Here is a 56027-nt window from a genome sequence, read left to right on the forward strand (position 1 = left end):
TCACCCTAGAGGGCCCGGTCTTCGTGCATTGGATCAGCCGCATCATCCTCCTGAGCGCCGCCTTGTCGGCCCCGGCCCTGGCGGCCGACGCGCCAGCCGGCGAACTGCGCATGGTGGGCAGCCTGCGCCTGCATCCGGTGCCGCAGGGCGACGAGCTGCCGTCCTTCCTGATCGGGGATGACATCACGCGCCATGCGGATGGGCGGGTGACGCTGCAGGGGCACGCACAGGTGCGCCGCCTGAACGGCGTGGTGAAGGGCGACCGCATCGATTACGACCAGACGACCGGCGAAACCGAGATCCGGGGCGACGGCCTGCTGGCCCGCGATGGCAATATCGTGCGAGGCCCGCACCTGCGCTACAACGCCCGGACCAGTCAGGGCGAGATCCAGGCGCCGCAGTTCTGGCTGGGGGCGTCGGCCGGCAAGGGCCGGGCGGAACACGCAGACATCCTGGGCCGCCAGCACATGCGCCTGACCGGCGTGCGCTATACCGGCTGGTCGGGGCCCGATCCTGCCTGGTATATCGATGCGTCCCGCGTGGATCTGTATCTGGACGAAAACGAGGGCGCGGCCCGCAACGGCGTGCTGCGCTTCAAGGGCGTGCCGATCCTGTATTCCCCCTATCTGACCTTTCCGCTGGGCCGGGACCGCAAGACCGGTTTCCTGACCCCCACCTACGGGACGTCATCCAACGGGGGGATCGAGCTGACCACCCCGTACTACCTGAATCTGGCCCCCAACTACGATGCCACCCTGTACCCGCGCGTTCTCAGCAAGCGCGGCCTGCTGCTGGGGACCGAGTTCCGGCATCTGGGGGAATCCTCGCATTCCGAGCTGTTCGGCACCTACATCATGCGCGACCGCCAGACCGGCGACAAGCGCTGGATGTATTCGGTGCAACATACCCGGGAACTGGGCCACGGCCTGCAGGCCTACCTGGATGCCCGCAAGGTCTCGGACGACGATTATTTCCGGGATTTTTCGTCGTTCGGGCTGACCGATGCCGCGATCACCTACATGCCCAGCCAGGCGCTGCTGACCTGGTCGGGTGGCCCGCACTTCAGCGGGTCGCTGCAGTTCTACCGCTATCAGACCCTGCAGGACAGCACGGGCTCGTTCCTGGCGCCGCCCTACGACAAGCTGCCGGAACTCCACTTCCGGGCCCGGCATTACGATTGGCATGGCTTTGACGTGGTGTCCGACAATTACGCCACGCGTTTCGTGGCGCCCATCTATCACGGCAGCGCCTTTCCCGACGAATCCGGCAAGCGCCTGATGCCCAACGGCACCCGCCTGACGTCCTACACCTCGATTTCCCGGCCTTTCGTGCTGCCCGGCGCGTATCTCACCCCCAAGGTCGGCCTGCACATGAGCCAATACAACACCGATTGGTTCTATGACAGCATCCAGGGCCTGCCGCCTGAACTGCTGGGGCAGCCCCGGGTACAGACGCGAGTGCTGCCCATTGCCTCCGTGGATGCCGGCCTGACCCTGGAACGCGATTCGTCCTGGTTCGGCAATGCAGCCGTCCAGACGCTGGAGCCGCGCCTGTACTACCTGTACGTGCCGTATCGGGATCAGTCAGGCTTGCCCGTGTTCGATACGGGCATGGCGTCGTTCAGCTATCAGCAGGCCTTCGACGAGAACATCTTCAGCGGCGGCTGGGACCGCATCGCCAATGCCAATCAGTTGACGACTGGCCTGACCACTCGGTGGCTGGATGCCGATACGGGCTTCGAGCGCCTGTCCCTGTCGGTCGCGCAGCGCTTCTATTTCGACGACCAGCGGGTCACGCTGCCCAGCCAGACACCGCGCAAGGCCACGGAATCCGACTATCTGCTGGGGGCCAAGGCGGCGCTGACGGATCAGTTCTCCGTGTATTTCGACGGCCAGTTCGACCACGATACCCAGAAGCGCAATCGCCTCAGTTCAGGTGTGCGCTGGACGCCCAAACGCCTGGCGACGGTGTCACTGTCCTACCGCTACGAACGCGACCCCAATCTGTATACCGACCCATACCGGATCCTGCCGGTCGGCGCCGAGCAGCAGTCGCGCGAACAGGTCAGCCTCAGCAGCCAGTGGCCGCTGGCGCGTCGCTGGTTCGGCGTGGGCCGCTATGATTATTCCCTGGCCGAGAAACGCAACACTCAGTCCATCGTGGGCCTGGAATATCGCGGCGATGGCGGCTGGGCCGCTCGCGCGGTGCTGCAGCGTTACGCGGTGTCCGCAGAAAAGACCAATACGGCGCTCTTCCTTCAGCTGGAGCTCACCGGCCTGGGGTCGTTGGGCACCGATCCCATGTCCATGCTGTCCGAACGGATCACGGGCTATCAGTCCACGACCCCCCCCATCCCTGAAAAAACCGCTTTCGAGAGGTACGAATGATGTCAGGCTCGCGTCACCCCGCCAGCATGCTTACGCTGGCCCTGCTGCTGGGCGGCAGCATGCTGGCGCCGCCGGCGATGGCTGCCGGGAAAACCCGTCCGGCCACTGCGCCTGCGCCGCAGGCGGCGCCCTCCGAACAGTTCGTGGATGGCATTGCCGCCATCGTCAACAAGCAGGTCATCACCCTTGGTCAACTGACCGAGAAGCAGGCCGAAGTGCGCCGGCAGATGCAGCAACAGCAGATTCCGGTGCCTGACGGGGCCGTATTCAAGCGCCAGGTGCTCCAGCAGATGATCAATGCCGCCCTGCAGGAGCAGGAAGCCCAGCGCACTGGCATCCGGGTCTCCGATGCGCAGGTCGATCGGGCCATCCAGACCGTGGCGCAGCGCAACCGCCTGACGGTGGATCAGCTGCACAAGGAAATCCTGGGCAGCGGCATGAGCTGGGATCAGTACCGCGCAGAACTGCGTTCACAGATCCGCGACGACATGCTGCGCCAGCGCTTCGTCGAGGATCGCATCAGCATCAGCGACAGCGACGTCGATGCATTCCTGCAGACCCAGGGCGATCGGCCCCTGCCATCGCCGGTGCAGGCCCAGCCCCAGGCCCCTGCGGAACCCGAGCCCGCCGCCGTGCCTTCGGGGCCTGAACTGGTCGAACTGGCGCAGATCCTGATCGAGATTCCGGACTACGCCGCCAATTCCGTCGTGGCCGAAAAGCGCAAGCAGGCAGAAGACGTGCTGCGCAAGCTGAAATCCGGGGCCGATTTCGCCGGCGTGGCGGCGGCGTCCTCCAATGGGCCGCAGGCCCTGCAGGGTGGCGATATGGGCATCCGGCCCCTGAAGGACTGGCCCGATCTGTTCGCGCAGGCCATCGCCGACGTACCGGCGGGCGGCATCACCGGGATTCTCCAGAGCGGGCGGGGCTTTCACATCCTGAAGGTCGTGCGTCGCGGTTATGCCCAGCGCCCGGCGCCGAAAAAGGCGCCCGCAGCGCCGCCTGCAGCGACCCCCGCGCCCGCCCAGCAAGCCCCCGCAGCGTCCGGCCCCATGATGGTGACGCAGACTCATGCGCGGCACATCCTGATCAAGACCAGCAAGGTCGTCAACGACGACAAGGCACGCAGCACCCTGGAAAGCCTGCGGCAGCGCATCGAGCATGGCGAATCCTTCGCCGAACTGGCCAAACGCTATTCCCAGGACGCGTCGGCGCCGCAGGGCGGCGATCTGGGCTGGCTCAATCCGGGCGAGACCGTGCCGGCCTTCGAGCAGGCCATGAATGCCTTGCAGGACGGCCAGGTCAGCGAACCCGTCAAATCGCCGTTCGGCTGGCACCTGATCCAGGTCGAGGGTCGCCGCACCAAGAACATGGAACAGGAGTTCCGCCGCATGCAGGCGCGTCGCGCCCTGATGGAACGGCGTATCGGTCCGGCGTATGAAGACTGGCTGGATCAGTTGCGCAGTCAGGCCTATATCGACAACCGGCTGGACCACACCCGCAGCGGCACCCAGTCATCGCAATGACGCATCAGGCTCGCAAGCGCTTCGGCCAGCATTTCCTGAGCGACGAATCGGTCGTCGATGCCATCGTGCGGGCGATCGATCCGCTGGCCGGCGACCGGATGGTGGAAATCGGCCCGGGCCTGTCCGCCCTGACGGCGCCCCTGCTGGATCGGCTGGGCCACTTGACGGCGGTCGAACTGGACCGTGATCTGGCGCGGCGCCTGCGCGCCCAATGGGGAGACGACCGCCTGACGGTGGTCGAGGCCGATGCCCTGACGGTCGATTTCTCCAGCCTGATCCCTGCCGACGGCACCGGATCTGATGCCCCGGCTGGCCCGCGCCTGCGCATCGTCGGCAATCTGCCCTACAACATTTCCACGCCTTTGCTGTTTCACCTGATGCAGTGGGCTGACCAGGTGCAGGACCAGCATTTCATGCTGCAGCGCGAAGTCATCGACCGCATGGTGGCGCAGCCGGGCGACAGCCAGTACGGGCGCCTGTCGGTCATGCTGCAGGCCCGTTACCGGATGGTGAATCTGTTCGACGTGCCCCCGGATGCTTTCGATCCGCCGCCCAAGGTCATGTCGGCCATCGTGCGCATGCGCCCCCTGGCGCCGGATGCCTGGCGTCAGGCGAAAGACCCGGCCGTCTTCGAGCGGCTGGTTGCTCGGGTGTTCGAGCACCGGCGCAAGATGATCCGGGGCAGCCTGGGCGACTGGACGCACCGGCTGGATTGGGATGCCCTGGGCATCGCCCCGACTGCGCGGCCCCAGGAATTGTCGGTGACGCAATTCCTGGACATGTCCGATGCGCTGACGGCCGCCGGCGTCGCGTGAATCCGGATCAGTCGGCGCGGCTGTCGCGCTGAATCAGTTCGACCTTGTAGCCGTCGGGATCCTGCACGAATGCAATGACGGTCGAGCCGTGCTTCATGGGGCCGGCTTCGCGCACCACCAGGCCGCCACGCGCCTTGATGGTGGCGCAGGTGTCGTAGGCGTCTTCGACTTCGATGGCAATGTGGCCGTATCCGGCGCCGATATCGTAGGATTCCGTGTCCCAGTTATGGGTAAGTTCGATCACGGCGCCCTCGGATTCGTCCTGGTAGCCGACGAAGGCCAGGGTGAAGCGGCCGTCCGGATAGTCTTTGCGGCGCAGCAGGCGCATGCCCAGGATGTCGGTGTAGAACATCAGGGCGCGGTCCAGATTGCCGACGCGCAGCATGGTGTGAAGTAGTCGCATGGTGGATTTCCAGGATCAGGACAAGACGATCCACCTATCATACGCAAAACCTTGGTGGATCGTACGCCTGCGCCTGATGCGCGGGTGTTCAGAACAGCGGCAGGCTGGCCGGATGGTGCCGGGCCAGGGCATCCCGGGCCGACTTGAAGTCCGGATACAGCCGCTCGACTTCGCGCCAGAAGGCGGGGCCGTGGTTCATTTCCTTCAGGTGCGCCACTTCGTGCGCGACCACATAATCGATCAGATGCGGTGGCAGGTGAATCAGGCGCCAGTTCAGGCGGATGCGCCGTTGGCTGGTGCATGAACCCCAGCGGCCCTGGGCGGCAGAAAGCGCCCAGCCGTCGATGTCCTGTCCTGCCAGGGCCAGGCAGCGCTGCAGCCGGACATCAAAGTCCTGCCGGGCCTGCTCCTGCAGCCAGGCCTGCGCCCGTTCCTGGATGCGGTCGCCGTCGGCATGGTCGGGCAGCGGCAGGACCAGCCGGTCGCCGGCACCCGGGTTCAGCGCATCGCCCTCGAAGCCGGCGGGCCGCCCGCCATCGAGTTGCAGTTCGATCATCACGCCCAGGTAGGGGATGCGCCCGCCTGGCCGCCACTGCGTATCCTGCAGGGCCAGCAGGGCCATGCGTTCCTGGTTGATCCGCAGCTTGTCCCGGATCCAGCGGGACTTTTCCTGGATGACTTCCTCGATCTGCCGGCGGGTCGCCCACGTGGGCGCCTGGATCAGCAGGCGTGCGTCGCGGATGGTCAGGCCGATCGTCTTGCGCCGGGACCGGCGCAGGCGGTAGGCCAGCGGCTGGTCCTGCAGGCGGATTTCATGCCGGGTGTAGCCGGGCGGTTCGGGGGATGTCGCGGGAGGGCTCGCGGTGGGGTGCTGCCCTGGGGCCGCACCGGGCATCGGCGTATCGAACAGGCTGAGCTGCAGCGGTTCAGCGGTCGGCATACCGTTCGGGATTCAGGACCCGCATTTCGGTCTCGATCCAGTCGCGTACGGCGTTGTTCAGCGACACCGGGTTGTGTTGGGCCGGGTCGATGGCCGGGCCGAAGGACACGGTCACCAGGCCGGGTGTCTTCAGGAAGGCATTGCGCGGCCAGCGTTCCCCGGCATTGTGGGCCACCGGAATCACCGGCACGCCGGTCTTGCAGGCCAGCAGTGTGCCGCCTTGCTTGTAGCGCCCGACTTCGCCGGGGGCGACGCGGGTGCCTTCTGGAAACAGCACGGGCCAGCGGCCTTCCTGCAGCCGCCTGCTGCCGATGCGCACCACCTGATCGAAGGCCTCGCGGCCTTTGGCCCGGTCGATGGGGATCATGCTGAGCAGGGCCAGGCTCCAGCCGAAAAAGGGCACGTGATGCAGTTCCTTTTTATAGACGAACACCACGTCCTTGGGGAGCTTGACGGCGAAATACAGGGTTTCCCAGGCGGATTGATGCTTGGACAGGATGATGGCCGGCCCGTCGGGCAGGTGTTCCGTGCCGCGCGCCTGATAGCGGATGCCCAGGATCCAGCGCGCGCCCCACAGGGCCAGCCGTGGCCAGCCCAGGGTCAGGCGGTAGCGCCAGACCAGGGGCAGCGGCGCCCACAGGACGCAGCACAGGGCGTAGGGGATGACTGTGACCACCAGGAAGGCCATGTACAGGGCGGAACGCAGAAAGGTCATGGATGCGCCTTGAGCAGGGCGTCGGCCACGGCCGCCAGGTCGTCACGGACCTCGGTGCCGGCGGGCAGCTCGCCGCTGGTGCCGGAGGTTTCCCAGGTGGCGCGGCCCTTGCCCGTCAGCACCAGCCAGGGCGTGCAGCCGACCGCCGCTGCAGCCTGCAGGTCGCGCAGGCTGTCGCCCACCAGGGGCACGCCGTCCAGGTGGAGGTCCAGCCGCTGGGCAATGTCGTGCAGCATGCCGGGTAGCGGTTTGCGGCAGGTGCAGCGGTCTTCGGGACCGTGAGGGCAGAAGAAGATGGCGTCGATGCGCCCGCCCGCATCGGCCACGGCCTGGCGCATCCGGGCATGGATGGCACCCAGGGTTTCCATGGAGAACAGCCCCCGCGCCACGCCGGACTGGTTGCTGGCGACGACGACCCGCCAGCCGGCCTGGCTGAGACGGCCGATGGCTTCCAGGCTGCCGGGGATCGGGATCCATTCCTCGGGCGCTTTGATGAAGGCGTCGCTGTCGTGGTTGATGACGCCGTCGCGGTCCAGGATGATGAGCTTCACGTCGCCAGCCTGGACAGATCGGCCACCTGATTCATCAGGCCATGCAGGGACTGCAGCAGGGCCAGCCGGTTGTTGCGGATGCCCGGGTCATCGGCCATCACCATGACGTCGGTGAAAAAGCCGTCCACAGCCGCGCGCGCCTGGGCCAGAATGGCCAGGCTGGCGGTGAAGTTGCCAGCCTCCAGGGCTGCCTGTGCCTGCGGTGCCAATTGCCCGATGACGTCGGCCAGCCGGCGTTCGGCCGGTTCGGCCAACAGCGCGGGGTCGAATGCGGGCAGATCGCCTTCGGCCTTTTTCAGCAGATTGTTGACCCGCTTGTTGGCGGCTGCCAGGGATTCGGCTTCGGGCAGGGTGGTGAATTCCATGCAGGCCTGAACGCGGGCTGACACCTGGTGCAGGGGCGGGCGCAAGGCCAGGACTGCGTCGATGGCTGCTCGGTCGCAGCTTGCGGCCAGCTGGTTGCGATAGCGTTCGTAGACGAAGTCCAGCACGGCGTCGACCGTGCCTTTGGCCAGCGCGCCCGCGCTGAAGTTGCCGGCTGCCTGCGCCAGCAGTTCAGCCAGTCGGGCAGGGGAGTCCTGGCTGGCCTGCAGGTAGCCGCCGGCCGTGAGCTGTTCGTAGGCGCTGATCAGGCCCAGGGCCGCGCGGCGCAGCCCGTAGGGGTCGCGCTCGCCGGTGGGCGCCAGGCCGATACCCCAGATGCCGATCAGCGTTTCTGCGCGTTCGGCCATGAACAGCACCGTAGCGATCAGGGCGTCCGGGGTGACGGGAGCATCCAGGCGGATGCGGTATTGATCACGCAACGCGCGTGCGACCTCGGGCGGCTCGCCGTCGTGCTGGGCGTAGTAGGCGCCCATGATGCCCTGCAATTCCGGGAATTCCCCGACCATCTGGGTGCCCAGGTCGGCGTGGGCCAGCATGGCGGCCCGGGCGGCGACCAGGGGTGCGCCGCCCAGCAGGGGCGCCAGCCAGCGGGCGATCTTGCGCACTCGTTCCGTGCGCTCCAGCTGGCTGCCCAGCTTGTTGTGATAGACGCTGTGGGCCAGGTCGGCGACACGGTCGGCCAGAGGAGTCTTCAGGTCGGTCTGGTAGAAGAACTGCGCATCGGCCAGGCGGGGGCGCACGACGCGCTGGTTGCCCTGGATGATGTGGGTCGGGTCCTGCGGCTGCATGTTGCTGACGATCAGGAAGCGGTGGGTCAGCGCCCCCGTGGCCGGGTCGAACAGCGGGAAATACTTCTGGTTCAGCCGCATCGTCAGGATCAGGCATTCCGGGGGTACGGCCAGGAAGGCTTCCTCGAAGGCTCCGACGTACACGGTGGGCCATTCGACCAGCGCCGTGACTTCGTCCAGCAGCGCCTCGACTTCGGGGTCCGAGCCAATGGTGGCCCCCAGGGTGGCCGATGCTTCCGCCAGTTGTCCGGCGATGCGGGCGCGCCGTTCGGCGAAGGCCGGGATGACGTAGCCCGAGCCCGTCAGCTGGGCGGCCCAGTCGTCGGTCGAGGCGATGGCCAGCGGTTCCTGGCACAGGAAACGATGCCCGCGCGTGATGCGGTCGGCCTGCAGGCCCAGGGTCTGGACCGGGATGACGTCCTCGCCCCAAAGCGCCAGCAGATGGTGCGCAGGCCGCACGAACTTCACGCTGGTGTGCCCGTCGGCCAACTGGTACTGCATGACCTTGGGAATGGGCAGGTGGGTGACCGCGTAGTCCAGCGCCTGCTGCAGGCCGTCGGCCAGCGCCGCGCCCGGGGCGGTGCCCTCGGCGTAGAGCACGTCCTGTTTGCCGTCGTGGCGGCGGGCCAGGGCGGCCGGGTCCAGGTGGGCCAGATTTTTCGCCTGCAGTTTCTTCAGCAAGGCAGGGGTGGCGGCCCCCTGGGCATCCAGGCCGATGGCCGCCGGCATCAGCTTTTCGCTGTAGGGCTGGTCGGGAGCCTGTCCCAGCACGGCACTGAGATGCACGGCCAGCCGGCGTGGCGTGGCGTAGGGGGTGCAGATGCAGGAATCTGCCAGCAGATGCTGGGCCTGCAGGGTTTTCCGGATGCCGTCGGCAAAGGCATTGCCCAGGGCGTTCAGGGCCTTGGGCGGCAGTTCTTCGGTCAGCAGTTCGACGATCAGGGGACGGGTGCTCATGCCTGGGCCTCCAGCATGGGGAAGCCCAGCCGTTCACGGGATTCGTAATAGGCCTGCGCCACGGCCCGCGACAGGTTGCGGATGCGGCCGATGTAGGTGGCGCGTTCGGTGACGCTGATGGCGCCCCGGGCATCGAGCAGATTGAATGTGTGGGCGGCCTTCAGGGTGGCTTCGTAGGCGGGCAGGGCCAGCGGGACTTCGATCAGGCGCCTGGCCTCGGTTTCGTAGTCGTTGAAATGAGCGAACAGCATGGGCGTGGCGGCGTACTCGAAATTGTAGGTGGACTGTTCGACCTCGTTCTGGTGGAACACGTCGCGGTAGTGCACGCGGCGGCCATCGGGGGCTTCGGTCCAGACCAGGTCGTAGACGGATTCCACGCCTTGCAGGTACATGGCCAGGCGTTCCAGGCCGTAGGTGATCTCGCCCATGGTCGGGTTGCAGTCCAGGCCGCCGACCTGCTGGAAGTAGGTGAACTGCGTGACTTCCATGCCGTTGAGCCAGACTTCCCAGCCCAGGCCCCAGGCGCCCAGCGTGGGGTTTTCCCAGTCGTCCTCGACGAAGCGGATGTCGTGCTGCTGCGGGTCGATGCCGACGGCCTTCAGGGACCCGAGATACAGGTCCAGGATGTTCAGCGGGGCCGGTTTCAGGACCACCTGGAACTGATAGTAGTGCTGCAGCCGATTCGGGTTGTCGCCGTAGCGCCCGTCCTTGGGGCGCCGAGACGGCTGGACATAGGCCGCTCGCCAGGGTTCCGGGCCGATGGCGCGCAGGAATGTGGCGGTATGGGATGTCCCGGCCCCGACTTCCATGTCGTAGGGCTGCAGCAGGGTGCAGCCCTGTCGGTCCCAATATTGCTGGAGCGATAAAATCAGTTGTTGGAATGTGAGCATGACGTGGCGGGTGACCCGCAAGGTTCGTATCCGAAACTCGGGTACAGTGCGGACTGCGCCCGAAACGGCCATTTTATCCACTTTGTCGGAGAACACATGAGCGAGTGCCTGGAAGTCCAGCGGCAGGACGATATCCTGATCCTGCGCCTGAATCGGCCGCAGGCGCGCAATGCCGTCAATCTGGAAGCCGCGCAGGCCCTGGCCGCCGGCCTCGACAGGCTGGATGCCGACCCGGACCTGCGCCTGGGCATCCTGACCGGCGCGGGCGGGCATTTTTGCGCCGGCATGGACCTGAAGGCCTTTGCCGCCACCGGCCAGCGCCCCTACGTCGGGGATCGCGGCTTCGGGGGGCTGTGCGAACGCCCGCCGCAAAAACCCCTGATCGCGGCCGTCGAGGGCTACGCCCTGGCGGGTGGTTGCGAACTGGCCCTGGCCTGCGACCTGATCGTGGCCGCCCGCGACGCGAAGTTCGGTGTGCCCGAGGTCAAGCGCGGGCTGGTGCCGGGGTCCGGTGGCATGCTGCGGCTGCCTTCGCGCATTCCGTATCACGTCGCCATGGAAGCCGTGCTGACCGGCGACCTGTTCCCGGCGGAACGCTTCCACCAGCTGGGGCTGGTCAATCGCCTGGCCGATCCGGGCGGGGCGCTGGATGCCGCCCTGGCGCTGGCGCGCACCATCGCAGCCAACGGCCCACTGGCCGTGCGCACGGCGAAATCCATCATTTCACAATCGCGCAACTGGCGCCCGGACGATATGTTCGATCTGCAGCGCCCGCGCATTGCCCACATTTTCACATCCGAGGACGCGCGCGAAGGCGCCACCGCGTTCGCCGAAAAACGACCACCGGTCTGGAAGGGAAAATAATGACCACCATCACCGAACACGATCTGATCCAATCGATTGAAGATGCCGTCCAGTTCATCAGCATCTATCATCCGCTGGACTACATCCACCATCTGGCTCGCGCCTACGAGGTCGAGGAAAGCCCCGCTGCCCGCGACGCGATTGCGCAGATCCTCACCAATTCACGCCTGTGCGCCGAAGGCCACCGGCCGATCTGCCAGGACACCGGCATCGTCAACGTCTTCATGAAGATCGGCATGGACGTGCGTTTCGACACCCGCCGCAGCCTGCAGGAACTCTGCGACGAGGGCGTGCGCCGGGGCTACACGAATCCCGACAACCCCCTGCGGGCCTCGGTGCTCGATGACCCGCTGTTCGCCCGGCGCAACACGCGCGACAACACGCCCTGCGTGCTGCAGGTCGAACTGGTGCCAGGCGACACCGTGGACGTCCAGGTGGCGGCCAAAGGCGGTGGCTCGGAAAACAAGACCAAGTTCGCCATGCTCAACCCCAGCGATTCGCTGATCGACTGGGTGCTGAAGACCGTGCCGCACATGGGGGCCGGCTGGTGCCCCCCCGGCATGCTGGGCATCGGGGTCGGCGGCACGGCCGAAAAGGCCATGCTGATGGCCAAGCAGTCGCTGATGCAGGACATCGACATGTACGAGCTGCTGCAGCGCGGCCCGCAGAACAAACTGGAAGAACTGCGCATCGATCTCTATCAGAAGGTCAATGCGCTGGGGATCGGCGCCCAGGGTCTGGGCGGCCTGACGACCGTGCTGGACGTCAAGATCATGACCTGTGCGACGCACGCGGCGTCCAAGCCAGTCGCCATGATTCCCAACTGCGCCGCGACCCGCCACGTGCATTTCGTGCTGAATGGGAACGGGCCGGCCGCCCTGCAGCCGCCGGCCCTGTCCGAATGGCCGGAAGTCCACTGGAAACCCGACTACAAGGCCTCTCGCCAGGTCAACCTCGATACCCTGACGCGCGAAGAAGTCGCATCCTGGAAACCCGGCGAGCGCCTGCTGCTCTCCGGCAGCATCCTCACCGGCCGCGACGCGGCCCACAAGCGCATCCAGGACATGCTGGCGCGCGGCGAATCCCTGCCTGTGGACTTTGCGGGCCGGGTCATCTATTACGTCGGGCCCGTCGGTCCGGTGCGCGACGAGGTCGTTGGCCCGGCAGGCCCGACCACGTCTACGCGGATGGATAAGTTTACCGATATGATGCTGGGGCAGACCGGCCTGCTGGCGATGATCGGCAAGGCCGAACGCGGCCCCGAGGCCATCGAATCCATCCGCCGGCACGGTTCGGCCTACCTGATGGCCGTGGGCGGTTCGGCCTACCTGGTGTCCAAGGCCATCCGTGCCGCGCGCGTGGTGGGTTTCGAGGATCTCGGCATGGAAGCCATCTACGAATTCCAGGTGCAGGACATGCCGGTGACGGTAGCTGTGGATTCTCAGGGGGTGTCCGTGCATACGACAGGGCCGCGGGAATGGCAGCAGCGCATCGCCGCCCGCATGGTAGCCGCCGGGGCCTGATCCACGCTTTTCACGATAGGGGGATACGATGCATGAAACCTTGATGCGCAGCGCGCTGTTCGTACCGGCCACCCGGCCGGACCGCTTTTCCAAGGCCATTGCCAGCGGCGCCGACGCCGTCATCGTCGATCTGGAAGACTCGGTGGCGCCCGATGCCAAATCCGCCGCCCGGGATGCGCTGGCCCGCCATGCGGCCGAGCATCCTCAGGATCGTCTGTGGGTGCGCATCAACGATGGCTCCACGTCGTGGTTCGAAGATGATCTGGCCCTGTGCCGCGAACTGCCTGCGGTGGCCGGGATCCTTCTGCCCAAGGCCCAGGCGGCCGACCACGTCTACAAGGTCTCCGGCGCCGGCAAGCCCCTGATTCCCATCATCGAATCGGCGCAAGGGCTGCGGGTGCTGGACAAGATCGCCGAGGCCAACGGCGTGGTCCGCCTGACTTTCGGCATCCTCGACTTGATGGTGGAATTCGGCACCCGGCCGCAGACCGAAGGCGCCCAGCGCATCCTGGATCAGGTGCGCTTCCAGATCTTGCAGGCCAGCCGCATGCACGGCCTGGCCGACCCCGTCGATACGATCTATGCGGATTTTTCCGACGAAGCCGGCCTGGAAGGCGCGGCCGTGCTGGCTCGCGACATGGGCTTTAGCGGCAAGCTCTGCATCCATCCCAAACAGGTGCCGGTGGTGCATCGCGTATATCGGCCCTTGCCCGAGGAACTCGACTGGGCGCGCCGCGTCGTCGAACACGCTGAACGCACGGGTGAATACGCCTTTCGTCTGGATGGCCGCATGGTCGATCGGCCCGTCATCGAAAGCGCCCGCCGGGTGCTGGAACGCGGTGGCCAGTATGGGGCGCAATCGGAATGAAGGCGTACCTGGACCTGGTGCAGTCCATTTTCGACCAAGGGTCGTGGCAGGACAATCGCACCGGTGTGCGCACGCTCAGCCTGCCCGGCGCTTGCCTGCGCTTCGACCTGCGTGAAGGTTTCCCCGCCGTCACCACCAAGCGCCTGGCCTTCAAGTCCGCGATCGGCGAACTGGTGGGCTTTCTGCGCGCGGCTGACAGCGCAGCGGATTTTCGTGCCCTGGGCTGCCGCGTGTGGGACCAGAACGCCAATGAAAACCAGGCCTGGCTGGACAGCCCCTGGCGGGGCGGCCCCGACGATCTGGGGCCGGTCTATGGCGTGCAGTGGCGCCAGTGGCCCGCGTACAAGCTGATCGATCTGGACCAGCCGCGCGGCGCTGATCAGATCGCCGACGCCCTGGCGCGCGGCTATCGGCAGGTCAGTGTGATCGAAGACGCGACGGGAAAGGGCGGGTCCCGCCAGGCGCTGCTCTACAAGGCCGTCGATCAGTTGCGCCAATGCCTGGATACGCTGATGCGCGATCCGGGCAGCCGCCGCATCCTGTTCCACGGCTGGAACTGGGCGCAGATCGAGGAAATGGCCCTGCCGCCCTGCCACCTGCTGTATCAGTTTCTGGCCAACCCCACCACGCGCGAACTGTCCCTGTGCCTGTACATCCGCAGCAATGACGTGGGGCTGGGCACGCCCTTCAACCTGGCCGAAGGCGCCGCCCTGACGCATCTGGTGGCGCGCCTGACAGGCTATACGCCTCGGTGGTTCACGTATTTCATCGGCGATGCGCACATCTACGAGACCCACGTGGACATGCTGCGCGAACAGCTGCGCCGCGATCCCTATCCGGCGCCGCAGCTGCGCCTGTCCGACCGGATCCCCGCCTATGCCGATACCGGCGTCTACGCGCCGGAATGGCTGGAACGGGTCGAACCCGGAGACTTCACCCTGGAAGGATACCGCCACCACGCACCGTTGACGGCGCCGATGGCAGTGTAGGGTCTCGTACGGCGCCGCGCCGGGGCTCAGCCTTCGATGATCTCGATGGAATGGGTGATTTCCGCCGTCTTTTCCAGCATGGCGACGGCGGAACAATACTTCGTGTGCGATAGTTCGACCGCGCGTTCGACGGCGGCGGCAGACAGGTTCTTTCCCGTGACCCGGAAGGCGAAGTGGATCTTGGTGAAAACCTTGGGTTCTGTATCGGCGCGTTCGGCGCTCAGCTTGACCTGACAGCCCGTGATGGCGTGGCGGCCGCGCTTCAGGATCAGCACGACATCGTAGGCGGCGCAGCCACCGGCGCCGGTCAGCACGGTTTCCATGGGGCGGGCGGCCAGGTTCTGTCCGCCGCCCTCCGGGGCGCCATCCATGGCCAGGACGTGGCCGCTGCCGGTGCGCGAAATGAACAGCATGCCCTCCGGGCCTTGCCAGTCTAGGGTGCATTCCATCGTGAGAGATCCTCGGGTCAGGTAGATGAAGGGGAAGGTGGGACCGTGCAGCTGGAAGCCCTCATGAAAGATGGGGGTTTTTCCTATCTTGGATCCTGCACGGATTTATCATAGATCAAAACTAACGCTACAATCCTGGGTTGCCGAAGCCGGTCTATCGCCGGCTCGGGCGTCAATTGTCCTTCACTGGAAGCGCTGTGGATACCGTCACCGTACTACTCCTGACCTTTATCATGTCCGTGACCGGACTGGGTATTTTTATCTGGTCCCTGCGACGGAACATGTTCGACGACAACCCCGCTGCGGCCGGGGTGATCTTTTCGACCGGCGAAATCGGCCACGTCGAAGATCCCTCCGCCACGCCTGAACAGCGAGCCGGCCTGCAGCAGGTCGTGACCGAGGGCGGCAAGGCCGTCATCGATCCGTCTCTGGCCGACAAGCTCAAGGCCGAGCTGACCGAACGCATGGAGGCCGACCAATCCACGGCCTACGTGACTTTCGTCTTCCTGGCCTGTGCCATCGTCTGGCTGGTGGCGGCCTCCACGTTCGGCCTGATCAGTTCGATCAAGCTGCACAATCCCGAATTCCTGACTGAATACGCCTGGCTGACCTTCGGTCGCACGCGTACGCTGCACCTGAACATGGTGGCCTACGGCTGGTGTCCGATGGCGGCCTTCGGGATCGCCATCTGGGTTCTGCCGCGCCTGCTGAAAACCCGCCTGTACGGCGGCCGCTTCGCGCTGCTGGGCTGCATGCTCTGGAACGCCGGCCTGATTGCCGGCCTGGGCGCGATCGCTGCGGGCATCAACGACGGCCTGGAATGGCTGGAAATCCCCTGGCAGGTCAGCATCCTGATCGTGATCGGCGGTTCGCTGATCGCCCTGCCGCTGGTGTTCACGCTGCGCAACCGCAAGGTCGATCACCTGTACGTGTCGATCTGGTACATGGGCGCGGCGCTGTTCTGGTTCCCGGTGCTGTACCTGGTGGGCAAGGTGCCCGGCGTGCACTTCGGCGTGGAGCAGGCCACCATGAACTGGTGGTTCGGCCACAACGTGCTGGGCCTGTACTACACCCCGATCGCCCTGGCCTCGGTGTACTACTTCCTGCCCAAGATCATCGGCCGTCCGATCCAGTCCTACAACCTGTCGCTGATCGGCTTCTGGGCGCTGGCCTTTTTCTACGGCCAGGTCGGCGGCCACCACCTGGTCGGCGGCCCGGTGCCGCACTGGCTGATCACGCTGTCGATCGTCCAGTCCATGATGATGATCATCCCGGTGCTGGCCTTCTCGGTGAACCAGCACCTGACGATGCGCGGCCACTTCAAGACCATGTACTACTCGCCCACGCTGCGCTTCATCGTGCTGGGCGCCATGATGTACACGGTCAGTTCCTTCGAGGGTTCCTTCGAAGCCCTGCGCAGCGTCAGCCGCGTGGCGCACTTCACGCACTTCACCGTGGCGCACGCTCACCTGGGGCTGTATGCCTTCTTCTCCATCGTCATGTTCGGCGCCATCTATTTCGTGATGCCGCGCGTCATGTCCTGGGAATGGCCGCATCCGAAACTCATCATCGTGCACTTCTGGCTGGTGTTCGTCGGCATGATGGTCTACATCATCGGCCTGTCCATCGGCGGCTGGCTGCAAGGCCTGGCCATGCTGGATGCCGCACGACCGTTCATGGATTCGGTGCTGGTCACGATGCCGTACCTGGAAGCCCGCACGCTGGGCGGCACTCTGATGACGCTGGGCCACCTGGTCTTCGCCGTGCACTTCGTGCAGATGGCGCTGCGCTATGGCCGCAACCGCGTCGGTCCCGCCTTGTTGCATAAACGTAAGTCTCAGCCTGAAGTTCAGGCGATTGCAGGTGCCTGATCATGGAAAGCGAATACAAACTCCTTAGCGGGGCGATGGTGACCCTCGCCCTGGCCACCGCCACGCTGGTCGTGCTGCCCTACATGCAGCTGTCGGACGTGCAGCCTTCGCCGGGTCTGAAACCCTATACCGAACAGCAGTTGCGCGGCCGCCAGGTCTACATCGAGATGGGTTGCGTCTACTGCCACTCGCAGCAGCCGCGCAGCCAATCCATGGCGCCCGACTTCCAGCGCGGCTGGGGTCGTGCGCCGGTGGCGGGCGACTATTACTACGACCATCCCCACCTGCTGGGCACCATGCGCACCGGGCCGGATCTGTTCAACATCGGCGCTCGCCAGCCCAGTGTGGACTGGAACCTGGGCCACCTGTACGAACCCCGCGCCTACACGCCACACAGCAACATGCCGGCCTTCCCCTTCATGTTCAAGCTCAAGGACAAGGCCGAGGCCGGCGACAAGGTCGTCAATCTGCCGCCCAGCTACGCGCCGGCCAACGGCCAGGTCGTCGTGGCCACGCAGGAAGCGCTGGATCTGGTCGATTACCTGATCGGTCTGAATCATACGTATCCGATCAATCCTGACGCCCTGTTGCCGACGTTGCCCGAGCAGCCTGCCGCAGCTGAAGGAGCCAAGAAATGAGCAACAAATTCACGCAACAGCGCCGCGAGCAGCCGGAACCCGTCGAAGGCAGCCGGCCGATCCCCAAGGTCGTGCTGGGCATCATCGGGATCTTGCTGATCTGGGCCGTCTGGCATCTGTACGTCTCGTACACGCCCATGCCGCCGTCGGTGGGCGATGACCGCGTGGCGGCCGACTTCGCCGTGCCGACCAAGGCCGATGGCGGGCAGCTGTACACCGCCAATTGCGTAGCCTGCCACCAGGCCACCGGCGCGGGCGTGCCGGGTGTGTTCCCGCCCCTGTCCAAGTCCGAATGGGTGGATGCGGAAGATGCAGGCGTCATGGTGCGCATCGTGCTGCATGGCATCCATGGTCCGTTGACTGTCGAAGGCGCCAAGTACAACGGCGAAATGCCGCACTTCCAGGACAAGTTCTCCGACGAGGAAGTCGCGGCCATCGTCAGTCATGTGCGCACCAGCTTCGGCAACTCGGCATCCACGATCGACGCGCAGTTCGTCGCCAAGGTCCGTGCCGACACCAAGGATCAGACCACGCCCTGGAAGGGCGACGAAGACCTGCGCCCGCTGCTGGAAAAGAAATAAGCGGGCAGGGTCGTCATGCGGTGGGTGTTGTCACTGGTGCTGGCCCTGGCGGCGGGTCTCGGGGTTCTGTACAGCCTGACGGACGGTTTCACTGTCCTGACGGCCGAGGCCGCCCGCCGGCAGACGATTGCCGAACATCCCCGCGACATTCCGGCAGCCGTGCAGGTGCTGGATGGGGCGGGGCGCCAGGAATCCCTGAATCGCAATCTGCGTGACGATGGCCGGGTGGCCATCGTCAATTTTTTCTATACGCGCTGTATTGCCCTGTGCCTGGCGCAGGGCTCCCTGACCGAACAGTTGCAGCGGGCCATCGAAGCCGAAGGCCTGCAGCACCAGTTGCGCCTGATCAGCCTGAGCTTCGACCCCCGCGACCGCGCCGATGATCTGTCGCGCTATGCCGTGCGCATGGGGGCCGACTCCGGCGTCTGGCAGTTCCTGACCCTGACCGATGCGGCGCAACGCAGCGCCTTGCTGGACATGTTCGGCATCCTGGTCGTGCCCGCCCCGCTGGGCGAATTCGAGCACAACGCCGCTTTCCATGTCGTGACGCCCGATGGGCGCCTGGTGCGCATCGTCGACCTGGACGATCCGGGCTGGGCCCTGAAGGCCGCGAAATCCTTCCTGCCAGCTCAGACGGCGGGCCGTGCGCCGCAGGGTGATCAGCCATGATCCGCCTGCTGTCCGGCTGGCCCGCATCCCTGTTGGCAGCGGCCCTGTGTCTTGGGGGGGCCATCGTCTGGCACGACGCGCTGACGGCTCTCATGAGTCTGCACATGCTGGTGCAGATCCCCTTGCTGGTCGCGGGCGGTGTGTTCGCCGAACAGGCCTGGCGGGGGGGACGGCCTGCGCGCGCGCAGGCACCGCCGGCGCAGGCGGATGCTTCAGGCCAATCATCCCGGTTGTGGCAGGCGACCTCTGGCCGTGGCATCCGCTGGTCCTATAACGCCTACGGCATGCCGGGCCTGCTGCTGGTCAGCCTGGTGGGCGCCGGGTGGATGATTCCCAAGGCACTCGACGATGCGCTGGTGGACTGGCGGGTGGCCACCTTCAAATACCTGGGACTGCCCCTGTGCGGCTGGTTGCTGCAGGCCTCCGTGCGGCAGGCGAACGTGGTCATCAAACTGTTCTTCCTGGGCAATTTCTGCTGGATGAGCGCCATCGTCGGCATGGTCTATCTGGACCAGCCGATCCGGCTGTGCAATGCCTACCTGCAGGACGATCAGGACTGGGCCGGCCGGGGCCTGATCGCGCTGGCCATCGTGTTACCCTCGTGCTGGTTGCTGGCCGCTGTGAAGCCGGTCTGGCGCTTCCTGAATCGATAAAGGATCCCCATGACCTCGACGAATTCCCTGAAGCCCGGGGTTGCCTCGACTCCGTCCGCCGTTCCCGGGCCGTCGCACCTGCGCGCGGCAGGCCCTTGGCGCCGTCGCTCCGGTTCGCTGGACGGTCTGCTGACAGAAATCGGTCAGGCCCTGCAGGTGCTGGATGGCACGGTGGCTCATGATCGTGCCTGCCCGGCCGGGCCGGCGAAGCCGGACGATCCCGCCCTGTCCGCTGAAGAGGCCCGCCATGCGGCGGGGTTGATGCGCGTGAATCACGTGGGCGAGATCTGTGCCCAGGCCCTCTACCGGGGCCAGGCGCTGATGTGCCGCGATGCCTCGGTGCGCGCCGTGCTGCTGCAGGCCGCCGCCGAGGAAACCGACCACCTGGCCTGGTGCCGCCAGCGCCTGGACGAACTGCAAAGCCGCCCCAGCCTGCTCAATCCCCTGTGGTATGCCGGGGCCTTCGGCCTGGGCGTGGTCGCCAGCCGGGCAGGGGTGCCCTACAACCTGGGCTTCATGGCCGAAACCGAGCGTCAGGTCGAGGAACATCTGGACGGGCATCTGAACACATTGCCCGCGCAGGACCACCGATCGCGCCAGGTCGTCACGCAGATGCGCGACGACGAGATCGGCCATCGCACGACAGCGGAAAACCACGGGGCAGCGCCGCTGCCGGCCCCGGTTCGCGGAGCGATGCGGCTGATGTCGCGCCTCATGACGACCACGGCGTATCGGATCTGATGCGGGGGCGCCCTGTTTCTGGGCGTGGGCAGGGGGTAGAGGCATCAGGTTTACCCTTGGGTGTGTGCGAAAAACCACAAACCTATGGCCGTTGTCTATTGACATCAAATAGATCTTGCATTGCAGCAAAGTCTGCTTATATACTTTGCTTATCGGATGTCGAAACGCGATTGCAGCGGGAAAACCCCTAATCACGGATGGCTCAGATCCCAGATCTTGGTAGCCCGACATGCCACGGTTGTCTCCTCCACCCTCCTCCTTTGGTGGATTTAGCCCAGGATCTTCGGATCTTGGGCTTTTTTTTGCCTGCGCGGCGTGGGGGCTCCTGTTGCCACCGGCCTGCCGATCAGTCCGACGAACACCAGGCCGCTCCGGATTGTAATCGTGGTCTATGGACGGGGGGATGCCGTGATCGCTGGCCGAGGCCTATTGGTCGTGCCACGCCCCCAATCGTTGCGACAGGCGGTCCGCCAGCTTGCGGATGGCCACGCCTGCGCGGGATTCCAGGTCGGGGCTGATTTCCAGGGAGCGGATGCTGACCGCCACACCGGCGACGGCTTCGGGGTGGTGTGAATCGAAGACCGGCGCTCCGAAGCAATACATGCCCTCGCGCACCCCCTCGCGGTCGATGGAGTGATGTCGCCGCCGGATTCGCTGCAGCTCGGCCAGGACCGAGGCAGTGTCGCGCAGGCCGCGCTCGGTCAGCGGGGCAGGCCAGCCCTCGGGATGGGCGTCCAGCAGCTTGCGCACGCTGGCGTCCGGCAGGGTGCTGAGCATGGCCAGGCCGGTGGCGGTGTAGACCGCCGGCAGGCGCATGCCGGCATGGAAGTGCAATCCCAGCGGGTGTTTGCCGTTGCGGCAGGCGATGTACACGACCTCGGCGCCGTCGCGCACCGACAGGGTGATGGTTTCTTCCGGCAGGACACGCATGTCGTCCCAGGATGCAAAGAATTCCTGAGTGATGTCCAGCCGCGCCATGAAGGCATTGGCCCACATCATGACGTGCGGCCCCAGCGCCATCTGGCCGCCGTCCAGTCGTGTGATCAGGTTCAGGTGTTCCAGCGTGGCGCACAGGCCGTGCAGGCTGCTTTTGGGCAGTTGCAGGGTCTTGGCCAGCTCGGCCAGGGAAACCGGCCGGCCGGCGCGAGCCAGCAGATCCAGCACGGCGGAGGCGCGGGCGACAGCGGGCGCCAGGATTTTTTCAGGACTCATGAAATGGCACGATCGTGAAAGAGGGTGTGACCGGGATTTGTCCGCTCTGCCGCATCGGGCGCGGACCCTGTGGACGGATTGACGCCCCGTGATCGCGGCCGTTATGATTATTTCGTTCATTCAAACAAACATCGTTCATTATATTGAACGAAAACTGGGAGCACAAGCATGCTGGCACTGAAAAACCCGGACCTGCTGCGTCAGCAGGCGTATCTCAATGGGCGGTGGTGCGACGCTGATTCAGGCGAGACGATCTCCGTCAGCAACCCGGCAACTGGCGAAATCCTGGGGACCGTGCCCTGCATGGGCGCAGCCGAAACCCGCCGGGCCATCGAAGGCGCCCAGGCCGCCTGGGGCGCTTGGCGCGCGCGCACCGCCAAGGAACGCGCGGCCATCCTGCGACGCTGGTTCGAATTGATGACCGAACACACCCAGGACCTGGCCCTGATCATGACGGCCGAACAGGGCAAGCCCATGGCCGAATCCCGGGGGGAAATCGCCTATGGCGCCGCCTTCCTGGAATGGTTCGCCGAGGAAGGCAAGCGCGCCTATGGCGACGTGATTCCGTCTTTCGCCAAGGACCGCCGCGTCGTCGTCACCAAAGAACCCATTGGCGTGTGCGCCGCCATCACACCCTGGAACTTCCCCTCGTCCATGATCACCCGCAAGGCTGGCGCCGCGTTGGCCGCCGGCTGCCCGCTGGTCGTCAAGCCCGCCGAGCAGACCCCGTTTTCTGCGCTGGCCCTGGCCGTGCTGGCGGAAGAGGCCGGAGTGCCCCCGGGCGTGTTCTCCGTCCTGACCGGCGACGCGCCGGCCATCGGCGGCGAGATGACGTCCAGCCCGATCGTGCGCAAGATGTCCTTCACCGGGTCGACCGAGGTCGGGCGCCTGCTGATGCGCCAGTGCGCGCCTTCGATCAAGAAGCTGTCCCTGGAACTGGGCGGCAATGCGCCGTTCATCGTGTTCGACGATGCCGATCTGGATGCTGCGGTGGAAGGCGCCATCGCCAGCAAGTACCGCAACTCGGGGCAGACCTGCGTGTGTACCAACCGGTTCTACGTGCAGGATTCTGTCTATGACGAGTTCAGTCGCAAACTGGTACAGGCGGTCGGCAAATTACGGGTCGGCAATGGGGTAGAGGATGGTATCACCCAGGGCCCCCTGATCGATGCCGATGCCGTGGCCAAGGTCCAGGAACACATCGCAGATGCCGTCGCCCAAGGCGGACGCATCCTGGCCGGGGGCCAGCCCCATGCACTGGGGCACACTTTCTTCCAGCCCACGGTGCTGGCCGATGCGCTGCCCACGATGAAACTCGCCCGCGAGGAAACCTTCGGCCCCCTGGCGCCGCTGTTCCGTTTCAGTGACGATGCGGACGTCATCCGCATGGCCAACGATACGGAATATGGCCTGGCCGCATACTTCTACAGCCGCGACATCGGCCGGGTCTGGCGGGTGGCGGAAGCCCTGGAATACGGCATGGTGGGCATCAACACCGGGTTGATCTCCAATGAGGCCGTGCCGTTTGGCGGGGTCAAGCAATCCGGCCTGGGCCGCGAAGGATCGCATTACGGGCTGGATGATTATCTGGTCGTGAAGTACCTGTGCATGGCGCTGGGCTGATCCGGGCACCGGGCGGGCCGTTTCCCGCCTGTCCGGTGCTTTTGTTGCATCTGTATCCCTGTTACAACCGCACGGGTTACAAATATCGCCGATAATCTCGTTTTGTCTATCCGGGATTGTCTTGAACGCCTCCAGTTTGTCCGCTTCGCTCAGTTGGCCTCTGATCGGGATCGTGGCTTTCATGGTGGGTGGGCTGATCGTTGTCTCCGAGCGCTGGCACGGCCGCTACACAGGGGATAACGATCTGCACAAGCCCCAAGCCATGCACAAGCGCGCCGCCCCCCGGGTGGGCGGGCTGGCCGTCGTGGCGGGCAGTCTGGCCGGCCTGCTGATGTTGGGGCCGCGCAACATGACCGTGACCTGGCTGTGGCCGGCCCTGTTCGTGGCAGCCCTGCCGGTCTTCGTGGCGGGGCTGCTGGAAGACATCACCAAAGAAATCGGATCCGGCAAGCGCCTGCTGGCGGCCTTCATTTCTGCCGGCATCGCCTGGTGGCTGCTGGGGGGCGTGTCGCGCGTGGGCCTGTCCTGGGCTGACACCCTGTTGTCCAGCTGGCCCATCATTTCCCTGCTCTTCACGATGGTGGCCGTGGGCGGCTGCACGCATGCCCTGAACATCGTCGACGGCATGAACGGGCTGGCGGGCATGATCGCGACGCTGATGGCCGTGTCCCTGGCGCTGGTGGCACTGCAGGTGCAGGATATCCCCATCTTCCTGATTGCTACGGCGCTGGCGGCAGCCACGCTGGGGTTCCTGGTCTGGAATTTTCCGTTCGGCCGGGTCTTCCTGGGCGATGGCGGCGCATATTTCCTGGGCTTCATGCTGGCCGAACTGGCCGTGCAGCTGGTGGTGCGCAATCCTGGGGTGTCGCCTTTCTATGCGCTGGCGGTGCTGTTCTATCCCGTCTTCGAGACGCTGTTTTCCATTTGGCGGCGTAAGTTCAAGCGCGGCGTCCCGGTGGATCAGCCCGACGCCCTGCACCTGCATCAGCTGGTGTTCCGGCGCCTGGTGCGCGTCACTTTCAGCCGCGACCGGCGTCATGCGCTGCCCGCGCTGTGCAATGCCATGACGTCGCCCTATCTGTGGGTGCTGGCCCTGATCGGCCTGGTGCCGGCCACTCTGTGGTGGGACAACGCCTGGATCCTGTGTCTCAGCATGGGGGTGTTCGCCGCAGTGTATATCTGGCTGTACATCCGTCTGGTGACATGGCGCCGCCCTCGCTGGCTGCTGCTGCCGTCCCTGGGGCGGCGCGAGCAGCGCGATTAATATTCCTTCGATCAATACGGCCATGTCGCCGGGGAGAATTTCATGAACATTCAGGACGTCCGTTTGGCTGTTGTTGGCCTGGGTTACGTGGGCCTGCCGCTGGCGGTCGAGTTCGGCAAGAAGCGCGATGTGCTGGGGTTCGACATCAATGCCCGACGTATCGAGGAACTGCGCGCCGGCCGCGACCATACGCTGGAAGTCTCAGGGCCGGAACTGACCGAGGCCGAGCACCTGCACTATTCCAGCGATCCAGCGGAACTGGCGTCGGCCAACGTGTTCATCGTCACGGTGCCGACCCCGATCGACCAGTACAAGCAGCCTGATCTGACGCCGCTGGAACGCGCCAGCGAGACCATCGGCCGCATCCTGAAGCGCGGCGACATCGTCATTTATGAATCGACCGTCTATCCGGGGGCGACTGAAGAAGTCTGCGTGCCGGTCCTGGAACAGACCTCGGGCCTGAAGTTCAACGTCGATTTCTACGCTGGCTACAGCCCCGAACGCATCAACCCGGGCGACAAGCAGCATCGCGTGTCCACGATCCGCAAGGTCACCTCCGGCTCGACGCCGGAAGTCGCCGAACTCGTCGATACCCTGTATCGCCAGATCATCACCGCCGGCACCCACAAGGCCTCGTCCATCAAGGTCGCCGAGGCCGCCAAGGTGATCGAGAACACCCAGCGCGACGTGAATATCGCCCTGATCAACGAGCTGGCCCTGATCTTCAACCGCCTGGGCATCGATACGCTGGACGTCCTGCAGGCGGCGGGCACCAAATGGAATTTCCTGCCGTTTCGCCCGGGCCTGGTGGGCGGCCACTGCATCGGTGTGGACCCGTACTACCTGACGCACAAGGCGCAGTCCATCGGCTACCACCCCGAGATCATCCTGGCGGGTCGTCGCCTGAATGATTCCATGGGCGGCTACGTCGTGTCGCAGCTGATCAAGGCCATGACCAAGCGCCGCATCCAGGTGCAGGGCTCCCACGTGCTGGTCATGGGGCTGACCTTCAAGGAAAACTGCCCGGATCTGCGCAATACCCGCGTGGTGGACATCGTGCGCGAACTTGGCGAATACAACATCGCGGTGGACGTCTACGACCCGTGGGTGGACCCGGCCGAGGCGCAGCACGAATACGGCATCACGCCGGTGTCCAAGCCGACGCCGGCTGCGTATGACGGCATCATCCTGGCCGTTGCCCACGAGCAGTTCGCGTCCATGGGCGCGGCTGCCCTGCGGGCGCTGGGCAAGCCCGAACACGTCCTGTATGACCTGAAGTATGTGCTGGACGCCGACGAATCCGATCTGCGTCTATAAGGTGAAGCCATGAGTACTCGTTTTCAGGCCCTGCGGGCTGATCTGCAGGCGCGCTCTCATACCTGGCTGGTCACCGGCTGCGCCGGCTTCATCGGCTCGAACCTGCTGGAAGCCCTGTTGAAACTGGACCAGACCGTCGTCGGACTGGATAATTTCTCCACGGGCTACCAGCACAATCTGGACGAAGTGCGATCCCAGGTGTCACCGGACCAGTGGGCGCGTTTCCGGTTCATCGAAGGCGACATCCGCGATCTGGACACCTGCCGCCAGGCCGTCGAAGGCGTGCAGCACGTGCTGCACCAGGCCGCGCTGGGGTCGGTGCCGAGATCGCTGAAAGACCCCCTGACGACCAATGCCGTCAACGTCGGCGGCCAGCTCAATATGCTGGTTGCAGCCCGCGACGCCCAGGTGCAGTCCTTTGTCTATGCGGCGTCCAGTTCCACCTACGGCGACCACCCGGGCCTGCCCAAGGTCGAAGACCGCATCGGCAAGCCCCTGTCCCCCTATGCCGTGACGAAGTTCGTCAACGAACTGTACGCGGACGTCTTCGCCCGCGCCTACGGGTTCCAGACGGTGGGGCTGCGGTATTTCAACGTCTTTGGCCGGCGCCAGGACCCCGATGGCGCCTATGCCGCCGTGATCCCGAAGTGGGTGTCGTCCATGATCCGCGACCAGGAAGTCGTCATCAACGGCGATGGCGAGACCAGCCGAGACTTCTGCTACATCGACAATGTCGTGCAGGCCAATCTGCTGGCGTCGGTAGCGCAGGGCGAGGGCGCCAACCAGGTCTACAACGTGGCCTTCAATGCGCGCACCAGCCTGAACCAGCTGTTCGCCTATCTGCGCGACATCCTGGGGCGCAATGGCGTGGCCTATGCGCGTGAACCACGCTACGGCGACTTTCGCGCTGGCGACGTGCGCCATTCCCAGGCTGACGTCAGCAAGGCCCGTACCCTGTTGGGTTACGAACCGCAGTACGACATCCTGGGCGGTCTGGAGATCGCCATGCCCTGGTACATCCAGTTCTTGCGTTGATTGCATTCCTGACGCGGCGGCTGGCGGCCCTGCACGCCGATCATCGGCGGATCGCTCTGGGGGCCGCCCGGGTGGCCTTTTTCCTGTTGATGGGCAAGGCCGTTGGTGCATTCAAGGAAATGGCCGTGGCCTACCGCTACGGCATCAGCGACGTGGTGGACGCCTATCAGTTCACCCTGACCCTGGCCAACTGGTTGCCCGTCACCCTGGTGGGCGCCTGTTCGGTCGTGCTGATCCCCGCGCTGGTGCGCAGCCGCCAGGGCGATGCTGGCCGGCACAGCCGTTTCCTGGGCGAGCTGCTGGCCTGGGCGCTGGGCCTGGGGCTGATCATTGCGGTGCTGCTGGTGTTCGCCTGGCCCCTGGTGCTGCAGGTGGCCGGCAAGGGCCTGTCGCCCGAGGTGCGCGACATGAGCAGCCTGCTGGTCCTGGGATTCGCGCCGGCTGCGCTGTTCACCGTCTGGACGGGACTGAGCGCGGCTCGCTTGCGAGCCCATGAGCGGCACATCAACACATTGCTGGACAGCGTGCCGGCGCTGATGATCCTGATCTGGGTGCTGGCTGCCCCGGCTGACGCCGGCGTGCTGCCGCTGCTGTGGGGGACCGTGCTGGGCTATGCATTGCAGTCCTTCTGGCAGGACCGGCTGGCGCGGCGTGCCGACGGCGTGCCGACGCCGCTGCATCTGCGTCGTCAGGCGCCCCAGTGGTCCAGTCTCGCGGCTGCAGCCGGCATCATGCTGGTCGGCCAGCTGGCCATGAGTTTCGTCGGTCCCATCGATCAGTACACGGCCGCGCAACTGGGGCAGAACGCCAATGCCACGCTGGGCTACGCTGCCCGTCTGCTGTCGCTGATGATCGGCCTGGGGGCTGCGTCGGTCGGTCGGGCGGCCCTGCCGGTGCTGGCCGACATCCAGGCGCGGGGCGATGCGGCCCATGCGCGCACCATGGCCTTGAAGTGGTCGGGCGCGATGCTGGGCATCGGTGCCGTGGCAGTATTGCTGGGCTGGTGGCTGGCGCCCTGGATCGTGGCGCTGCTGTTCGAGCGCGGCGCCTTCACTGCGCAGGACACAGTGGCCGTGGCCCAGGTGCTGCGGTGGGGGCTGCTGCAGTTGCCCTTCTTTTTCGGCGTGCTGATCCTGGTGCAGCTGTTGGCCAGTCAGAACCGCTACGGCTGGATGGCGGCGATCGCCGTGCTGAATTTTTTGATCAAGGCCGGCATGAATACCGTGCTGGCGCCCCGCATGGGGGTCGCCGGCATCATGCTGGCGACCAGCCTCATGTATGCCCTGTCGTATGCGGCCTACCTGGTCCTGGCCTTGCGTGTGCGGCCAGGCGATCGGCCTGGCAAGGATGTGAACGGATGATGCAAGACCGTACTGACCTGATGATCGTGATTCATTCCCTGCGCGGCGGCGGCGCCGAGCGGGTGGCCGTCGATATGGCTGCATATTGGCAATCGCGCGGCTGCCGGGTCAGTCTGGTCACCCAGACGGCGGCGGACCAGGATGCCTATCCCGTCCCGCCGGGCATCGAGCGCCATGCCTTGGGACTGGCCGCCGATAGCGCAGGGCCCCTGGGTGCCGTCTGGGGCAATGGCCGGCGCTTCTGGGCATTGCGGCGACTGGTGCGCCGGCAGCGGCCCGCCGTGATCCTGGGCATGATGACGCGCGGTTCCGTGCTGGGGGTGCTGGCCGCCCGGGGTGTCGACAGCCGGGTGATCGCTACGGAACACACCCACCCGCCCACCTTGCCCTTGCCGGATACCTGGCAGCGCCTGCGCCGCTGGACCTACCCGCGCGCCGATGCCGTCATCGCCCTGACGCGGGGGACGGCGCAGTGGCTGGATGAATACGTGCCCGGCGTGCGCGCCCAGGTGATTCCCAATGCCGTGCATTGGCCGTTGGCCGATGAGGAACCCCGGCTGGAGCCATCGCGCGCGCCTGGCCGGCGCCGCCTGCTGGCCGTGGGCCGCCTGCATCCGGTCAAGGGCTTTGATTGCCTGCTGCGGGCCTTTGCGGACCTGAGCCTCATGTGCGACGACTGGGACCTGACCATTCTGGGCGAGGGGCCGGAACGCGCCGCACTGGAAGTCCTGCGCGACGAACTGGGCTTGCAGGACCGGGTCAGCCTGCCTGGCCGCGTCGGCAACATGGCGGCCTGGTATCAGGCCTCGGACCTGTACGTGCTCAGCTCCCAGGCGGAGGGCCTGTCCAATACGCTGCTGGAAGCCATGGCCAGCGGCCTGCCCTGCGTGGCATTCGATTGCGAGAACGGCCCGCGCGAGATCATTCGCGACGGCATCGACGGCGTGCTGGTGCGTCCGGTGCAGGATGCGCAGGCGCTGGCCGCGCAGCTGTGCGCCCTGATGAAGGATGAGGGCTTGCGGGCGCAGTACGCCGGCCGGGCGACCGATGTGCGTGACCGCTTCAGCACAGCGCGGATCATGGCCTTGTGGGAGCAGGTCTTCCAGGGGCAGGAGGGCCGCTGAATGCGCATCCTGTTCCTGGTCAGTTCCATGCATGGCGGCGGCGCAGAGCGGGTCGCGGCGACCCTGGCCAATGCCTGGGCGCGGCGTGGCGACGAGGTCACGCTGGTGTGCTGCTATTCCGGCCGCGGGCAATGCATGCAGCGGCTGGAACCCGGTGTGCGGCTGCTGTGGCTGGCGGACCGCCTGCGCGGGCCGGCCTGGCTGCGGCCCGTGACCAAGATCCTGGCCCTGCGGCGATTGGCGCGCGAACTGCAGCCGGACCGCGTGCTGTCCTTTCTGACGAACGTGAACGTCACCGCGCTGCTGGCCATCCGAGGCCTGGGCCTGCCGGTGGTGGTCAGTGAACGCACCGACCCGGCGCACAGCGTGAACCTGGAATCCGTATTGCGGTGGCTGCGCCGCCTGACCTACCCCTGGGCGCATCGGGTGGTCGTGCAGACGCAGCAAAGCGTGCCGCATCTGTTGCAGGTGGCGCCGGGCGTGCGCCGGGTCGTCGCCATTCCGAATCCCTTGCCCGATGGCCTGCCGGCCGCGCGCGCGGCAGAACCCCCCCCCGGGCGCCGGCGCCTGGTCGCCCTGGGGCGCTTCAATCCGGTCAAGCAGTTCGATCGGCTGATCGAGGTCTTCGCCGGCCTGGCCGAGTCATGCCCGGACTGGGACCTGTGGATCTGGGGAGACGGCGCCCAGCGGGCAGCCTGCCTGCAGCGTGTCGCGGCATTGGGCCTGGCGGACCGGATCCATCTGCCGGGCTTCAGTCAGACGCCTTGGGACGACCTGGCGACAGGCCATGGATTTGTGCTGAATTCGCGGGTTGAAGGCTTTCCCAATGCCTTGCTGGAAGCCATGGCCCTGGGGCTGCCCTGCGTGGCCACGGACTGCCCGTCGGGGCCCGCCGAATTGACGCAAGGCGGACAGCTGGCGACACTGGTGCCTTTGGACGACGAGGCCGCCCTGGCGCAGGCCCTGGAACGATTGATGCGGGCCACTCCCGCCGAACGGGAGGCCTGGGGCCAACAGGCGGCTGCCTCCGTGCGCGGCCGCTATAGCCTGCCCGCCATCCTGCAGTCCTGGGATGCCGCGTGCAAGCGGTGAAGTGGGGGCGGCAGGATACCGGAAGCACATAGGGAACATGGAAGATACAGCATTGAATACCGATCAGGCATGCCCGCTGCCGGCAGGCGAAGCAGGGACGGGTGATCCGCACCCGGCGGTGCAACCCTTGCGGGTCATGCACATCATTTCCGGACTGCTGCATGGCGGCGCGGAAACCGTGCTGCAGCGCCTGACGACGGCGCCGGATGCCCGGGTGCGCCATATGGTGGTCTCCATGCGCAGCGAGGGCGTCATGGGCGCGTCGTTGCGGGATGCCGGTGTCGAAGTGGTCTGCCTGGACATGCAGGGAGCGCTGGGGTCGGTGCGCGGCCTATGGCGTCTGTATCGCCTGCTGCGCCGCCGCCGCCCCGACGTGGTCCAGACCTGGATGTATCACGCGGATCTCATCGGCGGCCTGCTCGCCCGCCTGGCCGGGATCCGCGCGGTGGCCTGGGGCGTGCGCAACTCTGGGGTCAGCCTGGCAGAAAGCAGCCGCTCATCGCGCGTTGCCGCCTGGCTTTGCGCCCGGGTCTCGGGCTGGGTGCCGGGTGTCATCGTGGCGTGCGCCCGCCGCGCCGCCCAGGTGCATCGAGCCTGGGGCTATCGCGACGACCGCGTGCTGGTGATTCCCAATGGTTACGATCTGTCGGTCTGGCACCCGGACGATGCGGCGCGCCAGGCCTGGCGCGCTGAATGGCAGGTCCCCGACGATGCGATCCTGCTGGGTTGCGTTGCCCGCTGGAATCCCCTGAAGGATCACGGCAATCTGCTGGCAGCCCTGGCCTTGTGCCTCCGTGCGCATCCGACGCTGCGCTGCGCCCTGATCGGCCTGGGCATGTCGCGCGACAATGCCGACCTGATCAGCCAGGCGCGACATTACGGCCTGCTGGACCATCTGATCTTCCTGGGCCGCCGCGACGACGTGCCTGCTCTGATGCCGGCACTGGACATCCATGTCCTGTCGAGCAAGGCCGAAGGCTTCCCCAACGTGGTGTCCGAAGCCATGGCCGCCGGCGTGGCCTGCGTCGTGACGGATGTGGGCGATGCGGCCGATATCGTCGGCGAGTACGGCTGGGTGGCGCCGCCCCGGGATGCCGTTGCGCTGGCGCGAGCCATCGATCAGTCCATCGATGCGGTGCGCAGCCCTGCGTGGCCTGAGCGCAGCGAGCAGGCGCGGGATTCGGTGGCGCGGCGCTACAGCCTGCAGACCATGGTGGACCGCTACGAGACGGTCTGGCGTCGCCTGGCGGCGGATTATCCGACGCCGGTGGGGCGCGGGGCAAGCCCTTCGGCATCCGCCTTGCGCGGTGTAGGTGCTGCTGCCGCCGCAACGCATGCGGACGTGGCATCTTCCGTCGCAGGCCAAGCAGGTCGCCCGCCCCGCCTGCTGTTCTTCATCACCAACCCGGCGTTTCTGGTGTCCCACCGCCTGCCGGTGGCCATCGCCGCGCGCGACGCCGGCTACGAGGTGCATGTCGCGTCGATGGGCGGGCCGGCGGTGGCCGAACTGGAAGCCCTGGGTTTCATCCACCACACGTTGCCCCTGTCGCGCACCAGCATGCGGCCCTGGACCGAGGCACGCAGTCTCTGGGCCATCTGGCGCCTGTTTCTCCGGGTGCGGCCGGATCTGGTGCATGCCGTGACGCTCAAATCCGTACTCTACGGCGGCATCGCCAGCCGATTGGCGGGGGTGCCCGCCTATGTGGCGGCGATTTCAGGCTTGGGCTATGTCTTTATCCAGGGCTCGGGCGCGCGCGGCGTGCTCAAGCGCCTGGCCCTGGTCCTGTACCGTCTGGCGCTGGGGCATCGCAATAGCCGAGTGATCTTCCAGAACGAATCAGATCGCGACGTGCTGGTGCGGGCCGGGGCGGTGCGGCCCGGACAGGCCGTGCTGGTGCGTGGGTCGGGCGTGGACCTGAACCGGTTCGCGCCGGCCCCCTGGCCGGACGGCCCGGTGACGGTCGCCATGGCCAGCCGCCTGCTGCGCGACAAAGGGGTGCGGGAATTCGTCGAAGCTGCGCGCCTGTCGGTCCGTCGAGGCGACGGCGTGCGCTGGCGCCTGGCGGGCAGCCTGGATCTGGAGAACCCGGCGTCAGTGCAGCCCGATGAACTGCGGGCCTGGAAAGCCGAAGGCGTGGTCGATTGCGTCGGCGAATGCGCAGACGTGGCGGCTTTCTATGCCCAGGCCCACATCGTGGCCTTGCCATCCTATCGTGAAGGCCTGCCCAAATCCCTGATCGAGGCCGCCGCCTGCGGCCGTGCGGTCGTCACCACCGACGTGCCGGGCTGTCGGGATGTCATCGAACCCGACGTCAGCGGCCTGCTGGTTCCCGCTCGCGATGCCCAGGCGCTGGCCGACGCGGTTGCCCGGCTGGCGGACGATGCCGACTTGCGGGAGCGCATGGGCGCGGCTGGCCGGGCCTTGGCGGAACGTGACTTTGGTCTGGAGGGCATTGTCCGGGCGCATCTGGGCGTGTATGCGGATTTGCTGCCGGCCCGGCTCGATGCTTGAAGGAGATTCCGTGTCCGACATCCATAATCGTTTCAAGGCCTCCCTGCATGACGGCGCGGCGCCCGGCATCGGCCTGTTTCTGGGCCTGTGCAGTCCGTACAGCGCCGATCTGCTGGCCGATGCGGGCTTCGACTGGCTGCTGATCGACGCCGAGCACGGCCCCAATGACGTGCGCACCGTGTTGGCGCAGCTGCAGGCGCTGGCTGGGCGGGGTGCCGAAGTCCTGGTGCGCACGGTCGATCACGACCCCGCGCGCATCAAGCAGTTGCTGGATATCGGCGTGAAAAGCCTGCTGGTCCCTATGGTGGATTCCGCCGAGCAGGCGCGGGCCCTGGTGCGGGCGACGCGCTATCCCCCCGCCGGCATGCGCGGCGTTGGGTCGGCGCTGGCGCGGGCTTCGCGCTGGAACGGCGTGCCCGGATATCTGCAGCAGGCCAACGAGCAGATCTGCCTGATCGTGCAGGCGGAATCCCTGGCGGCTCTGGCTGCCCTGGACGACATCCTGGCGGTCGACGGGGTGGATGCCGTGTTCCTGGGGCCGTCTGATCTGGCCGCTTCCATGGGGCTTCTGGGGCAGCCCGGCCATGCGGAGGTCAAGGCGGCGGTGCTGGACTCGATTGCCCGGATCACGCGCAGCGGCAAGGCCGCCGGCGTCTTCGCCACGCAGCTGGATGCCGCCCGGGAATTCTGCCGCGCCGGCGCCCGCTTCGTCGCCGTCGGCACCGATACGCTGCTGCTGCGCCACGCCGCCGAGGGCCTGGCCAGGGCCTTCCGGGATGGCGGCGACCAGGCGGCAGGGGCCGGTTACTGAGTGGTGTAGTCGATCCTTCGCTTCGTTTTCACCTCTGCTCCGGGATGGGGGCCCGCCTTGTCAGGCGGGCTTTTTTTGTGTCCGTAGGTCTTGAATCGGTGTTTTCCCTAGTTCCATGTATTTTATACGAAACTATAATTTGTATACAAAACTGATAATCGTATTCAAAAACCATGGACAGCACACAAAAAAGAAAGGCCTCACAGTCCGTTTACGAGGATGTCAGGACGCTTCTGGGCGACATGATGCAGGGCCTGACGGAGCCCATCCGCGTCCGGGAGGACGAGCTGGCGGCCCAGCTGGGCGTCAGCCGGACGCCGGTCCGCGAGGCCCTGATCCGGCTTGAAAGCACGGGTCTGATCAGCCTGCGGCCGGGCAGGGGCGCGCTGCTGTCGCCTGTCACGGATGGCGAGTATCTGGAATGGCTCCAGCTGCGGGAAGTGCTGGAAGGGTTCGCGGCGCGCGAGGCGGCGCTGAACGCGTCGCAGCGGGACGTGGAACGGCTGCGGGCGCTGTTCGAACCTTTTCTGACGAGCAGTGTGGATGACCGGGACGCGGGTGCCTATGCGCAGGCGAATGTGACGTTCCACGAAGAAATCGTTGCTTTGGCGAACAACCGCCTGCTGGAACAGGTGTGGGCCGCCTTTGGACACCGGCAGACCACGTTCCGGCGGCAGACCATCAAGCGCCTGCATCGCGGCGCGGATTCACTGCGCGAGCATCTGGCCATGATCGATGCCATCGCCCAGCGGGATGCCGATCAGGCGGATCGTCTGGCCAGGGCTCATGTCCACGCGCTTTTCGACGCGTTCCAGGAATACCGTCGCAGCGCGGATCTGCAGCAGGATTCCTGAAAGAACGTTTTGCTTTTCCATGGATGATTTTTAAATGAAATTCTTGAGTTTTACAGAGGGGCGGGAGCGGCTATTGGGGCTGCTCGAAGAAAGCGGAAACGTCGTGGACCTGACCGCCTTGCTGCGCGGCTTCCCGGAGCATGGCTTGCCGGCCGTCCCCACGGACGTGAGCGAGCTGATCGAACTGGGCGAGCCCGCCCTGGAAGCCATCAAGGCATGCCTGGCCTCCCGCGGCGACGCCGCCCGGGACGCGCGCAGCCTGGATCAGATCCGGGTCCTGGCGCCCATCCGCATGAAAAAGAACGTGTTCTGCGTCGGCCGCAATTATCGGGATCACATCATCGAAGGCAATCTGGCGCGCGGCCGGCCTGCGGACCAGTTCCCGAAGGCGATCGAATTCTTCACCAAACCGCCAACTGCGGTCATCGGCCACGGGGATTTCGTGCAGCGCCAGGCCGGCCTGACGGACAGCCTGGATTACGAGGCGGAATTCGCCATCGTCATCGGCCGCCGGGGGCGGAACATTTCGCGCGCCGAGGCGCTGGACCACGTGTTCGGCTACACCATCGTCAATGACGTGACCGCCCGGGACCTGCAACTGCGCCATGGGCAGTGGTTCAAGGGCAAGGGCCTGGACACCAGCTGTCCCATGGGGCCCGTCGTGGTCCACCGATCGGCCATCGCCAACCCCAATGGCCTCGACGTGTCGCTGACCGTGAACGGCGAATTGCGGCAGTCGGACAACACCGCTTCGATGATCTTCACCGTCGAAGCCATCATCGAGCAGCTGTCGGCCGGGATGACCCTGGAGCCGGGCGATGTGATCGCCACGGGCACGCCCAAGGGCGTCGGCTTCGCCAGGACCCCGCCGGCCTGCCTGCAGGTGGGGGATGTCGTGTCCGCCACCGTGCAGCACATCGGCACCTTGACCAACATCGTATCGGAATGACGGCGGCGGATCGCGCTGCCGTCCCCATGACAGGAGACATGATGACTTTGCCCGAAAACCTTGCACCTTTCGCCACGGGAGAACTGGCATCCCGATACGTGGATGTCGACACGCTGCCCTGGAAGCCGACGCCCACGCCCGGCATCGATATGAAGATCCTTCTGGACATTCCCGAAACCGGTCTGATGACGGCCTTGTTTCGCTGGCAGCCGGGAACCGCGCTGCCGCTGCACGAGCACGTCGAAATCGAACAGACCTATGTGCTGAGCGGCAGCATCGTCGATGACGAAGGGGAAGTCCGCGCCGGCAACTATGTCTGGCGCCCGAAGGGCAATCGGCACATCGCGCGCTCTCCGGACGGGGCGCTGGTGCTTTCGTTCTTTCTCAAGCCGAACAGATTCCTCGAAGGCGCCCTGGCCGGACAGGAATTGAAGTGAACAGCCTGCGGGCCGGCCCGGACTTCCCGGGCCGGCCGCAGTTTTCTCTAAAAATCGAAGAGTAGGAGACACTCTATGTCGTTCAAGATGAAAACCGTCGTGGCGGGCGTGGCCGCCGCCATGCTGGCCTCCGTGGCCGGACAGGCCTCGGCCGAGGTCAAAGACCGCAGCATGAAGTTCAGCTACGCCGTCAGCGCGACCAATCCCGTGGGCCTGGCCGCCCAGAAATTCATTGACGTCGCCAGCGAAAAGACGGGCGGCAAGTTCAAGATCACCGGCTATCCGGACGCCCAGCTGGGCAATGAAATACAGTCCATGTCCTCCGCGCAGGGGGGCATTGTCGAACTGACGGTCGCCTCCACCGCTGGGGCGGCCAGCAACGTCAAGGAACTCGGGATCTTCGACTTGCCGTTCCTGTTCCATTCGGTTGAAGAAGCCGATGCCGTGGTGGACGGTCCCGTCGGGAAGCGCCTGCTGGACAAGTTTTCCAGCAAGAACTTGGTGGGGCTGTGCTACTGGGATTATGGGTTCCGCCAGGTCTCCAACAGCAAGCACCCGATTCGCAAGATCGAGGACTTCGACGGCCTGAAACTGCGGGTCCTGCAAAACCGCATTTATATCGATACGTTCAAGGCGCTGGGGGCCAATCCGCTGCCGCTGCCGTATCCGGAAACCTATACGGCCCTGGAAAGCAAGGCGATCGATGGGCAGGAAAGCTCCTTCCTGGTCACCAAAAGCAGCGGATACCAGGAAATCCAGAAGTACCTGACCGAAACCCAGCACGTCTTCCTGCCCGCGGTCGTGCTGGCCAGCAAGCGATTCTGGGATCGCCTGAGCCCCGATGAGCAGACTGTCCTGCGGGACTCCTGCGCGGAATCCGTGACGTATTTCCGTCAGGTCAGCCGCCAGATGGAAAAGGATGTCGTCAAGGAACTGGAGGCCGCCGGCATGGAGTTCAACCAGATCGAGCCGGCGGAAAAAGCCCGGATGGTCGAAGCGACCGCTTCCGTGGCGGAGAAGTATAAGGCCGAATTGGGCGCGGACCTGGTCGACGAGACTCTGGCCACGATCCAGAAAGTCCGGAACAAGCAATAAACACGGGCGTCGAGCCTGGGGCGCGTCCGTCGGCGGCAAGCAGTCCGGAACCGACCGGACGCGCCTTTTCAATCGGGAGCATCAGCCATGACAAAGCTGATCAAAACCTATTTTTCCCTGCTGAAAGTCGTCATCGTCCTGTGTCTGGCGGCGATGGTCGTGATGGTGTTCGCCAATGTGGTGATGCGCTATGTGTTCAATACGGGGCTGCCCGTGTCGGAGGAACTGGCGCGCTGGTGTTTCGTCTGGCTGACGTTCCTGGGCGCGATTCTGGTGCTGCATGAACGGTCCCACCTCGGGGTGGACGTGGTGGTGCAGATCATGCCGCCGAAAGTCCGTAAATGCTGCCTGACGCTTGCTTCCTTGTTGATGCTCTATGCGACGTGGCTGGTATTGATGGGCAGCATCGAACAGACGCGCCTGAACTATGAGGCGACCGCGCCGGCCTCGGGCCTGTCGCAAGCCTGGTTCTTCGGCGTGGGCGTCGTCTTCGCCATCTCGACGGGAGGCATCCTGCTGTATCAGTTGTACGTGCTGATCCGCACGCCTGCGGCCGATCTGGAATCCATAGCGACCAACACTTCCTCCGGAGCCGATTGATGACGCTCGCATTGTTCATTGTTGTCCTGTTCGTCGGGCTTGCCATCGGGCTGCCGGTCGCCTATGCCCTGATTCTGACGGGCGTGGCGCTGATGTACCAGCTGGATTTCTTCGACGCGCAGATCGTCGCCCAGAATCTGTTGAATGGCGCCGACAGCTTTCCCCTGATGGCCGTTCCGTTCTTCATGCTCGCCGGCGCCGTGATGAATGCGGGCGGGCTATCGCAACGGATCGTGAATCTGGCGCTGGCGCTCGTTGGACACATTCGCGGTGGCCTGGGGTATGTCACCATCCTGGCGGCCAGCATCCTGGCCAGTCTTTCCGGTTCCGCAGCGGCCGATGCCGCCGCATTGTCGGCCTTGCTGGTGCCGATGATGATGAAGGCGGGAAATTCCAGGGGGCGGTCGGGCGGGCTGGTGGCCTCTTCGGGGATCATCGCTCTGGTCATTCCGCCCTCCATCGGCCTGATCCTGATCGGGGTCACCGGAAACATTTCCATCACGGGCCTGTTCATGGCGGGGATCGTGCCGGGGATTCTGATGGCCCTGTGCCTGTGCGTGACCTGGTTTCTGGTGTCGCGCCGGGAAAAGGTGGCGCCGCTGCCCAAGGTTCCCGCCCGGGAAGTGCTGTCCCTGGTGATCAAGAGCTTCTGGGCGCTGCTGCTGCCCGTGATCATCATCGTCGGGCTGCGCTTCGGCGTGTTCACGCCGACCGAGGCCGGCGTGGTGGCGGCCGTCTATGCCCTGTTCGTGGCGACGTGCATCTATCGCGAACTGCGGCTGAGTCAGCTGTACGAAGTCTTTCTGGAATCCGCCAAGATGAGCGCGATGGTGATGTTCCTGGTCGCCGCCGCGCTCGTGTCGGGATGGATGATCACGATCGCCGGCCTGCCTCATCAGGTGATGGCGCTGGTGGAACCCGTCAAGGATTCCCCCACCTTGCTCATGCTGGTGATCGTCGGCCTGGTCCTGGTGGTCGGGACGGCGATGGACATGATTCCGATCGTGCTGATCCTGATCCCCGTCCTGTTGCCGGCCGTGGTGGCGGCGGGTATCGATCCCGTGTATTTCGGCATCGTGTTCATGCTGGCCTGCTCCATCGGACTGATCACGCCGCCCGTGGGCGCCGTGCTCAATGTGGTGGCCGGCGTGACCAAGGCTCGGATGATCGAAGTCATCGTGGGGGTATGGCCGTTTTTGGTGGCGCAATGCGTGGCTTTGCTGCTGCTGGTCCTCTTCCCCCAGCTGGTGCTGGCCCCCTATCGATGGATCATGGGATAGCGCCGGCGTGAAACGCAGGCTTGGTCAATGGAGAAAGCACGATGGATATGAATGAGTTGCAGGGCTGCCGAGTCATGGTCTCCGCCGGCGCGTCGGGCATCGGCCTGACGATCGCCCGGGCCTTCCTGGCGGCCGGCGCTCGCGTCGAGGTCTGCGATGTGTCGGACGATGCCTTGCGCCAGGCGGGGGACGGTACGGGCGGACTGGGCACGCACTTGGCGGACGTATCCGATGCCGGGGCGGTCGATCGCTGGTTCGACAAGGCATTGGGCGCCCTGGGCGGCCTGGATGTGCTCGTCAACAATGCCGGGGTGGCGGGTCCGACCGGCGCGATGGAAGATCTGTCCGAAGAGGACTGGGACCGCACGATGTCCGTCAACGTGCGGGGCCATTTCCTGTGCACGCGCCGTGCGATTCCCGCGCTCAAGCAGTCGGGGCGCGCGGCCATCATCAACATCAGTTCGGTCGCGGGACGCCTGGGCTATCCGTTCCGGACTCCCTACGCGGCGTCGAAGTGGGCCGTGATCGGAATGACGCAAAGTCTGGCCATCGAACTCGGGCCTCATGACATCACGGTCAATGCGGTACTGCCGGGCATCGTGGAGAGCCGTCGCGTCACCGAGGTGCTGGCCTCAAAGGCGCTCCTGCAGGGCATCACGGAAGACGCGTTGCGGGCGGAGGTTCTCGAACACGTGTCGCTGAACCGCATGGTGCCGATGACGCACATCGCCGATACCGCGCTGTTTCTGGCTTCGCCCGCCGGCCGCAGCATCACCGGACAGAGCATGAATGTGTGCGCCGGCGTGCGGGCCTTGCGCTGAGACCTGTGTTTTTACCCGTTCCCGAGGCTGCATTGGAAGGTCGCGGGGCGTGGATGGATTCGATTTGCGGAGTGGACATGAATACTGAATATCTGAAGGACATGTTCGGCCTGGAGGGCCGGACCGCGCTGATCACCGGTTCGGGCTCGGGCCTGGGTTATGCGATGGCCGTGGCGCTCGGCAAGGCCGGGGCCCGGGTGATCGTCAACGATCTGTCGCTGGAACGCTGCGAGGCGGCCGTGGGGGAACTGGCGGCTCAGGGCATCGAGGCCCGCCCGGCGCCCTTCGACGTCTCCGATCACGAGCAGGTGCGCCAGGCTGTCCTGGGCCTGGAGTCGGCCGGATGGGGGGTCGACGTGCTGGTCAGCAATGCGGGCAACCAGAACCGGATGCCGCTGATCGAGCAGGCGCCCGAAGCCTGGCGATCGTTGTTCAAGGTGCACGTCGACGGCGCATTCAATTGCGTGCAGGCGGTTCTGCCCCGGATGGTCGCCCAGGGCGAGGGCCGCATCGTGCTGATGGCCTCTGTGGCGTCCATGGCAAGCATGCCGGGCATATCGGCATACGCTTCCGCCAAGGGGGCCCTGGCGGCCATGACGCGCGCGGTTGCGGTCGAATATGGGGAAAAGGGCGTCTGCTGCAATGCACTGGCCCCCGGTTTCGTGCGGACGCAGTTCACCGCCGCTCTGCAGGAAAAAGAGCAGTTCAATACTTTCTTGGAGCATTCGGTGCCGCTCAAGCGCTGGGCGACGCCCGAGGACATCGCCCCTGCGGTGCTGTATCTCGCGTCGCGCGCGGGGAGCTTTGTGAATGGCCATGTGCTGGCCATCGACGGCGGGCTGCTGGCCCGGATGTAGGCAAGCGGGGTCGCGCGCGGCTGCCTGCCAGGCGCCGGCCGTCCGGCATTCTGTGAAACGAGGAGAGGCGGTTTATGAGTCAGTCGGATCTGTTCCTGCACGTCGTGATGATGCAGTTCGATGATCGTGTCGATGCGCGGTTCCACCAACAGGTGAAGGATCATGCGGATCGGGTCAGGCGCGAGTGCGAGGGCATCGTGCTGTACCACTACGGTGAAAACACGGCGGACCGGTCACAGGGGTACACGCACGCCACCAGCGCGCTTTTCACCAGCGCGGGCGCCCATGATGCCTATCAGACAAGCCCGGCGCACGTCGCCATGAAAGAATTCATGATGGGGCGCATCCAGCGGATCGTTGTGCACGATACGGCCGTCCCCGCGTCCGAGGCCGGCCGGCCGGATTGAAGCCGACGCTTCAGAACGGCAGTTCCCGCCCCGGCAGCAGGGTGTGGATCGCGTCGCGGAATTCCGCCTGGATCCGCGCCAGGGCTTCGGGCGTATCGCCTTCGAAGCGCAGCACCACCACGGGGGTCGTGTTGGATGCGCGCGCCAGGCCGAAGCCGTCGGCGTATTCGGCGCGGATGCCGTCGATGGTGATGCGGTCCTGGGCCGAGGGAAAATGACCTTCGGTCTGCAGGCGGTGCACGAACGCGTGCGGTTCGCCTTCGGCCATGGGCAGCTTCAGTTCGGGGGTGGAAATTCCCTGGGGCAGGGATTCCAGCAATTGGCTGGGGTTGTCGCTGCGCGACAGGATTTCCAGCAGGCGCGCGCCAGCGTAGAGCCCGTCGTCGAAGCCGAACCAGCGTTCCTTGAAGAAGATGTGACCGCTCATTTCGCCGGCCAGCGGGGCGCCGGTTTCGGCCAGGCGGGCCTTGATCAGGGAATGGCCGGTCTGCGACATCAGCGGCACGCCGCCCGCGTCGCGGATGGCTTGCCCCAGGTGACGGCTGCACTTCACGTCGAAAATGATGCCTGCGCCTGGTTCGCGCTGCAGGATGTCGCGGGCGAACAGGATCATCTGGCGGTCGGGCCAGATGATCTGGCCTGATTTCGTCACGACGCCCAGGCGGTCGGCATCGCCGTCGAACGCCAGCCCCACGTCGCAGCCAGTGCGCTGCAGATGGTCGATCAGGTCCTGCAGATTGTGGGGGTCGGCCGGATCCGGGTGGTGATTGGGGAAGTTTCCGTCCACCGTGCAGAAGAGCTCGTCCACCGTGCAGCCCAGGGCGCGGAACAGGCGGCTGGCGGCCACGGCGCCCACGCCGTTGCCGCAGTCGATGGCAATGTGCAGAGGGCGGGCCAGCTGGACGTGATCGGCGATGCGCTGCACATAGGTGTCGACCAGGTCATGGGATTGCGCTCGGCCCGGGGGGATGCCCTGCGGCGCCTGGATGTCGGCCATGCGGGTGCGCAACGCCTGGATGCCTGCACCGTGCAGGGTGCGCCCGCCCATCATCAGTTTGAAGCCGTTGTAGTCAGGCGGGTTGTGGCTGCCGGTGATGGCTACGCCTGATCCGCTGCCATCCAGGTGGGCGGCGAAATACACCAGCGGGGTGTGCACCAGCCCCAGGTCCACGGTGTCGATGCCGCCCGCGTGCAGGCCTGCCTGCAGCGCGGACGACAGGCCGGGGCTGCTGAGTCGACCGTCGTGACCGACGACCAGGCTGCGGATGTTTTCCAGGCGAGCCTGGGCGGCCAGCGCCAGGCCCAGGGTGTAGGCGAACACGTCGTTGAGCTGATCTGGGACGGTGCCCCGGATGTCGTAGGCTTTGAAGACGGAAGCGGGAAAGGATGTGGACACGTTGGGTCTCGGGCGAAGGATGGAGTGGGCTGCGGCGGGCCGGTCCCGAAAACCTCGTCGGGCGCTCAGCGGCAGCGGCACCGCTCATTATCGCCGATTACAATGGGGGCCTCTTGGCGCATACGGGATTGTCAGTTCATGGATCATCTGGATGCTTTGCGGGCGGTGGTCGGTGCATCGCATGTCTTGACCGGGGACGACGCCCGGTCTTACGAGATTGATTGGCGCGAACGCTACCAGGGCCGCTCCCTGGCCGTGGTGCGTCCGGGCAGCACGGCAGAAGTCGCGGCCGTCATGCGCTATTGCGCGCGGGCCGGGATGCCGGTGATCCCCCAGGGGGGCAATACCGGTTTGTGCGGCGGGGCCACGCCCGATGAGTCGGGCAGTGCGGTGATCCTGTCCCTGCAGCGACTGAACCGGATTCGCGGCATCGATACGGACAACGACACCATGGACGTCGAGGCCGGCTGCATACTGCAGTCAGTGCAGCAGGCCGCGCGCGAGGCGGGCCGCCTGTTTCCGCTCAGTCTGGCGGCCGAAGGCAGCTGCACCATCGGTGGCAACCTGGCAACCAATGCCGGGGGCACGCAGGTGCTGCGCTACGGCAATATGCGCGAACTGACACTGGGCCTGGAAGTCGTCACGGCGCAGGGGGACATCTGGCACGGCCTGCGCGGCCTGCGCAAGGACAACACCGGCTACGACCTGCGTGATCTGTACATCGGCAGCGAGGGCACCCTGGGGGTGATCACGGCGGCCACGCTGAAACTGCACCCGCTGCCCGTGGCTCGCTGCACCGCGCTGCTGGCGCTGGATTCCATCGAATCGGCCATCGTCATGCTGGGCCGGGCCCGGTCCGGGCTGGGGGCGTCCCTGACCGGGTTCGAGTTGATGGCGGGCAACTGCCTGCAGGATGTCGTGCGCTGCTTTCCGCAGCAGCGCCTGCCCTTCGAGGGCGCCTCGGCCGAGTTGCCCTGGTTCGCCTTGCTGGAACTGTCCGACAGCGAATCCGAGGCCCACGCCCGCGAACGGTTCGAGGTCGTCATCGGCGAGGCCATCGAGGCCGGCTGCGTACAGGATGCGGTGGTTGCGGAATCCATGGCGCAGAGCCACGCGCTGTGGCATCTGCGCGAAAGCATCCCGTTGGCTGAAAAGGAATCCGGCAAGAGCATCAAGCACGATGTCTCGATCCCGGTGTCGCGCATGTCGGAATTCGTCCTGGGCACCAATGCGGCCCTGCAGGCGGCGTTCCCGGGTATCCGGCACGTGATCTTCGGGCATCTGGGCGACGGCAACCTGCACTATAACGTGGCGCGCGGCGCCGATTGGGCAGAAGGCCAACTGCTGGCGCGCCAGGATGATGTGTATGCCCTGGTGCATCAGCGGGTGCATGCCGTGGGCGGGTCGATCAGCGCCGAACACGGGGTGGGGCAACTGAAGCGCGACGTCCTGCCGCAGTTCAAGGACCCGGTCGAGATGGCCCTGATGCATCGCATCAAGGCCGCCCTGGATCCCCATGGCATCATGAATCCCGGCAAGGTCCTGAACTGACCCTTGCGCGTCCGGGCGCCTGCCGCCCGGCGTCGGGTATCATGGCGCCGTTTTCAACCTTCTCGGAGTTCTCCGACATGACGATTCAACGCATCGAACCCGGCAAGCGCATGAGCGGCGCTGTCGTGCATGGCAATACCGTGTATCTGGCCGGCCAGACCGGAACGGGCGACGACGTCCAGGCCCAGGCGCGTTCGGCCCTGGCGAAAGTCGATGAGCTGCTGGCAAAGGCCGGCAGCGACAAATCGAAGATCCTGCAGGCCACGATCTGGCTGCGCGACATGGCTGATTTCGACGCCATGAACCCGGTCTGGGAAGCCTGGATCGACCCGGCCAATCCCCCGGCTCGCGCCACCGGCGAGGCCCGCCTGGCCGGCCCGAATCTGAAATTCGAAGTCATCATCGTCGCCGCGCGCGACTGATGGATGTGCCGGCCCGCAGGATATGCATCGGCGGGCCGGATCTTACCGTTTCTGACACTGCGGGCAGAAATACGTAGCCCGTTGTCCCTGCACGATACGGCGGATGGGGCTGGCGCAGCGCGGGCAGGGTTGGCCGTCGCGTTCATAGACGGCTGCGTGCAGCGTGAAGTACGCCCCTGGCGTGCCCTGGGCATTGACATAGTCACGCAGCGTGCTGCCGCCCGATTCCAGTGCCTGGCTCAGGGTCTGCAAGATGGCGGCATGCAGGCGCGCGCAGCGCGGCCGCGATAGGCGGTCGCCCGGTGCGCGAGGGTCGATGCCGGCCTGGTACAGGGATTCCGAGGCATAGATATTGCCGACCCCGACGACGATGCGCCCGCCCAGCAGCAGCTGCTTGATGGATTGGCGGCGCCCATGCACCCCTGCGTAGAGGGCGTCGGGTGTGAAGTCGGGCCCGAAGGGCTCGCTGCCCAGACTTGCCAGCAGCGGGTGATCGCCGATGTCGCCGGACTGGGCCGGATGCCAGAGCACGGCCCCGAATCGACGCGGATCGTGCAAGAGAAAACGGGCATCGTCGAACACCCATTCCACATGGTCGTGCTTGCGCAGGGGCTCGTCCATCGGCACCCGTCGCAGGGAACCGGACATGCCCAGGTGCACGATCTGGGTGCCGTGATCGAACCGGATCAGCAGGTATTTTCCCCGCCGCTCGCAGGCCAGCACCTGGGTGTTGTTGAGCAGGGCCGGCAGGTCCGGTGGAATGGGCCAGCGCAGGCGGGGTTCATGCACAATCAGTTGCCGCAGGATACGACCGGGCATGATCGTGGCAATTCCACGACGCGTTGTTTCGACTTCTGGCAGTTCAGGCATGGCGGGGTGATAACATCCTCTTTCGATGAAGCAATTTTGCCACCAGACGCGGGCATTTCTCGCGTTGCGGCCCTGGTTACCGCCGATGAGAATCTCCGCCTCCGTATTACCCGTGGTGCTGGCGCTGGCCGCCGCGCACGAGACGGCTTGGGCTGCCCCGCCGGTTCCCGCACCGGCCGATTCGGTTGAAACCATTCAGTTGCGTCCGGGCGAACCGCCGGCTGTCACCCTGACGCCCGATCTCTTGTACCGCATTCTGGTGGCTGAATTATCCGCCCAGCAGGGGCAGTATGACGATGCCGCACAGGAATTGCTGGGCGTGGCGCGGGATACGCTGGACCCCCGCCTGGGCCATCGGGCCTTCCAGATGGCCATGTCTGGCCGCAATCTGGCACTGGCCCTGCAGGCCGCCCGCGAATGGGCGCAGCTTGATCCGGATAATCCCGAGGCCGTCGCGGCTTCCTTGGCCTTGTCGGCCTCCAGTGGGCAGACCGACGGCCTGGCCCGTACGCTGGCGCGTCGGATCGAGTCAGCCGATGACAAGGACCAAGCCATCGTCCAGGCCGTGGGCATCGTATCCAAGATGACCGACAAGCGCCTGGCGCTGGACGTGCTGGACAAGGCCCTGGCCGGCGTGGTCAAGACCTCGTCGCTGGCGCATCTGGCGCTGGCCGATGCGTCCTGGGCGGCAGGCGAGCCCCGGCGCGCCGTGGATGAGGCCTATCGGGCTCAGGGGCTGGACCCGGACTCGCCGGACGCCGCGCAGCGGATCCTGGAATACGGTTTGCGGGTCGAGCCCCGCCAGGCCATCGGCGATACCTATGCCTATCTGGCGAAACATCCGAACCAGCGGTCCCTGCAATTGTTGCTGGTCAGCCGCCTGACGGGGCAGGGCCAGTACGACGAAGCTCTGAAGCTGCTGGGTTCCATGCGCCAGCAGACGCCGGAAGACTTCGACCTTCTGTATACCGAGGCCGAGGTCAATGCGCGCGCCGGTCGCTACGATGCGGCCAAGGCGCTGCTCAATGAGTACATCATCATCCAGCAGCAGCGTCGGCGGGCGGCGGTGGACGGCGCCACCAGCGCTCAGGCCGACGTCTCAGATGCCCGTCTGCTGCTGGTGCAGATCGCCGAACGTCGGGGCGACCTGAAAGAAGCCATCCAGCAGTTGCGCAGCATCGACGAGCCCAACCTGCGGTTTCAGGCGCAGACCCATGAAGCCGTCCTGTACGGGAAATTGGGCGACCTGGCCAAGGCGCGCGCCACCCTGGATGCCATCAAGCCCGCCGATCGCCGCGAACGCACGGTCGTCCGCCTGACTCTGGCGTCCATCTACCGCGATGCCGGCCGTACGGACCAGGCCGTCGAGATCCTGAAGGCGGCGGATCTGGACATGCCCGATACCCCGGAAATCAAGTACGAACTGGGCATGCTGCTGCATCAGCAGGGCAAGACGGCCGAATTCGAAGCCCTGATGCGTCGCGTGATCGCGCTGGACCCGGACAACGCCAACGCCTACAACTCGCTGGGCTATACCTACGTCGAGGACAACCGCAACCTGCCCGAAGCCCGCGATCTGCTGGAACGCGCTCTGGATCTCGATCCCGACAACGCCTATATCCTGGACAGCGTGGGCTGGTATCTGTTCCGCACCAAGGACTATCAGGGCGCGCTGGAATACCTGCGCCGGTCCTATGACCAGTTGCCGGCAGCCGACGTCGCGGCCCACCTGGGCGAGACGCTCTGGATGTTGAAACGCCGAGACGAAGCCAGGCGCATCTGGACCGAAGGCCGGAAGGCGGATCCCGACAACGAGGCGCTGCAGGCCACCTTGCGACGCCTGGGCGTGACGCTGCCGTGACGCTGCTGCGCATCGGCCGCTTGTTGGCGGGGGTGGGCCTGGCGCTGGTGCTGGCCGCCTGTGCCGCACCCGCCCGTATCGGCGGACAGGGGCCGGCGTTCGAACGTGTTGGCCGCTTTGCCGTGAATCTGCAACCCCTGGCGCAGCCGCCCTATGCCGCTCAAGGGGGCTTCTCCTGGCGGGACGACGGGCGCTCGTTGCGGCTGGATCTCAGCAATCCGCTGGGCAGCGTGCTGGCGCGGATCCGCGTGGAACCTGATGCCGCCGTCCTGGAAAGGGCCGATGGCAGCCGGGAATCCGCGCCGTCGCCCGATGCCTTGCTGACGCAGGTGTGGGGGCATCCCATGCCCGTGGCGGGCCTGCGCTACTGGATTCGCGGGCAGGCTGCGCCCGGTCAGGCCGTCGGCGGTGCCCGGCAGGACGAGCAAGGCCGTCTGGCAGCCTTCCAGCAGGAAGGCTGGGACGTGCGCCTGTCCGACTATGACGACCAGGGGCCGCTGCGGGTACGCCTGTCGCGCCAGGACGATCAGGGGCAGTGGCGTCTGCAGCTGATCATGGACCGATCCTGATGCCGCTGGGGTCCGCTGCCGGATGGGGGGGGCGACCGTGACCGCGCTGTACGACGTTCCTGCGCCCGCCAAGCTGAATCTGTTCCTGCACGTGCTCGGCCGCCGGCCGGATGGCTACCATCAACTGCAGACCGTCTTTCGTTTCATCGACCTGGCCGATCGGCTGGATTTCGAACGCACTGCCGATGGCCGCATCGAACGCGCGGGCGACGGATTGCCGGGCCTGCCTGCGGATCAGGACCTGGTCCTGCGGGCGGCACGCCAGTTGCAGCAGGCCACGGGCACGCACTATGGCGCCCGCATTGCCTACCGCAAGCACATCCCGGCCGGTGGCGGCCTGGGTGGCGGATCCAGCGATGCGGCCACCACGCTGATCGCCCTGAACCGTCTTTGGGAAACCGGCCTGACGCGAAATCGACTCCTGCGCCTGGCCCTGCCCCTGGGGGCGGACGTGCCGGTGTTCATCTTCGGCCAGTCCGCGTTCGCCCAAGGCGTGGGCGAAGATCTGGCTGCTGTAGCTTTGCCGCCCCAGGCGTACTGGATTCTGAGACCGGGGGTCCACGTCCCCACAGCGGATGTATTCCGGGATCCTGATTTGACAAGAGATTCGGAATCGGTAAAAATCTCGGTCTTTGCTGATTGGCAAACAGAACACAGCAGCGGCCTATTTGGCCGCAACGACCTGGAACCTGTCGTCTGCCGAAACCACCCGATGATTGCCCATATGCTGGGATCGATGCGCGGGGCGGGGTTGGATGCGCGCATGACCGGATCGGGCTCATGTCTGTTTGCCGGATTCGCCGACATCCGGGATGCCCGGGTGCAGCAGGATCGGATAATCAGTAAAATACGTGACCTGCCCAATGTGGTCATCGAAGGCAGCTGGATTTGCCAGGGGCTGGATGATCATCCACTGCGGGATTGGGTCATGGATTGAACAGTTGGGGAATCGCCAAGCTGGTTAAGGCACCGGATTTTGATTCCGGCATGCGAAGGTTCGAATCCTTCTTCCCCAGCCATCCTTTCCGCGCCAGAGCGCATGCTACCAGGCTGTTGAACCGGCCCGCCCCCTGCGGGAAGGCTGTCAACAGCCTTGTCATTTGACACATTGGTTCGACACCATGGCACAAGACAGATTCATGATTTTTACCGGCACGGCCAACCCTCGTTTGGCGGTCGATGTGGTGAATCATCTGGACATGTCGCTGGGGAAAATGACCGTAGGCCGTTTTTCCGACGGCGAGGTCATGGTCGAGATCAATGAAAACGTCCGCGGCAAGGACGTGTTCGTCCTGCAGCCCACGTGTGCGCCTACCAACGACAATCTCATGGAAATCATGGTGATGGTCGATGCCTTGCGCCGCGCCTCGGCTCGCAACATCACCGCCGCCATTCCGTATTTCGGCTATGCCCGCCAGGATCGCCGGCCGCGTTCGGCCCGCGTATCGATCTCGGCAAAGGTCGTGGCCAACATGCTGCAATCTGTCGGCGTCGATCGCGTCATGATGATGGATTTGCATGCCGATCAGATCCAGGGCTTCTTCGACATTCCGGTCGACAACATCTACGCCGGCCCGATCCTGCTGGGCGACATCTGGAGCCGCAATTTCCAGAACCTGGTGGTCGTGTCGCCCGACATCGGCGGGGTGGTGCGCGCGCGCGCCCTGGCCAAACAGCTGGAATCCGATCTGGCCATCATCGACAAGCGTCGCCCGCGTGCCAACGTGTCCGAAGTCATGAACATCATCGGCGACGTCAATGGGCGCACCTGCCTGATCATGGACGACATGGTCGATACCGCCGGCACGCTGTGCAAGGCGGCGCAGGCCCTGAAAGACCGGGGCGCCGGGTCGGTCTATGCCTATTGCACCCACCCGGTGCTGTCGGGCGAGGCCGTGAAACGCATCCAGGACTCCGCGCTGGACGAAGTCGTCGTGACCGACACCATCCCGCTGTCCGAGTCCGCTCGCCAGTGCGCAAAGATCCGCCAGCTGTCCTGCGCTTCTTTGCTGGGCGAAACCATCTTGCGCATCGCGACGGCCGAATCGGTCAGTTCGCTGTTTGCCGATTGATTTTTGATCCCCCGCTGGTCGCGGCGGGGGTGTTCGAGCAGCCCTTGGGCTGCTGTTGATTGGGGTCATGAGGCCCCGCCTTTTGGAGTTTTCCATGAAATTCACCGCCACTTCGCGTAGCGTTCAGGGTTCGAGTGCGAGCCGCCGCCTGCGCCGCGCCGGTCGGGTGCCCGCCATCGTTTACGGTGGCAAGTCCGGCCCGGCAAACATCGAACTCGACCACAACGAGATCTATCACTCCCTGAACAAGGAAGAGTTCCACGCTTCCATCCTGGACATGGTCCTGGACGGCAAGACCGAACCGGTGCTGGTGCGTGCCGTGCAATGGCACTCGTACAAGCCGCTGGTCCTGCACGTTGACTTCCAGCGCGTGGACGCGTCCCAGGCCGTGAACACCAAGGTGCCGGTGCACTACCTGAACGCCGACCAGAGCCCGGCCGTCAAGCTTGCCGGCCAGGTCGTCACCCACGGTCCCGCCGAACTGGACATCACCTGCCTGCCGGCCAATCTGCCGAAGTTCATCGAAGTGGACCTGGGCGACATGATCGGCGGTTCCCGCCTGCACCTGGCCGACATCACGCTGCCGATCGGTGTGAAGTACGTGCCCCATGGCGATGACGTGAACCCCTTGCTGGCCCAGGCTGCCGCGCCCAGGGGCGCAGCTGCCGATGACGCCGATGCGGCTCCCGCCGCCGACGCCCCGGCCGCCGAATAAGCCCGCTCTGCGGGTCTCGGTATCCCTTCAAAACCCCCGCCCATCGTCAGATGGGCGGGGGTTTTGACGTATCATGGGGGCCTTTTCGATGTCTTGCTGCTTTGAACCATCACGATGACTGCGCCCATCCGCCTCATTGTGGGCCTGGGCAACCCCGGTCCCGAATACGAAACCACCCGCCACAATGCGGGTTTCTGGCTGGCGGATCATTTTGCCGATGACCTGCATGCCGGCTTCACGCTGGAAAAGTCCTTTTTCGCCTGGGTCGCGCGGGCCCGTCATGCCGGCCAGCCCGTCGTGCTGGCCAAGCCCGCCACCTTCATGAACAGGTCGGGTCAGGCGGTCGGGGCCCTGGCGCGGTTCTACAAGCTTCAGCCCGAGGAAATCCTGGTCCTGCACGACGAACTGGATCTGCTGCCGGGGGCCGTGAAATTGAAGTTCGGCGGCGGCCATGCCGGGCACAACGGCCTGCGGGATATCCAGTCGGTGCTGGGCACCCCCAAATTCTGGCGCCTGCGCATCGGCATCGGCCACCCGCGCAGCCTGGGGCTGGCGCAGGCTGTGGTCAATTTCGTGCTGCACCCGCCGCGCCAGGACGACATGCCCGGCATCGACGAAGTCATCCGCCGCTGCCGGCTGGAACTGCCGGCGCTGCTGGACGGGGAATTCGACCGGGCGACCGAGCGCCTGCATCAGGGGAATCACGACTGATGGGGCCGCCCGGCCTGCCCACCATGGGCGAGGAAATCGTCGATTTCCTGAAATTCGTCGTGCGGCCGCGCCCGGGGCCGCGCCTGCGCCCCCACGGCCTGGGGGCGGGCCTCTGGGTAGACTTTTCCCTGAACGCCCCCTGGTGGCGTCTGCTGCATTGGGCCGTCCTGCTGTGGCTGGTCAATATCTTCGTGTTCGCGCCCCTGGCGCTGTCGGCGGCGGATGCCAGTGGCGCCCAGCACCGACTGGACGTCCACAACATTCCCTGGATGACTGCGCTGGTCTGGGCGCCCATCGTCGAGGAACTGACCTTTCGCTACGTATTGCGCCGTCCCGCCATGCTGTGGTGGTTCGTGCCGCTGATGACGGCGATCCTGGTGCAGGGTATGGGGGCGACGTCCATGCCGCTGGCAGCGGTAGCCGTGCTGCTGGCGCTGGCGCCGCTCTGGTATCCGGCCAATCACCGCTGGCATGCCGGATGGGCGGCCAGCTGGCGCTGGCGCCGCCGGATGCGCTGGGCGTATCCTGTTCTGTTCCATACCGCTGCGCTGGCCTTTGCCGCCGTGCACCTGTACAACTTTCGCATGACCTCGATGAACCTGGTGCTGCTGCCCCTGCTGGTGCTGCCGCAGTGGGTCACCGGGCTGGTCCTGGGATGGACGCGGGTCAAACGCGGCATCGGGGCGTCCATGGCGCTGCATGCCATCTTCAATGGCGGCCCTTTGCTGCTGATCGGGCTGCTCCTGCATTTCGCCCCTCAGCTGGCGGTGGGGTGAGCCCCTGCGGGTACAATAGCGCCTTGATTTCCATCCTTCTTTTTCTCTCAGGTACCCCATGGCACTGCAATGCGGCATCGTTGGCCTGCCCAACGTCGGTAAATCCACTCTGTTCAACGCCCTGACCAAGGCTGGTATCGCCGCTGAGAACTATCCCTTCTGCACGATCGAGCCCAACGTCGGCGTGGTCGAGGTCCCGGATCCCCGTCTGGCGCAGCTGGCAGCCATCGTCAGCCCCGAACGCGTCGTGCCGGCCGTGGTCGAATTCGTGGACATCGCTGGCCTGGTGGCGGGCGCGTCCAAGGGCGAGGGCCTGGGCAACCAGTTCCTGGCCAACATCCGTGAAACGGATGCCATCGTGCACGTGGTGCGCTGCTTCGAGGACGAGAACGTCGTCCACGTCGCCGGCCGTGTCGATCCGATTTCCGACATCGAGGTCATCAACACCGAACTGGCGCTGGCAGACCTGGCCACGGCCGACAAGATCCTGCAGAAGAACCGCAAGCTGGCCAATTCCGGCGACAAGGAAGCCATCCGCCTGGTGGCCCTGCTGGAACGCGTGGTCGCCGCCCTGGATGCTGGCCAGTCCGTGCGCAGCCTGGGGCTGGACGAAGAAGACCAGGCCGCCATTCGCGGTTATTGCTTCATCACCGCCAAGCGCGCCATGTACGTCGCCAACGTGCGCGACGATGGTTTCGAGAATAACCCCCACCTGAAGGCCGTGCAGGACTACGCCGCTGCAGAAAACGCCCCCGTGGTGGCCGTGTGCGCCGCCATCGAGGCCGAAATCGCCGACCTGGACGATGCCGACAAGACGGTCTTCCTGGAAGACATGGGCATGAGCGAGCCCGGCCTGGACCGCGTCATCCGCGCCGGCTACCAGTTGCTGGGCCTGCAGACCTACTTCACCGCCGGCGTCAAGGAAGTCCGCGCCTGGACCATCCCCGTCGGCGCCACCGCCCCCCAGGCGGCCGGCGTCATCCACACCGACTTCGAACGCGGCTTCATCCGCGCCCAGACCATCGGCTTCGACGACTTCATCGCCTGCAAGGGCGAGCAGGGCGCCAAGGAAGCCGGGAAAATGCGGGCCGAAGGCAAGGACTACGTGGTGAAGGACGGGGACGTGATGAACTTTTTGTTCAACGTGTGATCAACGTCTGACGATTTTTGCCGGATCTCGGTGGCGCTCAGTAGCGCTTGGTGGACAGGTTAGCCCATTTGAAATCAATGGGTTGCAGAAACAATACGGTCTGCTGAGCGTTCCTATTGTTCATCGAGGTCCAGAAAATTCGGGGGTAGCGTTGGGGGTATCCACGCAGGCCATAGAGGTGCTGAAAGATTTGCAGCACATCACGAGTGGCGGACGCTATCTGTTCCCGCACAGGAGCGGCAAGGGCTTTACTACGCCTAACCGGCTGACCTACGCGATGCGCGACATGAACCTGGGCCGGGGTACGACGCCGCATTGCTGGCGGACGACCTTTTCAACCTGGGCCAATGAGAACGGATACCGGCCTGATGCAATCGAGCGGCAGCTTGCCCACGTGGAAAGCAACAAGGTGCGGGCGACATACAACAAGGCGCTGCTGCTGGATCAGAGAAGGACGCTGTTGCAGGACTGGGTGGACTATCTGAGTGCTGCGGAAGGCAGCGGCACGGCATAGAGACGGTTTGGCCGGGTATCGCAGCAGCGAGTGGGCAGAACGGCCTTTTCCTTTTCTGGATAGGGCCGTTGTCCCTTGAGTGCCGTTCCCTTGCCGTTTGCCTTTGCCCAAGCTGGGCGCTGGGAATGGGGTAAATAATGAAATAAACGGGGTAATTTTTACTTGATTGCCTCATTTTAAGATTCATGTCACCCATTTCCTTCCTGGTTAGCCATGCCAGCCCCGGGCGACCGGTCCAACGTTCAGGAAATGGGGTAGTTAAACACTGATAATGAGGCATTTTTAGAGACAATGCCCCATTTAAAGGCTATGATTACCCCATTTAGATAGCCTGGGCTTACATTTCCATGCACTCGCTCACACCCGAGTACCTTGCCGCGCTTCGCTTCGATGGCATCCAGGCCGCCACGTTGCGCACACTGGGCGAGTACCAGGGCAAGCAGCAACTCTACGCCGCGCAGTCGCCCGAAGCCCTCAAAGGCCTGCGCCAGATCGCGGTGGTGGAGTCCACCGAGTCGTCCAACCGGCTGGAAGGTGTTGTCGTAGCGCCCTCGCGGCTGAAGTCTCTGGTCATCCGCAACGCAACGCCAAAGAGTCGCTCGGAACAGGAGATCGCCGGCTACCGCGATGCCTTGGCGCTGATCCACGAGTCCGCCACGCACATGCCCTTCAACGTGGGCGTAGTGCTGCAACTGCATACCCTGCTGTATCGCTACATGCCGCAGGCGGGGGGGCGCTGGAAAGCTACCAACAACGACATCATCGAGCGTCATCCCGATGGCACGTCACGGCTGCGCTTCCAGCCGGTCGCTGCGCACCTGACGCCGACGACCATGGCCGATCTGACCGGGCGCTACGCGACCGCGCTGGATCAGCACTTGGCTGATCCGTTGGTGCTTGTGCCACTGGCGATGCTCGACTTCCTGTGCATCCATCCTTTCCCAGATGGCAATGGCCGCATGTCCCGCTTATTGACCCTGCTGCTGCTCTACCACTTCGACTATGCCGTGGGCCGCTACATCAGCTTGGAACGCATCTTCGAGGAAACCAAGGAAAGTTATTACGAGACGCTGGAAGCCAGCTCGCAGGGCTGGCACCAGGGGCAGCACGACGTAAAGCCCTGGCTCGACTACTTCTGGGGTGCCTTGCTACGGGCCTACCGTGAGTTCGAGGAGCGTGTCGGCACCATAGAGCGCGGCCGCGGCAGTAAAGGCGACCGGGTGCGGACGGAAGTTCTGGGGCGCACCCTGCCGTTCTCGATTTCCGAGATTGAAGAGGCCTGCCCGGGCGTGAGCCGGGACATGGTACGGCTGGTATTGCGGGCAATGAAGTCAGAGGGACTGATCGAATCGACCGGCAAGGGGCGTGGAGCAAAGTGGCTTCGCATCAATCAAGGCGGTGAGAAATGAAGACTAGAAGAAGTATTTTCAGCCTCGACATCCGCGACGATCACACTTGCGGCAACGTGCCCGCGTTCCAGACTGAGGAAATGGCCGCAGGTAGGGCGCTTTCGTGAACCTGATACAGCTCGCTGAGAACATGGCCGGTCAACGGATCGCGTTGCTGGCCCATCAGACTGATCCAGCCCGTCAGCCGAAGCACGACGAGAACGCGCCGGGCCGTCTCGTACCCGGCCCGCTGCCCCAGCGGGGTAGAGGTGAGATAGCGACGCAACTGCCCCAGGTTTGCCAGCGGACTGATGCCCTCCGCAGAGCGCAGCATGCGCAGCACCTGCCAGCCATTGCGCTCCAGCGGCGTGAGGCGAGCATCGAGCATGAGCGAGGCGGGCGTGGTGAACAGGGCATCTGCCCCAGCGGGTTGTGGCGGGTGTGATGGTCTGCCATGAGAGTTCTCCGAGGTCTGGGCCCCAGCGGCCCGTTCCCCTGCATCTCATCGCGTACCGTTCCAGGCGTCAGCCAACAATGCGGTCTGCGCCACAACCGTTTTATCCGACAGGGCACAGCCCTGGCACCGGCATCCAGACTGATCTATCATCCTGATACCCCTATGGGGGTACAACTGGGGGTACTTCCAGCGTTCCCCCCAAAGGCCGTGGCTCAATTTCCCCGCGAAACCTAGTATTCACGGCCCTTTGCCGACCGATCAACGTTTAAACGTGTGATCAACGTCTAAGCCGGCCAATCAGATCCGGGACGGGGCCGAGTCGTCCGGATCCACTCGCCTCCACTCGCGACCGGGTCCACTGTCTGGGCGGTGAGGGTTTCCGTAGCCTGTAGAGGCCATGTCCTGCCCGGGCGCTGGCCGGACGCGTCACCACAATCTCTCGGCCCATGCCCGGCATATCTATATGCTTATCGGTCGTCTTATAACTGATAGTTTTACCGCGTTTGCTGTCAGTGCCGCAAAGCAGACATCCAATTCCTTTTGGTGTCTCCTAATAGAGATGTCATAGGGAAATACCTAATAAAAATGTGGCATTCTCCTGCTGTAAAGCATACCCATTTGCTTTCGTGTGTGGTTAAATTACTTCCAGTGGTTAGATGTCGTACGTCATATCAGTAAATTTGTCAGGCAACGAACTCGTTGTCACCTGATTATCTGTATTGAGA

54 protein-coding genes, 1 tRNA gene and 1 pseudogene are annotated in these 56027 nt (G+C 65.2%); 45 read left to right on the forward strand and 11 right to left on the reverse strand.

Annotation, left to right across the window (positions count from 1 at the left end; all coding sequences use genetic code 11):
- Positions 1-23 precede the first annotated feature (23 nt).
- The 3 genes from VDP74_RS09660 to rsmA are packed head-to-tail and all read left to right on the forward strand — an operon-like array spanning position 24 to position 4725.
- On the forward strand, positions 24-2387 hold the full coding sequence (locus VDP74_RS09660) for an LPS-assembly protein LptD (RefSeq protein ID WP_416232968.1): 2364 nt from the start codon (positions 24-26) through the stop codon (positions 2385-2387).
- Complete coding sequence (locus VDP74_RS09665; protein WP_322999419.1) at positions 2384-3910, forward strand: peptidylprolyl isomerase; 1527 nt, start codon at positions 2384-2386, stop codon at positions 3908-3910. Before VDP74_RS09660 ends, VDP74_RS09665 begins: the two co-directional genes overlap by 4 nt.
- Positions 3907-4725, forward strand: a complete 819-nt coding sequence (gene rsmA, locus VDP74_RS09670; protein ID WP_322999420.1) for a 16S rRNA (adenine(1518)-N(6)/adenine(1519)-N(6))-dimethyltransferase RsmA — start codon at positions 3907-3909, stop codon at positions 4723-4725. Before VDP74_RS09665 ends, rsmA begins: the two co-directional genes overlap by 4 nt.
- Before the next feature lie 7 nt (positions 4726-4732).
- Here the strand turns inward: rsmA and gloA are convergent, their stop codons facing one another.
- From gloA to glyQ, 6 genes are all read right to left on the reverse strand, one after another.
- On the reverse strand, positions 4733-5128 hold the full coding sequence (gene gloA / locus VDP74_RS09675) for a lactoylglutathione lyase (protein ID WP_322999421.1): 396 nt from the start codon (positions 5126-5128) through the stop codon (positions 4733-4735).
- A gap of 88 nt (positions 5129-5216) precedes the next feature.
- Positions 5217-6068 (reverse strand): SprT family zinc-dependent metalloprotease, encoded by an 852-nt coding sequence (locus VDP74_RS09680; protein ID WP_322999422.1) that lies wholly within the window; start codon positions 6066-6068, stop codon positions 5217-5219.
- Complete coding sequence (locus tag VDP74_RS09685) at positions 6055-6783, reverse strand: lysophospholipid acyltransferase family protein (RefSeq protein WP_322999423.1); 729 nt, start codon at positions 6781-6783, stop codon at positions 6055-6057. Before VDP74_RS09685 ends, VDP74_RS09680 begins: the two co-directional genes overlap by 14 nt.
- Complete coding sequence (gene gmhB / locus VDP74_RS09690) at positions 6780-7334, reverse strand: D-glycero-beta-D-manno-heptose 1,7-bisphosphate 7-phosphatase (protein ID WP_322999424.1); 555 nt, start codon at positions 7332-7334, stop codon at positions 6780-6782. The genes VDP74_RS09685 and gmhB overlap by 4 nt, the downstream gene beginning before the upstream one ends.
- Complete coding sequence (gene glyS / locus VDP74_RS09695) at positions 7331-9463, reverse strand: glycine--tRNA ligase subunit beta (protein WP_322999425.1); 2133 nt, start codon at positions 9461-9463, stop codon at positions 7331-7333. Before glyS ends, gmhB begins: the two co-directional genes overlap by 4 nt.
- The gene (gene glyQ, locus VDP74_RS09700; RefSeq protein ID WP_322999426.1) at positions 9460-10353 is read right to left on the reverse strand and encodes a glycine--tRNA ligase subunit alpha; all 894 of its coding nucleotides are present in this window, start codon (positions 10351-10353) and stop codon (positions 9460-9462) included. The genes glyS and glyQ overlap by 4 nt, the downstream gene beginning before the upstream one ends.
- Before the next feature lie 96 nt (positions 10354-10449).
- Between glyQ and VDP74_RS09705 the strand changes: the two genes are divergently transcribed.
- From VDP74_RS09705 to VDP74_RS09720, 4 genes are read left to right on the forward strand one after another with little or no spacing between them, the layout of a single operon-like run.
- Positions 10450-11217, forward strand: a complete 768-nt coding sequence (locus VDP74_RS09705) for a crotonase/enoyl-CoA hydratase family protein (RefSeq protein WP_322999427.1) — start codon at positions 10450-10452, stop codon at positions 11215-11217.
- The gene (locus tag VDP74_RS09710; RefSeq protein ID WP_322999428.1) at positions 11217-12740 is read left to right on the forward strand and encodes a fumarate hydratase; all 1524 of its coding nucleotides are present in this window, start codon (positions 11217-11219) and stop codon (positions 12738-12740) included. The genes VDP74_RS09705 and VDP74_RS09710 overlap by 1 nt, the downstream gene beginning before the upstream one ends.
- Before the next feature lie 28 nt (positions 12741-12768).
- Positions 12769-13608 carry a CoA ester lyase gene (locus VDP74_RS09715; RefSeq protein ID WP_322999429.1) on the forward strand — a complete coding sequence of 280 codons (840 nt, stop codon included), beginning with the start codon at positions 12769-12771 and terminating at the stop codon, positions 13606-13608.
- Positions 13605-14597 (forward strand): thymidylate synthase, encoded by a 993-nt coding sequence (locus tag VDP74_RS09720; protein WP_322999430.1) that lies wholly within the window; start codon positions 13605-13607, stop codon positions 14595-14597. The genes VDP74_RS09715 and VDP74_RS09720 overlap by 4 nt, the downstream gene beginning before the upstream one ends.
- 26 nt (positions 14598-14623) lie before the next feature.
- Here the strand turns inward: VDP74_RS09720 and VDP74_RS09725 are convergent, their stop codons facing one another.
- Entirely contained in the window at positions 14624-15046 is a 423-nt protein-coding gene (locus tag VDP74_RS09725; RefSeq protein ID WP_322999431.1) for an OsmC family protein, read from the reverse strand.
- Positions 15047-15243: 197 nt separating this feature from the next.
- On the opposite strand from VDP74_RS09725, the gene VDP74_RS09730 reads away from it, so the two are divergent.
- The 6 genes from VDP74_RS09730 to coq7 are packed head-to-tail and all read left to right on the forward strand — an operon-like array spanning position 15244 to position 20199.
- Positions 15244-16917, forward strand: a complete 1674-nt coding sequence (locus VDP74_RS09730) for a cbb3-type cytochrome c oxidase subunit I (RefSeq protein ID WP_322999432.1) — start codon at positions 15244-15246, stop codon at positions 16915-16917.
- A 2-nt stretch (positions 16918-16919) separates the two neighbouring features.
- The gene (locus tag VDP74_RS09735) at positions 16920-17555 is read left to right on the forward strand and encodes a cbb3-type cytochrome c oxidase subunit II (protein WP_322999433.1); all 636 of its coding nucleotides are present in this window, start codon (positions 16920-16922) and stop codon (positions 17553-17555) included.
- A complete protein-coding gene (locus VDP74_RS09740) occupies positions 17552-18136 on the forward strand; it encodes a cytochrome c (RefSeq protein WP_322999434.1) in 585 nt (194 codons plus the stop codon). The genes VDP74_RS09735 and VDP74_RS09740 overlap by 4 nt, the downstream gene beginning before the upstream one ends.
- A 15-nt stretch (positions 18137-18151) precedes the next feature.
- Positions 18152-18805 (forward strand): SCO family protein, encoded by a 654-nt coding sequence (locus tag VDP74_RS09745; RefSeq protein ID WP_322999435.1) that lies wholly within the window; start codon positions 18152-18154, stop codon positions 18803-18805.
- Entirely contained in the window at positions 18802-19458 is a 657-nt protein-coding gene (locus VDP74_RS09750; protein ID WP_322999436.1) for a hypothetical protein, read from the forward strand. Before VDP74_RS09745 ends, VDP74_RS09750 begins: the two co-directional genes overlap by 4 nt.
- A 9-nt stretch (positions 19459-19467) precedes the next feature.
- Complete coding sequence (gene coq7, locus VDP74_RS09755) at positions 19468-20199, forward strand: 2-polyprenyl-3-methyl-6-methoxy-1,4-benzoquinone monooxygenase (RefSeq protein WP_322999437.1); 732 nt, start codon at positions 19468-19470, stop codon at positions 20197-20199.
- Between the two features lie 426 nt (positions 20200-20625).
- On the opposite strand, the gene VDP74_RS09760 is transcribed toward coq7, so the two are convergent.
- Positions 20626-21411 (reverse strand): IclR family transcriptional regulator, encoded by a 786-nt coding sequence (locus VDP74_RS09760; protein ID WP_322999438.1) that lies wholly within the window; start codon positions 21409-21411, stop codon positions 20626-20628.
- Positions 21412-21579: 168 nt separating this feature from the next.
- On the opposite strand from VDP74_RS09760, the gene gabD reads away from it, so the two are divergent.
- From gabD to VDP74_RS09855, 19 genes and pseudogenes are all read left to right on the forward strand, one after another.
- Positions 21580-23034: an NADP-dependent succinate-semialdehyde dehydrogenase gene (gabD, locus tag VDP74_RS09765; protein WP_322999439.1), complete on the forward strand. Its 1455-nt coding sequence runs from the start codon at positions 21580-21582 to the stop codon at positions 23032-23034.
- Positions 23035-23215: 181 nt separating this feature from the next.
- The gene (locus VDP74_RS09770; RefSeq protein ID WP_322999482.1) at positions 23216-24298 is read left to right on the forward strand and encodes a glycosyltransferase; all 1083 of its coding nucleotides are present in this window, start codon (positions 23216-23218) and stop codon (positions 24296-24298) included.
- Positions 24299-24340: 42 nt separating this feature from the next.
- Positions 24341-25615 carry a Vi polysaccharide biosynthesis UDP-N-acetylglucosamine C-6 dehydrogenase TviB gene (gene tviB, locus VDP74_RS09775; RefSeq protein ID WP_322999440.1) on the forward strand — a complete coding sequence of 425 codons (1275 nt, stop codon included), beginning with the start codon at positions 24341-24343 and terminating at the stop codon, positions 25613-25615.
- Positions 25616-25624: 9 nt separating this feature from the next.
- Positions 25625-26650: an SDR family oxidoreductase gene (locus VDP74_RS09780; protein ID WP_322999441.1), complete on the forward strand. Its 1026-nt coding sequence runs from the start codon at positions 25625-25627 to the stop codon at positions 26648-26650.
- On the forward strand, positions 26650-28011 hold the full coding sequence (gene murJ, locus VDP74_RS09785) for a murein biosynthesis integral membrane protein MurJ (protein WP_322999483.1): 1362 nt from the start codon (positions 26650-26652) through the stop codon (positions 28009-28011). Before VDP74_RS09780 ends, murJ begins: the two co-directional genes overlap by 1 nt.
- Positions 28011-29135, forward strand: coding sequence for a glycosyltransferase family 4 protein (locus VDP74_RS09790; protein ID WP_416232964.1), 1125 nt, complete (start codon positions 28011-28013; stop codon positions 29133-29135). Before murJ ends, VDP74_RS09790 begins: the two co-directional genes overlap by 1 nt.
- On the forward strand, positions 29136-30227 hold the full coding sequence (locus VDP74_RS09795) for a glycosyltransferase family 4 protein (RefSeq protein ID WP_322999443.1): 1092 nt from the start codon (positions 29136-29138) through the stop codon (positions 30225-30227).
- Positions 30228-30363: 136 nt separating this feature from the next.
- A pseudogene (locus tag VDP74_RS09800) lies at positions 30364-31344 on the forward strand (glycosyltransferase); the annotation flags it as partial.
- A 225-nt stretch (positions 31345-31569) separates the two neighbouring features.
- Complete coding sequence (locus tag VDP74_RS09805) at positions 31570-32739, forward strand: glycosyltransferase family 4 protein (protein WP_322999484.1); 1170 nt, start codon at positions 31570-31572, stop codon at positions 32737-32739.
- The gene (locus VDP74_RS09810) at positions 32732-33550 is read left to right on the forward strand and encodes an aldolase/citrate lyase family protein (RefSeq protein WP_416232965.1); all 819 of its coding nucleotides are present in this window, start codon (positions 32732-32734) and stop codon (positions 33548-33550) included. Before VDP74_RS09805 ends, VDP74_RS09810 begins: the two co-directional genes overlap by 8 nt.
- A 173-nt stretch (positions 33551-33723) precedes the next feature.
- Positions 33724-34404: a GntR family transcriptional regulator gene (locus VDP74_RS09815; protein WP_322999445.1), complete on the forward strand. Its 681-nt coding sequence runs from the start codon at positions 33724-33726 to the stop codon at positions 34402-34404.
- A gap of 34 nt (positions 34405-34438) precedes the next feature.
- Positions 34439-35353 (forward strand): fumarylacetoacetate hydrolase family protein, encoded by a 915-nt coding sequence (locus VDP74_RS09820; RefSeq protein WP_322999446.1) that lies wholly within the window; start codon positions 34439-34441, stop codon positions 35351-35353.
- Between the two features lie 41 nt (positions 35354-35394).
- Positions 35395-35790: a cupin domain-containing protein gene (locus VDP74_RS09825; RefSeq protein ID WP_322999485.1), complete on the forward strand. Its 396-nt coding sequence runs from the start codon at positions 35395-35397 to the stop codon at positions 35788-35790.
- Between the two features lie 75 nt (positions 35791-35865).
- A complete protein-coding gene (locus VDP74_RS09830) occupies positions 35866-36885 on the forward strand; it encodes a TRAP transporter substrate-binding protein (RefSeq protein ID WP_322999447.1) in 1020 nt (339 codons plus the stop codon).
- Between the two features lie 87 nt (positions 36886-36972).
- Positions 36973-37485, forward strand: coding sequence for a TRAP transporter small permease (locus tag VDP74_RS09835; RefSeq protein ID WP_322999448.1), 513 nt, complete (start codon positions 36973-36975; stop codon positions 37483-37485).
- Positions 37485-38765, forward strand: a complete 1281-nt coding sequence (locus VDP74_RS09840; RefSeq protein ID WP_322999449.1) for a TRAP transporter large permease subunit — start codon at positions 37485-37487, stop codon at positions 38763-38765. Before VDP74_RS09835 ends, VDP74_RS09840 begins: the two co-directional genes overlap by 1 nt.
- A 47-nt stretch (positions 38766-38812) precedes the next feature.
- Positions 38813-39586: an SDR family oxidoreductase gene (locus VDP74_RS09845; RefSeq protein WP_416232966.1), complete on the forward strand. Its 774-nt coding sequence runs from the start codon at positions 38813-38815 to the stop codon at positions 39584-39586.
- Positions 39587-39663: 77 nt separating this feature from the next.
- On the forward strand, positions 39664-40443 hold the full coding sequence (locus tag VDP74_RS09850; protein WP_322999451.1) for an SDR family NAD(P)-dependent oxidoreductase: 780 nt from the start codon (positions 39664-39666) through the stop codon (positions 40441-40443).
- A 74-nt stretch (positions 40444-40517) separates the two neighbouring features.
- On the forward strand, positions 40518-40850 hold the full coding sequence (locus VDP74_RS09855) for a Dabb family protein (RefSeq protein ID WP_322999452.1): 333 nt from the start codon (positions 40518-40520) through the stop codon (positions 40848-40850).
- A gap of 10 nt (positions 40851-40860) precedes the next feature.
- Here the strand turns inward: VDP74_RS09855 and VDP74_RS09860 are convergent, their stop codons facing one another.
- The gene (locus VDP74_RS09860; protein WP_322999453.1) at positions 40861-42246 is read right to left on the reverse strand and encodes a phosphomannomutase/phosphoglucomutase; all 1386 of its coding nucleotides are present in this window, start codon (positions 42244-42246) and stop codon (positions 40861-40863) included.
- 138 nt (positions 42247-42384) lie between these two features.
- Between VDP74_RS09860 and VDP74_RS09865 the strand changes: the two genes are divergently transcribed.
- Positions 42385-43797: an FAD-binding oxidoreductase gene (locus VDP74_RS09865; protein ID WP_322999454.1), complete on the forward strand. Its 1413-nt coding sequence runs from the start codon at positions 42385-42387 to the stop codon at positions 43795-43797.
- 77 nt (positions 43798-43874) lie between these two features.
- Positions 43875-44219: a RidA family protein gene (locus VDP74_RS09870; protein WP_322999455.1), complete on the forward strand. Its 345-nt coding sequence runs from the start codon at positions 43875-43877 to the stop codon at positions 44217-44219.
- 42 nt (positions 44220-44261) lie between these two features.
- Here the strand turns inward: VDP74_RS09870 and mutM are convergent, their stop codons facing one another.
- On the reverse strand, positions 44262-45089 hold the full coding sequence (gene mutM, locus VDP74_RS09875) for a bifunctional DNA-formamidopyrimidine glycosylase/DNA-(apurinic or apyrimidinic site) lyase (protein ID WP_322999456.1): 828 nt from the start codon (positions 45087-45089) through the stop codon (positions 44262-44264).
- 85 nt (positions 45090-45174) lie between these two features.
- Here mutM and VDP74_RS09880 point away from each other — a divergent pair, with 85 nt between their 5' ends.
- The 11 genes from VDP74_RS09880 to VDP74_RS09930 all read left to right on the forward strand — a co-directional run bounded on the left by VDP74_RS09880 (position 45175) and on the right by VDP74_RS09930 (position 54866).
- Positions 45175-46950, forward strand: coding sequence for a tetratricopeptide repeat protein (locus tag VDP74_RS09880; protein ID WP_322999457.1), 1776 nt, complete (start codon positions 45175-45177; stop codon positions 46948-46950).
- Positions 46947-47519, forward strand: a complete 573-nt coding sequence (gene lolB, locus VDP74_RS09885) for a lipoprotein insertase outer membrane protein LolB (RefSeq protein WP_322999458.1) — start codon at positions 46947-46949, stop codon at positions 47517-47519. Before VDP74_RS09880 ends, lolB begins: the two co-directional genes overlap by 4 nt.
- A gap of 22 nt (positions 47520-47541) precedes the next feature.
- Complete coding sequence (gene ispE / locus VDP74_RS09890; RefSeq protein ID WP_416232967.1) at positions 47542-48456, forward strand: 4-(cytidine 5'-diphospho)-2-C-methyl-D-erythritol kinase; 915 nt, start codon at positions 47542-47544, stop codon at positions 48454-48456.
- Between the two features lie 5 nt (positions 48457-48461).
- Positions 48462-48538: transfer RNA gene (locus tag VDP74_RS09895), tRNA-Gln, on the forward strand.
- Between the two features lie 102 nt (positions 48539-48640).
- Positions 48641-49591: a ribose-phosphate pyrophosphokinase gene (locus VDP74_RS09900; RefSeq protein WP_322999460.1), complete on the forward strand. Its 951-nt coding sequence runs from the start codon at positions 48641-48643 to the stop codon at positions 49589-49591.
- Between the two features lie 94 nt (positions 49592-49685).
- Positions 49686-50306, forward strand: coding sequence for a 50S ribosomal protein L25/general stress protein Ctc (locus tag VDP74_RS09905; RefSeq protein ID WP_322999461.1), 621 nt, complete (start codon positions 49686-49688; stop codon positions 50304-50306).
- A 114-nt stretch (positions 50307-50420) separates the two neighbouring features.
- Complete coding sequence (pth, locus tag VDP74_RS09910) at positions 50421-51017, forward strand: aminoacyl-tRNA hydrolase (RefSeq protein ID WP_322999462.1); 597 nt, start codon at positions 50421-50423, stop codon at positions 51015-51017.
- On the forward strand, positions 51017-51793 hold the full coding sequence (locus tag VDP74_RS09915; RefSeq protein ID WP_322999463.1) for a type II CAAX prenyl endopeptidase Rce1 family protein: 777 nt from the start codon (positions 51017-51019) through the stop codon (positions 51791-51793). Before pth ends, VDP74_RS09915 begins: the two co-directional genes overlap by 1 nt.
- Before the next feature lie 58 nt (positions 51794-51851).
- The gene (gene ychF, locus VDP74_RS09920) at positions 51852-52943 is read left to right on the forward strand and encodes a redox-regulated ATPase YchF (protein WP_322999464.1); all 1092 of its coding nucleotides are present in this window, start codon (positions 51852-51854) and stop codon (positions 52941-52943) included.
- A 151-nt stretch (positions 52944-53094) separates the two neighbouring features.
- Positions 53095-53457, forward strand: coding sequence for a tyrosine-type recombinase/integrase (locus VDP74_RS09925; RefSeq protein ID WP_416232969.1), 363 nt, complete (start codon positions 53095-53097; stop codon positions 53455-53457).
- A 347-nt stretch (positions 53458-53804) separates the two neighbouring features.
- Positions 53805-54866, forward strand: coding sequence for a Fic family protein (locus VDP74_RS09930; protein WP_322999466.1), 1062 nt, complete (start codon positions 53805-53807; stop codon positions 54864-54866).
- Positions 54867-54906: 40 nt separating this feature from the next.
- Here VDP74_RS09930 and VDP74_RS09935 read toward each other — a convergent pair whose 3' ends face one another.
- Entirely contained in the window at positions 54907-55233 is a 327-nt protein-coding gene (locus VDP74_RS09935) for a hypothetical protein (protein WP_322999467.1), read from the reverse strand.
- Between the last annotated feature and the right edge of the window lie 794 nt (positions 55234-56027).

Source organism: Castellaniella sp. (assembly GCF_034674885.1).
Taxonomy (GTDB): Bacteria; Pseudomonadota; Gammaproteobacteria; order Burkholderiales; family Burkholderiaceae_B; genus Castellaniella.

Excerpts from the sequence above, each read along its gene's own strand:
- VDP74_RS09830 (WP_322999447.1), top strand. The coding sequence starts at position 35,866 with ATGTCGTTCAAGATGAAAACCGTCGTGGCGGGCGTGGCCGCCGCCATG.
- VDP74_RS09710 (WP_322999428.1), top strand. The coding sequence starts at position 11,217 with ATGACCACCATCACCGAACACGATCTGATCCAATCGATTGAAGATGCC.
- VDP74_RS09745 (WP_322999435.1), top strand. The coding sequence starts at position 18,152 with ATGCGGTGGGTGTTGTCACTGGTGCTGGCCCTGGCGGCGGGTCTCGGG.
- VDP74_RS09840 (WP_322999449.1), top strand. The coding sequence starts at position 37,485 with ATGACGCTCGCATTGTTCATTGTTGTCCTGTTCGTCGGGCTTGCCATC.
- VDP74_RS09865 (WP_322999454.1), top strand. The coding sequence starts at position 42,385 with ATGGATCATCTGGATGCTTTGCGGGCGGTGGTCGGTGCATCGCATGTC.
- VDP74_RS09870 (WP_322999455.1), top strand. The coding sequence starts at position 43,875 with ATGACGATTCAACGCATCGAACCCGGCAAGCGCATGAGCGGCGCTGTC.
- tviB (WP_322999440.1), top strand. The coding sequence starts at position 24,341 with ATGAACATTCAGGACGTCCGTTTGGCTGTTGTTGGCCTGGGTTACGTG.
- coq7 (WP_322999437.1), top strand. The coding sequence starts at position 19,468 with ATGACCTCGACGAATTCCCTGAAGCCCGGGGTTGCCTCGACTCCGTCC.
- VDP74_RS09680 (WP_322999422.1), bottom strand. The coding sequence starts at position 6,068 with ATGCCGACCGCTGAACCGCTGCAGCTCAGCCTGTTCGATACGCCGATG.
- VDP74_RS09880 (WP_322999457.1), top strand. The coding sequence starts at position 45,175 with ATGAGAATCTCCGCCTCCGTATTACCCGTGGTGCTGGCGCTGGCCGCC.
- VDP74_RS09760 (WP_322999438.1), bottom strand. The coding sequence starts at position 21,411 with ATGAGTCCTGAAAAAATCCTGGCGCCCGCTGTCGCCCGCGCCTCCGCC.
- VDP74_RS09740 (WP_322999434.1), top strand. The coding sequence starts at position 17,552 with ATGAGCAACAAATTCACGCAACAGCGCCGCGAGCAGCCGGAACCCGTC.
- VDP74_RS09825 (WP_322999485.1), top strand. The coding sequence starts at position 35,395 with ATGACTTTGCCCGAAAACCTTGCACCTTTCGCCACGGGAGAACTGGCA.
- VDP74_RS09770 (WP_322999482.1), top strand. The coding sequence starts at position 23,216 with ATGGTGGGTGGGCTGATCGTTGTCTCCGAGCGCTGGCACGGCCGCTAC.
- VDP74_RS09820 (WP_322999446.1), top strand. The coding sequence starts at position 34,439 with ATGAAATTCTTGAGTTTTACAGAGGGGCGGGAGCGGCTATTGGGGCTG.
- VDP74_RS09705 (WP_322999427.1), top strand. The coding sequence starts at position 10,450 with ATGAGCGAGTGCCTGGAAGTCCAGCGGCAGGACGATATCCTGATCCTG.
- glyQ (WP_322999426.1), bottom strand. The coding sequence starts at position 10,353 with ATGCTCACATTCCAACAACTGATTTTATCGCTCCAGCAATATTGGGAC.
- VDP74_RS09685 (WP_322999423.1), bottom strand. The coding sequence starts at position 6,783 with ATGACCTTTCTGCGTTCCGCCCTGTACATGGCCTTCCTGGTGGTCACA.
- VDP74_RS09850 (WP_322999451.1), top strand. The coding sequence starts at position 39,664 with ATGAATACTGAATATCTGAAGGACATGTTCGGCCTGGAGGGCCGGACC.
- VDP74_RS09935 (WP_322999467.1), bottom strand. The coding sequence starts at position 55,233 with ATGCTCGATGCTCGCCTCACGCCGCTGGAGCGCAATGGCTGGCAGGTG.
- VDP74_RS09750 (WP_322999436.1), top strand. The coding sequence starts at position 18,802 with ATGATCCGCCTGCTGTCCGGCTGGCCCGCATCCCTGTTGGCAGCGGCC.
- VDP74_RS09900 (WP_322999460.1), top strand. The coding sequence starts at position 48,641 with ATGGCACAAGACAGATTCATGATTTTTACCGGCACGGCCAACCCTCGT.
- VDP74_RS09735 (WP_322999433.1), top strand. The coding sequence starts at position 16,920 with ATGGAAAGCGAATACAAACTCCTTAGCGGGGCGATGGTGACCCTCGCC.
- VDP74_RS09715 (WP_322999429.1), top strand. The coding sequence starts at position 12,769 with ATGCATGAAACCTTGATGCGCAGCGCGCTGTTCGTACCGGCCACCCGG.
- VDP74_RS09810 (WP_416232965.1), top strand. The coding sequence starts at position 32,732 with ATGCTTGAAGGAGATTCCGTGTCCGACATCCATAATCGTTTCAAGGCC.
- VDP74_RS09835 (WP_322999448.1), top strand. The coding sequence starts at position 36,973 with ATGACAAAGCTGATCAAAACCTATTTTTCCCTGCTGAAAGTCGTCATC.
- VDP74_RS09795 (WP_322999443.1), top strand. The coding sequence starts at position 29,136 with ATGCGCATCCTGTTCCTGGTCAGTTCCATGCATGGCGGCGGCGCAGAG.
- VDP74_RS09725 (WP_322999431.1), bottom strand. The coding sequence starts at position 15,046 with ATGGAATGCACCCTAGACTGGCAAGGCCCGGAGGGCATGCTGTTCATT.
- VDP74_RS09915 (WP_322999463.1), top strand. The coding sequence starts at position 51,017 with ATGGGGCCGCCCGGCCTGCCCACCATGGGCGAGGAAATCGTCGATTTC.
- VDP74_RS09780 (WP_322999441.1), top strand. The coding sequence starts at position 25,625 with ATGAGTACTCGTTTTCAGGCCCTGCGGGCTGATCTGCAGGCGCGCTCT.
- VDP74_RS09665 (WP_322999419.1), top strand. The coding sequence starts at position 2,384 with ATGATGTCAGGCTCGCGTCACCCCGCCAGCATGCTTACGCTGGCCCTG.
- VDP74_RS09845 (WP_416232966.1), top strand. The coding sequence starts at position 38,813 with ATGAATGAGTTGCAGGGCTGCCGAGTCATGGTCTCCGCCGGCGCGTCG.
- glyS (WP_322999425.1), bottom strand. The coding sequence starts at position 9,463 with ATGAGCACCCGTCCCCTGATCGTCGAACTGCTGACCGAAGAACTGCCG.
- mutM (WP_322999456.1), bottom strand. The coding sequence starts at position 45,089 with ATGCCTGAACTGCCAGAAGTCGAAACAACGCGTCGTGGAATTGCCACG.
- VDP74_RS09790 (WP_416232964.1), top strand. The coding sequence starts at position 28,011 with ATGCAAGACCGTACTGACCTGATGATCGTGATTCATTCCCTGCGCGGC.
- ispE (WP_416232967.1), top strand. The coding sequence starts at position 47,542 with ATGGGGGGGGCGACCGTGACCGCGCTGTACGACGTTCCTGCGCCCGCC.
- VDP74_RS09720 (WP_322999430.1), top strand. The coding sequence starts at position 13,605 with ATGAAGGCGTACCTGGACCTGGTGCAGTCCATTTTCGACCAAGGGTCG.
- VDP74_RS09855 (WP_322999452.1), top strand. The coding sequence starts at position 40,518 with ATGAGTCAGTCGGATCTGTTCCTGCACGTCGTGATGATGCAGTTCGAT.
- ychF (WP_322999464.1), top strand. The coding sequence starts at position 51,852 with ATGGCACTGCAATGCGGCATCGTTGGCCTGCCCAACGTCGGTAAATCC.
- gabD (WP_322999439.1), top strand. The coding sequence starts at position 21,580 with ATGCTGGCACTGAAAAACCCGGACCTGCTGCGTCAGCAGGCGTATCTC.
- VDP74_RS09905 (WP_322999461.1), top strand. The coding sequence starts at position 49,686 with ATGAAATTCACCGCCACTTCGCGTAGCGTTCAGGGTTCGAGTGCGAGC.
- VDP74_RS09930 (WP_322999466.1), top strand. The coding sequence starts at position 53,805 with ATGCACTCGCTCACACCCGAGTACCTTGCCGCGCTTCGCTTCGATGGC.
- pth (WP_322999462.1), top strand. The coding sequence starts at position 50,421 with ATGACTGCGCCCATCCGCCTCATTGTGGGCCTGGGCAACCCCGGTCCC.
- VDP74_RS09815 (WP_322999445.1), top strand. The coding sequence starts at position 33,724 with ATGGACAGCACACAAAAAAGAAAGGCCTCACAGTCCGTTTACGAGGAT.
- gloA (WP_322999421.1), bottom strand. The coding sequence starts at position 5,128 with ATGCGACTACTTCACACCATGCTGCGCGTCGGCAATCTGGACCGCGCC.
- rsmA (WP_322999420.1), top strand. The coding sequence starts at position 3,907 with ATGACGCATCAGGCTCGCAAGCGCTTCGGCCAGCATTTCCTGAGCGAC.